General features: G+C 43.7%; 51 protein-coding genes, 1 tRNA gene and 1 pseudogene (1 of these 53 running past the window's edge). 14 read left to right on the forward strand and 39 right to left on the reverse strand.

From position 1 onward, the window contains the following. The 7 genes and pseudogenes from ACE5CV_RS02870 to ACE5CV_RS02900 form a co-directional block, all read right to left on the reverse strand. Positions 1–180: pseudogene (locus ACE5CV_RS02870) on the reverse strand (energy transducer TonB); the annotation flags it as partial. Between the two features lie 78 nt (positions 181–258). Then, positions 259–660, reverse strand: coding sequence for an ExbD/TolR family protein (locus tag ACE5CV_RS02875; protein ID WP_374948648.1), 402 nt, complete (start codon positions 658–660; stop codon positions 259–261). Beyond that, a complete protein-coding gene (locus tag ACE5CV_RS02880; protein WP_374948702.1) occupies positions 657–1367 on the reverse strand; it encodes a MotA/TolQ/ExbB proton channel family protein in 711 nt (236 codons plus the stop codon). Before ACE5CV_RS02880 ends, ACE5CV_RS02875 begins: the two co-directional genes overlap by 4 nt. 52 nt (positions 1368–1419) lie before the next feature. Beyond that, positions 1420–2550, reverse strand: a complete 1131-nt coding sequence (locus ACE5CV_RS02885; protein ID WP_374948649.1) for a hypothetical protein — start codon at positions 2548–2550, stop codon at positions 1420–1422. Between the two features lie 90 nt (positions 2551–2640). Further along, entirely contained in the window at positions 2641–2967 is a 327-nt protein-coding gene (locus ACE5CV_RS02890) for a putative quinol monooxygenase (protein ID WP_374948650.1), read from the reverse strand. Positions 2968–3072: 105 nt separating this feature from the next. Next, the gene (locus ACE5CV_RS02895) at positions 3073–4926 is read right to left on the reverse strand and encodes a hypothetical protein (RefSeq protein WP_374948651.1); all 1854 of its coding nucleotides are present in this window, start codon (positions 4924–4926) and stop codon (positions 3073–3075) included. A gap of 15 nt (positions 4927–4941) precedes the next feature. Continuing rightward, positions 4942–8031, reverse strand: a complete 3090-nt coding sequence (locus ACE5CV_RS02900; protein ID WP_374948652.1) for a tetratricopeptide repeat protein — start codon at positions 8029–8031, stop codon at positions 4942–4944. Between the two features lie 373 nt (positions 8032–8404). On the opposite strand from ACE5CV_RS02900, the gene ACE5CV_RS02905 reads away from it, so the two are divergent. Next, a complete protein-coding gene (locus ACE5CV_RS02905; RefSeq protein WP_374948653.1) occupies positions 8405–9394 on the forward strand; it encodes a hypothetical protein in 990 nt (329 codons plus the stop codon). On the opposite strand, the gene ACE5CV_RS02910 is transcribed toward ACE5CV_RS02905, so the two are convergent. The 5 genes from ACE5CV_RS02910 to ACE5CV_RS02930 form a co-directional block, all read right to left on the reverse strand. After that, positions 9391–9759, reverse strand: coding sequence for a PleD family two-component system response regulator (locus ACE5CV_RS02910; RefSeq protein WP_374948654.1), 369 nt, complete (start codon positions 9757–9759; stop codon positions 9391–9393). The genes ACE5CV_RS02905 and ACE5CV_RS02910 overlap by 4 nt on opposite strands. Before the next feature lie 465 nt (positions 9760–10224). Next, positions 10225–11127 (reverse strand): NDP-sugar synthase, encoded by a 903-nt coding sequence (locus ACE5CV_RS02915; RefSeq protein ID WP_374948655.1) that lies wholly within the window; start codon positions 11125–11127, stop codon positions 10225–10227. Between the two features lie 58 nt (positions 11128–11185). Further along, positions 11186–12301, reverse strand: coding sequence for a M42 family metallopeptidase (locus ACE5CV_RS02920; protein WP_374948656.1), 1116 nt, complete (start codon positions 12299–12301; stop codon positions 11186–11188). 239 nt (positions 12302–12540) lie between these two features. After that, positions 12541–12960 carry a GNAT family N-acetyltransferase gene (locus tag ACE5CV_RS02925; RefSeq protein WP_374948657.1) on the reverse strand — a complete coding sequence of 140 codons (420 nt, stop codon included), beginning with the start codon at positions 12958–12960 and terminating at the stop codon, positions 12541–12543. 85 nt (positions 12961–13045) lie between these two features. Next, the gene (locus ACE5CV_RS02930; protein ID WP_374948658.1) at positions 13046–14587 is read right to left on the reverse strand and encodes an acyl-CoA carboxylase subunit beta; all 1542 of its coding nucleotides are present in this window, start codon (positions 14585–14587) and stop codon (positions 13046–13048) included. Between the two features lie 108 nt (positions 14588–14695). Between ACE5CV_RS02930 and ACE5CV_RS02935 the strand changes: the two genes are divergently transcribed. The 4 genes from ACE5CV_RS02935 to ACE5CV_RS02950 all read left to right on the forward strand — a co-directional run bounded on the left by ACE5CV_RS02935 (position 14696) and on the right by ACE5CV_RS02950 (position 18437). Beyond that, positions 14696–15028, forward strand: a complete 333-nt coding sequence (locus ACE5CV_RS02935; RefSeq protein ID WP_374948659.1) for a hypothetical protein — start codon at positions 14696–14698, stop codon at positions 15026–15028. 154 nt (positions 15029–15182) lie between these two features. Continuing rightward, on the forward strand, positions 15183–16784 hold the full coding sequence (locus ACE5CV_RS02940) for a SulP family inorganic anion transporter (protein ID WP_374948660.1): 1602 nt from the start codon (positions 15183–15185) through the stop codon (positions 16782–16784). A 210-nt stretch (positions 16785–16994) separates the two neighbouring features. Next, positions 16995–17750 (forward strand): YoaK family protein, encoded by a 756-nt coding sequence (locus ACE5CV_RS02945; protein ID WP_374948661.1) that lies wholly within the window; start codon positions 16995–16997, stop codon positions 17748–17750. Between the two features lie 12 nt (positions 17751–17762). Further along, entirely contained in the window at positions 17763–18437 is a 675-nt protein-coding gene (locus ACE5CV_RS02950; protein WP_374948662.1) for a carbonic anhydrase, read from the forward strand. 78 nt (positions 18438–18515) lie between these two features. Here ACE5CV_RS02950 and pruA read toward each other — a convergent pair whose 3' ends face one another. The 9 genes from pruA to ACE5CV_RS02995 all read right to left on the reverse strand — a co-directional run bounded on the left by pruA (position 18516) and on the right by ACE5CV_RS02995 (position 30586). Continuing rightward, complete coding sequence (gene pruA, locus ACE5CV_RS02955; RefSeq protein WP_374948663.1) at positions 18516–20153, reverse strand: L-glutamate gamma-semialdehyde dehydrogenase; 1638 nt, start codon at positions 20151–20153, stop codon at positions 18516–18518. Between the two features lie 91 nt (positions 20154–20244). Continuing rightward, the gene (locus tag ACE5CV_RS02960) at positions 20245–20799 is read right to left on the reverse strand and encodes an arylesterase (protein ID WP_374948664.1); all 555 of its coding nucleotides are present in this window, start codon (positions 20797–20799) and stop codon (positions 20245–20247) included. A 57-nt stretch (positions 20800–20856) separates the two neighbouring features. Continuing rightward, positions 20857–21201, reverse strand: a complete 345-nt coding sequence (locus ACE5CV_RS02965; protein WP_374948665.1) for a hypothetical protein — start codon at positions 21199–21201, stop codon at positions 20857–20859. A 110-nt stretch (positions 21202–21311) separates the two neighbouring features. Continuing rightward, complete coding sequence (locus ACE5CV_RS02970) at positions 21312–21917, reverse strand: helix-turn-helix domain-containing protein (protein WP_374948666.1); 606 nt, start codon at positions 21915–21917, stop codon at positions 21312–21314. A 103-nt stretch (positions 21918–22020) separates the two neighbouring features. Continuing rightward, positions 22021–23487, reverse strand: coding sequence for a hypothetical protein (locus tag ACE5CV_RS02975; protein WP_374948667.1), 1467 nt, complete (start codon positions 23485–23487; stop codon positions 22021–22023). A 111-nt stretch (positions 23488–23598) separates the two neighbouring features. Beyond that, positions 23599–26388: a TonB-dependent receptor domain-containing protein gene (locus ACE5CV_RS02980; protein ID WP_374948668.1), complete on the reverse strand. Its 2790-nt coding sequence runs from the start codon at positions 26386–26388 to the stop codon at positions 23599–23601. Positions 26389–26506: 118 nt separating this feature from the next. Further along, positions 26507–26872: a helix-turn-helix domain-containing protein gene (locus tag ACE5CV_RS02985; protein ID WP_374948669.1), complete on the reverse strand. Its 366-nt coding sequence runs from the start codon at positions 26870–26872 to the stop codon at positions 26507–26509. A gap of 81 nt (positions 26873–26953) precedes the next feature. Next, positions 26954–28288 (reverse strand): rhodanese-like domain-containing protein, encoded by a 1335-nt coding sequence (locus ACE5CV_RS02990; RefSeq protein WP_374948670.1) that lies wholly within the window; start codon positions 28286–28288, stop codon positions 26954–26956. Positions 28289–28519: 231 nt separating this feature from the next. Next, entirely contained in the window at positions 28520–30586 is a 2067-nt protein-coding gene (locus ACE5CV_RS02995) for a M13 family metallopeptidase (protein ID WP_374948671.1), read from the reverse strand. A gap of 298 nt (positions 30587–30884) precedes the next feature. Here ACE5CV_RS02995 and ACE5CV_RS03000 point away from each other — a divergent pair, with 298 nt between their 5' ends. Beyond that, a complete protein-coding gene (locus ACE5CV_RS03000; protein WP_374948672.1) occupies positions 30885–31406 on the forward strand; it encodes an O-acetyl-ADP-ribose deacetylase in 522 nt (173 codons plus the stop codon). On the opposite strand, the gene ACE5CV_RS03005 is transcribed toward ACE5CV_RS03000, so the two are convergent. Both ACE5CV_RS03005 and holA read right to left on the reverse strand, forming a co-directional pair. Then, entirely contained in the window at positions 31403–31807 is a 405-nt protein-coding gene (locus tag ACE5CV_RS03005; RefSeq protein WP_374948673.1) for an EVE domain-containing protein, read from the reverse strand. The genes ACE5CV_RS03000 and ACE5CV_RS03005 overlap by 4 nt on opposite strands. Before the next feature lie 18 nt (positions 31808–31825). Continuing rightward, positions 31826–32848 carry a DNA polymerase III subunit delta gene (gene holA, locus ACE5CV_RS03010; protein WP_374948674.1) on the reverse strand — a complete coding sequence of 341 codons (1023 nt, stop codon included), beginning with the start codon at positions 32846–32848 and terminating at the stop codon, positions 31826–31828. A 96-nt stretch (positions 32849–32944) separates the two neighbouring features. On the opposite strand from holA, the gene ACE5CV_RS03015 reads away from it, so the two are divergent. Further along, the gene (locus ACE5CV_RS03015) at positions 32945–33403 is read left to right on the forward strand and encodes a type I restriction enzyme HsdR N-terminal domain-containing protein (protein ID WP_374948675.1); all 459 of its coding nucleotides are present in this window, start codon (positions 32945–32947) and stop codon (positions 33401–33403) included. Here ACE5CV_RS03015 and ACE5CV_RS03020 read toward each other — a convergent pair. The 6 genes from ACE5CV_RS03020 to ACE5CV_RS03045 form a co-directional block, all read right to left on the reverse strand. Further along, positions 33400–35280, reverse strand: coding sequence for an ATP-binding protein (locus ACE5CV_RS03020; protein WP_374948676.1), 1881 nt, complete (start codon positions 35278–35280; stop codon positions 33400–33402). The two genes, ACE5CV_RS03015 and ACE5CV_RS03020, sit on opposite strands and share 4 nt — an antisense overlap. An 85-nt stretch (positions 35281–35365) precedes the next feature. Beyond that, positions 35366–38056 (reverse strand): valine--tRNA ligase, encoded by a 2691-nt coding sequence (locus ACE5CV_RS03025; RefSeq protein ID WP_374948677.1) that lies wholly within the window; start codon positions 38054–38056, stop codon positions 35366–35368. 126 nt (positions 38057–38182) lie between these two features. Next, positions 38183–38707, reverse strand: coding sequence for an acyl-CoA thioesterase (locus ACE5CV_RS03030; RefSeq protein ID WP_374948678.1), 525 nt, complete (start codon positions 38705–38707; stop codon positions 38183–38185). A gap of 77 nt (positions 38708–38784) precedes the next feature. Next, a complete protein-coding gene (locus ACE5CV_RS03035; protein ID WP_374948679.1) occupies positions 38785–40044 on the reverse strand; it encodes a DUF5103 domain-containing protein in 1260 nt (419 codons plus the stop codon). A 162-nt stretch (positions 40045–40206) separates the two neighbouring features. Next, positions 40207–42129: an ATP-binding cassette domain-containing protein gene (locus ACE5CV_RS03040; protein ID WP_374948680.1), complete on the reverse strand. Its 1923-nt coding sequence runs from the start codon at positions 42127–42129 to the stop codon at positions 40207–40209. Between the two features lie 112 nt (positions 42130–42241). Continuing rightward, entirely contained in the window at positions 42242–43012 is a 771-nt protein-coding gene (locus ACE5CV_RS03045) for an SGNH/GDSL hydrolase family protein (RefSeq protein WP_374948681.1), read from the reverse strand. A gap of 93 nt (positions 43013–43105) precedes the next feature. Here ACE5CV_RS03045 and ACE5CV_RS03050 point away from each other — a divergent pair, with 93 nt between their 5' ends. After that, complete coding sequence (locus ACE5CV_RS03050) at positions 43106–44149, forward strand: quinone-dependent dihydroorotate dehydrogenase (protein ID WP_374948682.1); 1044 nt, start codon at positions 43106–43108, stop codon at positions 44147–44149. Positions 44150–44261: 112 nt separating this feature from the next. Here ACE5CV_RS03050 and ACE5CV_RS03055 read toward each other — a convergent pair whose 3' ends face one another. From ACE5CV_RS03055 to ACE5CV_RS03065, 3 genes are all read right to left on the reverse strand, one after another. Further along, entirely contained in the window at positions 44262–44435 is a 174-nt protein-coding gene (locus ACE5CV_RS03055; RefSeq protein WP_078347886.1) for a spore protein, read from the reverse strand. A 31-nt stretch (positions 44436–44466) separates the two neighbouring features. After that, positions 44467–44537 (reverse strand) — tRNA-Cys (locus tag ACE5CV_RS03060). A 46-nt stretch (positions 44538–44583) separates the two neighbouring features. Beyond that, positions 44584–45333 carry a TrmH family RNA methyltransferase gene (locus tag ACE5CV_RS03065; RefSeq protein ID WP_374948683.1) on the reverse strand — a complete coding sequence of 250 codons (750 nt, stop codon included), beginning with the start codon at positions 45331–45333 and terminating at the stop codon, positions 44584–44586. Between ACE5CV_RS03065 and ACE5CV_RS03070 the strand changes: the two genes are divergently transcribed. After that, complete coding sequence (locus ACE5CV_RS03070; protein WP_374948684.1) at positions 45324–47678, forward strand: BamA/TamA family outer membrane protein; 2355 nt, start codon at positions 45324–45326, stop codon at positions 47676–47678. The genes ACE5CV_RS03065 and ACE5CV_RS03070 overlap by 10 nt on opposite strands. A 65-nt stretch (positions 47679–47743) precedes the next feature. On the opposite strand, the gene ACE5CV_RS03075 is transcribed toward ACE5CV_RS03070, so the two are convergent. The 4 genes from ACE5CV_RS03075 to ACE5CV_RS03090 all read right to left on the reverse strand — a co-directional run bounded on the left by ACE5CV_RS03075 (position 47744) and on the right by ACE5CV_RS03090 (position 51284). After that, on the reverse strand, positions 47744–48283 hold the full coding sequence (locus ACE5CV_RS03075) for a hypothetical protein (protein ID WP_374948685.1): 540 nt from the start codon (positions 48281–48283) through the stop codon (positions 47744–47746). A 47-nt stretch (positions 48284–48330) separates the two neighbouring features. Further along, positions 48331–48828, reverse strand: coding sequence for a TspO/MBR family protein (locus ACE5CV_RS03080; protein ID WP_374948686.1), 498 nt, complete (start codon positions 48826–48828; stop codon positions 48331–48333). Positions 48829–48938: 110 nt separating this feature from the next. Continuing rightward, positions 48939–50063: a 4-hydroxyphenylpyruvate dioxygenase gene (gene hppD / locus ACE5CV_RS03085; protein ID WP_374948687.1), complete on the reverse strand. Its 1125-nt coding sequence runs from the start codon at positions 50061–50063 to the stop codon at positions 48939–48941. A 63-nt stretch (positions 50064–50126) separates the two neighbouring features. Then, the gene (locus tag ACE5CV_RS03090; RefSeq protein ID WP_374948688.1) at positions 50127–51284 is read right to left on the reverse strand and encodes a homogentisate 1,2-dioxygenase; all 1158 of its coding nucleotides are present in this window, start codon (positions 51282–51284) and stop codon (positions 50127–50129) included. Positions 51285–51853: 569 nt separating this feature from the next. Between ACE5CV_RS03090 and ACE5CV_RS03095 the strand changes: the two genes are divergently transcribed. From ACE5CV_RS03095 to ACE5CV_RS03115, 5 genes are all read left to right on the forward strand, one after another. Beyond that, on the forward strand, positions 51854–52144 hold the full coding sequence (locus tag ACE5CV_RS03095) for a hypothetical protein (protein ID WP_374948689.1): 291 nt from the start codon (positions 51854–51856) through the stop codon (positions 52142–52144). A gap of 3 nt (positions 52145–52147) precedes the next feature. Next, positions 52148–53143, forward strand: coding sequence for a fumarylacetoacetate hydrolase family protein (locus tag ACE5CV_RS03100; protein WP_374948690.1), 996 nt, complete (start codon positions 52148–52150; stop codon positions 53141–53143). Positions 53144–53247: 104 nt separating this feature from the next. Then, a complete protein-coding gene (locus tag ACE5CV_RS03105) occupies positions 53248–54138 on the forward strand; it encodes a flavin reductase family protein (RefSeq protein WP_374948691.1) in 891 nt (296 codons plus the stop codon). Positions 54139–54186: 48 nt separating this feature from the next. Continuing rightward, on the forward strand, positions 54187–54585 hold the full coding sequence (locus tag ACE5CV_RS03110) for a hypothetical protein (RefSeq protein ID WP_374948692.1): 399 nt from the start codon (positions 54187–54189) through the stop codon (positions 54583–54585). A gap of 125 nt (positions 54586–54710) precedes the next feature. After that, a complete protein-coding gene (locus ACE5CV_RS03115) occupies positions 54711–55436 on the forward strand; it encodes a DUF3891 family protein (RefSeq protein WP_374948693.1) in 726 nt (241 codons plus the stop codon). Between the two features lie 71 nt (positions 55437–55507). Here the strand turns inward: ACE5CV_RS03115 and ACE5CV_RS03120 are convergent, their stop codons facing one another. The 3 genes in view from ACE5CV_RS03120 to ACE5CV_RS03130 are tightly spaced (at most 9 nt apart) and all read right to left on the reverse strand, a layout consistent with a single transcriptional unit that may run on beyond the window. Continuing rightward, complete coding sequence (locus tag ACE5CV_RS03120; RefSeq protein WP_374948694.1) at positions 55508–56065, reverse strand: methyltransferase family protein; 558 nt, start codon at positions 56063–56065, stop codon at positions 55508–55510. 9 nt (positions 56066–56074) lie between these two features. Continuing rightward, positions 56075–56821, reverse strand: a complete 747-nt coding sequence (locus ACE5CV_RS03125; protein ID WP_374948695.1) for a LytR/AlgR family response regulator transcription factor — start codon at positions 56819–56821, stop codon at positions 56075–56077. After that, a protein-coding gene (locus tag ACE5CV_RS03130) for a sensor histidine kinase (protein ID WP_374948696.1) crosses the window boundary here: on the reverse strand, positions 56818–57671 show its 3' portion. Its footprint extends 181 nt past the window's final position; 854 of the gene's 1035 nt are visible here — the last part of the coding sequence; the start codon falls outside the window, past its right edge — the gene reads right to left on this strand; the stop codon is at positions 56818–56820. The genes ACE5CV_RS03125 and ACE5CV_RS03130 overlap by 4 nt, the downstream gene beginning before the upstream one ends.

Consider the following 57671-nt stretch of genomic DNA (forward strand, 5'->3'; position numbering starts at 1 on the left):
GTAATCGCTTCCCATGCCTTCATCTACAGTGCCGTAGTTCACCAGTATTCCACCGGTACCATCTTCATGCCTGGTAGGCGAGCGGAACACGATAAAATAACATAACGCTATCACCACGGCCAGTATAACAGCCGTTGCAGCAAACGCTTTGGGATAATTGTTATCGTCGATGTAGTTCATTTAAATTCTGTTACCAGTTTTCGGGTTTGCGGTGTGTGTGTTTACAGGGCACAATTAACACAAACCAGGCCACCTAACTTATCCTTTAGGTTCTGTTGCCAGTACCAGTTTAATATTCAGTTTTTGGGCAATGTCCATTATTTGCACCACATCCTGTATGGCTACCGTACGGTCTACATACAACACAATGGTTAATTCTGTCGCCAGTGTTTTGTATTGGGCAAGGGTAGGCTGCAAATCGGAAACGGCCACTTCTTTTTTATCTACAAAGTACTTCAGTTCTTTGGTTACCGATACCGTGATGGTTTTTTTTGATACCGATTGCCCGCTGGATGATTTAGGCAGCATCAGCTTGATAACATTTGGGTTAGTAACGGTAGATGCAATCAAAAAGAACAATAGCAGGAAGAACATGATATCATTCATGGCCGAGGTATGCACCTCTGCCGATGCGCCCCTGTTTTTCTTTCTTAAGTTCATTTGCTCGGCTCCTCTAACAGATCAATAAATTCAATGGCATCGGTTTCCAGTTTAAGAATCACTTTATCGACCATCATATTTAAAATATGGTAGCACACATAAGCGATGATACCCACAAACAGGCCTGCGGCCGATGTAACCATCTTTACGTACAAACCACCCGAGATAACGCCCATGCTGATGTTATCGGTTTTAGAGATATCATAAAAGATCTTGATAACACCGGCAATGGTACCCAGGAAACCAAACATGGGTGCGATACCTGCCACAATGCCAATAATGCCTATGTTTTTTTCAAGTTTGGATACTTCTAGTTTGCCAACATTCTCAATGGCGCCTTCGATATCCTTAATAGGGCGGCCAATGCGCAGCAATCCTTTTTGCAGCATACGGCCCAAAGGCGAATTGATGCTGCGGCAGATAGCCATTGCAGCCTCAACATTGCCGCTTAAAATACTGCTGCGTACCTGTGTCATTAAATGCGACTCGTTTTTAGATGCTTTTTGAATAGTAAAAAACCTTTCGAAAAAGATAACCAAACCCAGCACCGCCAAAATACCAATTGGAACCATTACCCAGCCACCTTTTAGCAGCAGATCGCCAAAGCGCAGTTCTTCCGTTGGTTGGGTAGCTAATTGTTGGGTGGTACGCGCAGCGGTATCTATCAATTTTGCGGTGGTATCGGCAACCTGCAATAATAACATCATCATCTATCTCTTTCTTTTTGGTTTTGTTTAAAACTGAATTATAGTACAAATATTATTTAACGTTGTAAGGTTGTATGTAGATCTCGGCAGGTTTTATTTTGCCGGTGGCTATAATTTTTTGCTGTGCAGCAATGGCATCGGCACGTGTAGTAAAGGTACCAAGAGTAATTTTGCGTTTGCGGCCCGGCACATTATCCAGTACATGTGCACTAAAACCCATTCTCCTGTATTTAGCAATCACCACATTAGCATCAGCAGTAGTGGCGACAGCGCCCCCCAGTATCTCGTACCGCGGCGCTACTGAAGTTGCTTCTTCCTCGGCGGGGAGTTCTACAGGTGCGTTGGCTATTTTTTTGGCAAGTGTATCCGGCTCAGGTACATAAACTTTTTTTCCCTGGTCAAATTTCACAATGTGGATGGTATCATCAGCGCTACCTGCTTTTGTTGAATCACCGTTCATCAGCACCCGTTTGGATTTGACGCCGGGTTGTTTTTTTGGCTGAGCCTTGGCTTTAGGCGTCTCCAGGTCAAAGGCCGATCTATCGTATTTGGTGTATAAAAAATAAACCAGTCCGGCTAACGCTATGGCCAGGCCGATAAAAACAAACAATGTTTTACGACGACGCTGTGCGGTAAGCTCAACCAGGTACTGCTCGTGCTCTAAATCTGTTTCAAACTGCAAGGCTTCGGCTTGTGTCTCTGTAACTGCTTCCGGGGCGCTGATATTTACATCGGCAGGCGTAAATAGGTCATCCAGGGCGTTTGCCGGTTTCTGGCCTAGTTTGTAGACTTGTAAGGCCGGGTAACCAAAAAATTCCGGGTCAGCATCCTGCGCGGTATTTGACCGAAACGCCAGGCGGGTATCGTCCATGTAAAACCAGCCCAGGTTAGCTACAGATACATCGCCCATGGCTACCTGCTGCCATATACCGGCCACATATTTTTCTGTAAAGTATTTGGATGATGCCAGCGAGATATTCTTATTATCGGCAATGTGCTGGGCAAGGGCGTCATCATCAATAAATTGCGGATCGAATTGTACACTATAACTTGGTGGGTAAAACTTTGCCTCCTTATCGTTATAGTAACCGTTTACACGCGTGTGTGCAAAATAACCCAATCCGGGTACGCTTACCTCACCTTGCTGCCCAAGCAGCTCGCTTATAAAATAGCCTACATCCATTCGCTAAAAGTACGGATAATTATAATACATCAAAAAACAGGGTACGCCCTTTGCAACTTTTAGTATTGCACCAGGTGCATATAACGTTGCTTAACCAGCAGGTTTAACAGCAGCCCCTATCAAATCCATATCAACCAATTCTAACGACTTGACCATGTGCTGCACAGTTTCTTTATATTTTTTAAAATGCGGTGTTTCTATATGTAATTTATAGGCAGCCGTATCTGCGTAGATCTCTAATATGGTAATCTGCGATGGGTTGGCTTTGTCAGCCACGGCGTAATAGGTCAACACGCCCGGCTCCAGCTTTACAGCGGTTGTCATCTGCAGTTTTAAAGCAGCATTATAGCTATCGAGTTGCGCAGGGTCTACCTGGATCTTTGCCAATCGTACCATTTGTTTAATTTGCTGCGCCATTGTTTGATTACTAAAACAAATAACAACTATAAGTGCCGGCATTATAAAGCGCAATAATCTTAAGCCTGATGTTTGCATATCTATATCAATATTTATGAGTTGTGGTTAGAAAGCAAAGCCCACGCCGCCGAAAATGTTAAATCCATAGTTTGGATAATATAACCAGGTTTGGCTATTAGCATTAAGGACGTTGTTAGCCTTAACAAATACCGATACCTGTTTGTTCACCTTATAGTTAACGCCACCGCTCAAGTCGGCAAATGAAGCAATTGGGTTTAATTGGGGGCCTGCGCCTGTAGTTACCGGCCGCTCATTGGTACTACCACGGAACAACAAAGAACCTGTTACGTCAACCTTGCTGTTGATATGGATAGCGGTACCAGCCGTCAGTAAAAATTTAGGCAGGTTCCATGGCTGTGCTTCACTGGCTAGTTTGTAGTCCTTGAACTCTATACGGCCAAACAGGTCGAAGGTATCAGTAGCTTTAAAATCAAGCTCACCGTTAAAACCGCTGATAATTGCCTTGCCGTTGTCATATACTACCTGGAATTTGTTAAAAGTATTGGCAAAGTTATTTACGATAAGGGGCAGGTTTTTAACGTCATTGCGAAACACAGACGCCTTAAATGCTAATCCCGGCGCTATGGTGCCTTTTAAACCCACCATCAAATCTAATTGATCTACCGAATTTTTGATCTCAATATTCTCGCCCAGGAACGGGTTGATTTGTGTGAACTCCTGTATTGATGATCGGTTGACATCACCTTTTGCTTCGGCAAATAAACGTAGGTATTTAGGTATCACTTGCAGTTCTAATTTGGCAGCCGGGAAAACAAAAACCCGGTCAGAAAATCCAAACTCTTTGGCAATGTTTATCCCTGCATCTATTTTATAATTATCTCCCTGAAATTTGATGTAAGGATTGGCCCGTACAATGCTATTGCTGTAATCGTACGCTACATCCTTTTGCGTGCTCAGGTCTAGCGAGGCACTCAGGCCGGCATAAAATTGTTTAACAGTTTGATTTAAAAAGCCGCTTAACACGATATTGTTTTCCTTAGCGCTAAACGCATTGTTAAAAATGTATCCCTTTAACTTAACTGCGTAAGTAAAATCGTTCTCTACATCTTTATAGTTCTTGGCTAACTCCGCTTCGGCACCAATAGTGTTGAAGGTTTGCCTGGCCGGGGAAAAACTTGCCGGTGGCGGTACGGTATTATCAAAACCATAAAAATAGGTGCCACGGCGTTTGTAATTGATGCTGCCGCTAATGGTGTTTTCGGCATTTATACTTTTAGCAAAAACGCCTAATTCCTGACGGCTGTCATTCTGTTTATTGTAATCGCTGCCAGATTGTGCCAGGTGTTTTGCATAACCACCAACTTGGAGGGCCGGATCGCGGCCGTTGCCAAAGTAAGCTTCGCCAAAGGTGGTCTTTAAACTACCGGCACCAACTTTAACATAATTATTAAGCTGTAAAGAATCCTGCTCCGCAGGGCGCAGCATCGGGTCTAACGCCTTAATGTTGTTATCCTGCTCCAGCCGTTTATCAATTGGCGCGTAAACCAGCGGTGCTTTAAATGGCGTCTTATCTTCCAGATCGGGGTTGCGGCGGATTTTTACTGCCTCGGCAAGTACCGGTTTGTACGCTGTAGTCACAACAATTTCTTCAGATAAACTGCCTGAATTATTTTGAGTATTGGCACCGCCTTTCCTAGTTGTATCGGCAGTGTTAACTTTTGCGGCAGCATCGCCAAGGGTTTTGGCGTTACTTTTTTGCTGTACCATAGCCGCCTTAGTGATTTTTTTAACAGGCGCAGCAGTGGTTTTTTTAACCGCAGTTTTTTGCGTGGCTTTAGCCGCAGGCTTTTTATCCTTACCCTTTGTTTGCGCCATAACAGGGACAAAGCAAACTACCATTAACAAGGTAAGCAGTGTGAAGGTGTATCTTTGATTCATGTGCTTGTCTTCTTTCTATTGTTCTTTGTTATCCTGTTTAGTTTCTTTAGTTACCGGTTTGGTATCCGGTGTTTTTGCCGGTGCTATAGCGCTCAGCTTTTGCCTGGCTATTCCCAGTATATCATCGTTGCCTGTGTAATTATCTACAATACTTTGCAGCGTTGCCTTGGCCTGGAAATCGTCTTTAAGGGCAACATAGTTATCTGCCAATAAAATGTATGTTTTAGCTACCCAGTAATCGTAATTTGGCAGGTCTTTTACCAGGTCGAAACAGGTTTTTTGAGATGCCTTGTACCTTCTCTTCAGGTACTCAACATAGGCAACGTTATATTTAGCTTCGGCAGCTGCAATTGTTTTGGTGTTTGATACGGTATAATCAAACTCGTTCACGGCTGCTGTGGTATCACCTTTCATGAGGTAGGCCTTACCGGCATAAAGGCCGGTTTTGTATTTATCTTCCTGTGCGGTTTTTTCGTTCTCGCGCACCAGCTTCACATACTTAACCACGTCTTCCGGTTGGTTAATCATCGAATAGCTTGCCAGCAGGTTGTTGATAGCGAAGGTATAATCGGCTTTGTACTCGGAGTTGGTCTCCAACCGTTTTAGAAATACAATAGCATCGTTATATTTCTTTTGTGACATGTACAGTTTAGCCATTGCAATCAGCGATTTCTCCGTATAAGCGCTGGTCCAGTCATTCAGGATCACATTATAATCCACCACTGCCTCGTCATATTTATTAAGGTTCACTAAACTTTGGGCCCGGATGAAGCGTGCTTGTTTTTCATAGATCTGTTTGGCCGGGAACTTATCGAAATAAGCATTAATAGCGTTAACCGTACCCTGCCAATCGTTGCGGAGGTAAAGGTTATTAGCTGCCGCGAACATGATATTTTCCTGATCGGCAGTGGAGTAATTACCTATCGAAGTGGTGTTGGCATAGTTAATAAACGTTTGCGCGTCGCCTTTATCTGTATAGATCTTTTCAATTTGTTTCAGCGCGGTTTTAGCTTCGTCGCTCGAGGAGTAATCCTGTACAACGCGCTTAAAGGCTGCTACGGCTTCATCATCATTGCCGCCGGCGTTGTAATCGATCAAGCCGATGGTGGTAAGGGCTCGTGGGATATAGCTGCTCCGCGGATATTTTTCTATCATGGCCTGAAGGTCTGTTTTTGCCCGTGCACCATCATTTTTCAGGAAGTATGTGTAGGCAATCTCGAACGATGCATCATCTGCATAGTCTGAATTCGGGAACTTTGAAAGCACGCTGTTTAAGGTAGCTATCTTGGTATCAAACGATCCCTGCAAGCCCTGGATAATACCTCGCTGAAACAGAGCGTAATCCTGTCCCTGGCTTTGCTGCGCTATGATCCTGTCGTAATTTTCTAACGCCTTTCCATAGCTTTTCATCACAAAGTAGCTATCGCCCAGGCGGCTTATGGCATCATTAACGGTGTATCTATCTTTATTTTCGCCTTGCAGAAACTTTTCGAAATAACTGGCAGCAGTACGGTAGTCCTCCCCGCCAAAAGCCGCATAAGCCAATGCGTAGTTGGCGTAGTTATAAACATCCGTTTCTTTAGCATCCGGCATGTCCAAAAATTCTTTAAAGTTATCTACCGATTCGGTGTATTTCCGCACTTCGTACATTGACTCGGCCATCCAGTAATAGGTGAGGGCCTGCGTTTTGGTATCGATAGGATACTTTAACGACCGCAGGAAAATTCCTATGGCGTTCTCAAATGCACGCTCGTTGTAAAACTCTAATCCCCGGTAGTACGTAACTTTTTGATAAGCTGCCTGTGCACTCGCCGACTTATTAGGGATAGGCTCCAGTATCTCGACAGCTTCTTTGTAATTACGTGAGTTAAGCAGTTCTTCACCTAAAAGCGTTTTCACTTCGTCCAGGCGACGGGATCGCGGATAGTTTTTTAGATATAAACGGGTGGCATCAAGCGCCTGTGTGTTAAAATCAAGTTCGTAAGAAAGTTTGGCGTATTGATAAAGAGCGTCTTCCTGCAATTGTTTATCAAAATCCAGGCGTGATGCTACCAGGAATGCGTTGCGGGCGCTTTGCTTGTTATTCATTTTCAGAAAAACATCGCCGAGGGTGTAGCTGCCGCTTTGGCTATAGTTATCGTTTTGTGCAATCAATTTTTCGAGCACGGTGGCAGCTTTCCCATAATTACCTACTTTGTAGTAGGCATAACCCATCTGGTAACTGTCCTGTGTGTTTTGGGTAGCGCCGCGGTCGGCATCTTCAAAACGGCTGTAGTATTTTACGGCGTTATCAAAATCATTTTTGGCAAAGTACGATGCACCAATTATTCGCAGCATTTCGGTCTCGTGCTCTTGCCTGGTACTGTTGATGATAGGGATAGCATAGTTAATTACATCGTTATAGCGTTTATCTAAAAAGTAAACCGCCGTGATGTAATATGGATAGCTGTTTTCGTATTTTTTTGAATTTTTAAGTCGTTCAAAATTTACGAGCGCCAACTGGTAATCCTTGTTAAGGTAAGATATGTAAGCGAAGTAGTAAACGGCATCATCGGTAAATGGCGACTTTTTATTTTTTACCTCGGCAAACAAAAGCTGTGCATTTTTATAATCGTTTGTTACAAAATAAGCGTACCCTTTACGGAATTTATATTCCGTGTTTTGCGCGCCGCTCAAATCAACAGCATCTACCTTGTTAAACCAAACCAGGGCTTCCTGAAATTTACCCTGTTTAAAGTATGACCGGCCCACCTGGAAATAGGCCAGCTTTGTAAGCGGATTTTCGGGATGCTCCTTTATAAACCTCAAAAACATACTTTCGGCATCATCGTTACCCAGTTCGAGCGCGCACAATGCCTCATAATATTGTGCGTTTTCTTTCAATAAGCTCAAGTCCGATTCAAATTTCGATTGCTTAGAGGTGTTTAGCCGGGTGCTTTCTACTAATCGGTATTGCTGTGCTGCCGCGGCGAATTTGCCCTTATCTAAAAGCTCGCTGGCAGTTTGGTAAATGTGATTAATGTGGAATGATGGGTTTTGCTGCGCCAGTACCGGGAGGGCCAAAAAGACAGGGGCAAATATTGTGAGGTACTTCAATTTTATCATAAAGCGTGCGGATGATGTGGCTAAAATAGCTAAACGCAAAAATGCAATCCACATTAGTAATTAACAAATGTGGAGAACGCTTTTTTAACGTTGATTATAAACAAGGTGGTATACCTGTGGATAACTTTAACTGCAAATATTTGGGTTTTCGTGTCGATCTATACATTCGGACAGCCTATCATCATTCTGTAAATGAAGCTTTAATAATAAAATATGCAATCCATTTTAACGTTTGGCTTTTAAATAATTCGCCCTCTTGAAACTTAGATTTGCTCTCACTTTAATTATTTCGTTAAATGCTTCTAGTATTTTATGTTCCGGGCACACGTACCCGCCTTCCGAATCCTTAATCGACCTGAAAGGCGATAAATTATTGTATACGCCCAAAGAGTTTTACATTGCCGATATCACAGACGGACGGGCAGATAAGCACAGCATTGGGCATTTGGCGTTAATTGGTGCACAGCCCGGCGAAACCAGTATAAATTTTAAAGGCGGTATAACCGCGGTGAAAAATTTGGTAGACAATAGTTTAACTAAAAACAAAACGCTGCGGCCGGTGACAATTAATATAACAAACTTAAAGGTTACTGAAACGGCTTTGACCGGCGGAAAAGTAAGTGGACGGGTAGTACTTACCGTATCGTATAACCTTCGGCAGGGTGAAGACCTTGTGCATTTGACCGACTATACCGGCAATGCAACTTATCAACGTACGGCCGGGCCGGCCCAGCAAATTGAGCCGTTGGTACGCAGCACTATAAATAACAGCCTTATTTATTTAAATAACTGGATGAATGCAGAGGCCGGTCATAATATAAAACTGGCAAAAGCGGTTAAAATATTTTTTAGTAATTATTCTGAACCCCTTGAAGGCGACACCATCTACTATCACACAAACCGACCTTTAAAGTGGACTGATTTCCAGCGAAAACCGAAACTGACCGGTAATCACGGCGCCGAGATCTTTGCCAGCCTGGGATATGCCGAAAGTGTTGAAGTTATTAATGGAATAGTTCAGGTAAAAATTGCCCTGAAGGTATACGCACCCAAGAGTGCTTGCTGGGTAAGGGACGACGTAAAGGATGCTTACGGCTTAAATCATGAGCAGCGCCATTTTGATATTGTTAAACTGGTAGCGGAGCATTTTAAAAAGGCCATACTTGCAGAAAACCTAACTGTGGCCAATTACGATGGCCCTATAAATATGGCTTATTTTGATGCGTTGCGCGAGATAGACAAACTGCAAAAGCAATATGATGGTGAGACTAACCACAGTATAAACAGTTATCAGCAGCAACTATGGGCAGATAAGATAGATAAAGAATTACAGCAACTTGGTATAAAGCCAACTGGTGTTTAAGCTGCCTCGTTAAGTTGGCTCTTAATTTTATTCAGCAGGTTGTTAATATCAAACGGTTTGGCAATAAAATCGTTAGGTGCACCATCCTGATTGGCAGTATTTGCAATATTATGGCTGGCTGATATCATGATAACCGGGATATTTTGAGTGCTGTTTTCCTTTTTAACAGCCTTGCAAAGCTCACGCCCGTCAAGGTTGCCCAGCATAATATCAAGCAATATAAGGTCAGGATGTCTCTCCCGTATTTTTTCCATTAAATTGTGGCCGTCAGAAAGGGTATCTACCTCATAACCTGAATCTTCAAGTATAAATTGTAATACCTCCAATATATCATTGTCATCATCCACCGCTAAAATCCGTCGCATTTGTCTCTGTTTTAAATATAAAATTGTATCAGCTATTTAGTACAATCACATGTACTATAGTATCTTACCAACACTTGTCAATATTTATACCAAAAAAGTGCAATTAGCCTGATCGTTATCTTTTAAACACCATTACATCTTTATCGCAATGTTCGCAGTTGTATTTTCTGAGAGGTAAAAAGAAGAGAAATGTTTTTACAACGAAGCTTCGGTGCAGTTTTTTGTGAAATAAATTGCCGCAGTTTGGGCAATGGGTTGTTATCGGCTTAAGCTTCTTTTCCAAGTTAATAAGGTTTAAATAATGGCTGGTTGTTGAAAGTATGCTAAAATACTTCACCAAGCATAACTACGTAAGATAGTTGCTTCGAGATTTGCAGAAAATTCCAGTATATGTGCGAAAATTATGAACAAAAAAATCCCGCCCTTAAAGGGCAGGATTTGATATTTTGTAAATAATCTTACTAACTACGACCAAAGGTTGCTTGGGTAAGTACCGTTCTCTACCAGTTCGGATATTGATTTTTGAACGATAGGTTTATCTTCTTTATAAGTAACGCCAAACCATTTTTGTGCCGTTGGGATCACCTTGAACGATGCTGTACCGGTTTTTATCAGTTCATCAGCTACTAACGGGATAAAGAATTCAGCTTTAGGGTTTTCTTTATTAGCAGCAACAAATTGCTTAAACAATTCCAGGCTTTGATCGAACACTGCAGGAGTAAATCCCCAGAAATTCATCGATACACGGGTATCATTAGGAAGCGGGTGCTCGCCTGTCAGATCTTTGTAAGCAACTGAACCATCTTCTTTAAAATAAACTTCAGTGCGCTCGTTAACCTCTGTCATGTTACCGGCCTCATCAACTGCACACACGCCACGCGATACGCTGCCGTAATCTGAAAGGGTTTTATCTATCTGGTAACCTATAATAGCATACTTATCATCAGCAACTTCGGTAGTTAAAAAGTCAGCCATTTTTTTGAACGCATCGTAACCGTAAAAGTCATCGGCATTAATAACGCAGAAAGGCTCATGAACCTGGTTGCGTGCCGCCAAAACAGCATGTGCAGTACCCCACGGCTTGGCCCGTTCAACTTTTTCAGCAATACCAAACGGCTCCAGATCAAAACTCTGAAAAACGTAGTCGGTTTCTATACGGCCTTTTAATTTTGGCTCAAATATGGTTTTGAAATTTTCGGCAAATTCCTCGCGGATAATAAAGGCTACCTTACCGAAACCGGCTTTTATAGCATCATTTATGGAGTAATCGATAATAGTTTCACCATTAGGACCGAAGCCGTCAACCTGTTTCATGCTTCCGTAACGGCTGGCCATACCTGCGGCCAAAATTAGTAGGGTGGGTTTCATTATATTGAGTTTGTCTGCGTTTATTACACAAATTAAGAATAGCCTTAAATGTTTGTTTTTATTTGATATATCTGAAATCCTGACCAGCTTCAATATTCAGCAACGACTCATAGATCAGGCGGATTACATTATCCACATCTTCTTTATGGATCATCTCTACCGTAGTATGCATGTAACGCAACGGTAATGAGATCAATGCCGATGGTACCCCGTCGTTTGAGTAGGCAAACGCATCGGTATCTGTACCCGTGCTGCGGCTTGAAGCCTGGCGCTGAAAGGGTATGCCGGATTTTTGGGCAGACTCTATCAATAATTTATTCAGGTTATTTTGTACTGCCGGCGCATAAGAAATTACCGGTCCTTTACCGCAGGCAAGATCGCCCTGGGTTATCTTGTTGATCATTGGCGTACCGGTATCATGGGTAACATCGGTAACAATCGCCACATTCGGTTTAATGCGATGGGCTATCATCTCGGCACCACGTAAACCAATCTCCTCCTGCACGGCGTTCACAATATAAAGGCCAAAAGGTAGTTTAACGTTGTTCTCTTTTAATAAACGGGCAACCTCGGCTATCATAAAACCACCGGCACGATTATCCAGCGCGCGGCCCACATAATAGCGGTTATTAAGCACCATAAATTCATCCTCATAGGTAATAACGCAACCTACATGGATGCCTAAAGCTTCTACTTCTTCCTTACTGGTACAGCCGCAATCTAAAAAGATGTTCTTGAGGGTAGGGGCTTCTTCCTTTTCGCCGCCTAAGCGGGTGTGGATAGCCGGCCAGCCAAATACCGCTTTAACCATGCCGGTTTCGGTATAAATATTCACCCGTTTAGATGGGGCGATCTGATGATCTGAACCGCCGTTGCGAATCACATAGATCAAACCATCGTTGGTGATGTAGTTGACAAACCACGAGATCTCATCGGCATGCGCTTCTATTACTACCTTATACTCGGCCTGCGGGTTAATTATGCCTACTGCGGTGCCGTAATTATCTGTGTAAAAATCATCGATGTAAGGTTTTAAGTAATCAAGCCACAGCTGCTGGCCTTTCCATTCAAAACCGGTTGGAGAAGGGTTGTTTATATATCTTTCAAAAAATGCGAGCGAGGTTTCATTTACTATAGCAGGTTTTGGGGCTGCTTCGGGTTTCTTTTTAGCCATTTGTTTTATAATAAGGCCGATAGGCCATTAGTGCAAATATAATAAAGCGTACCAAATGATATAAACAGATTTATAACATTAATACCCATGCTTAACATAACCGTGAATATTATTGTTTACTTAATATATACTTAATACGGTTGCCGCAACTTTGCACTGTCTTATAATAATAAGATCAGTTAGTTAAAAGTTAAAAAGTTAGTTATGAAGGATCAGTCGGCGCAAGGCGGACTGATCTTTTATTTTAAGGGCAGATCTTTCTGCATAACAATATATTCAAATCCGTTTCTACTGAATATATCTCCTATTTGTGTAAAGCCCGATTTGGTGTAAAAGCCGGTAGCTGATAAACGTGCATTGCACCAGATGCCGGTGCCGTTTTCACGCTCAACAAACTCCAGTATGTGATTTAACAACTGCTTGCCGATACCCTGGTTTTGTACAGTTTCATTTACGGCGAACTTTCGGAATTGCCAATCGCTTCCGTGCTTAAACAATGACACCACCGCAACAATATAATTATCTTTAAAAGCGGCAAAGTGGTAACCGTAATTATCCTCGTCCATACCCATCTCATTCTTTTGCAGATTAGAGTATAATACATCCCGACGAAGTTGCCAGGTAAGTTCTGGGCGGATTTGTTCGATCTGTAAACTCATACTTACTAATCAACGTTTGATAACGATTTATTGGCTTTTCCGCAGGAAAGCTTACCAGATTTAGTCATCAAAATCAAGATTATGGTTACAATGGTATATTCCCATGTTTTTTCTTGGGGTTATTCACCACTTTATTCTCCAGCATTTTAAAGGCATGGATAAGCTTAATGCGTGTCTCTGCCGGTGGGATAACTTCATCGATAAAGCCGCGTTCGGCAGCGCGGTACGGGTTAGCGAAAATGTCGGCATATTGCTGTTCCTTTTCCCGCCATTTGGCTTCCGGGTCTTCGGCCGATGTTATTTCTCGTTTAAAGATGATCTCGGCAGCACCCTTGGCACCCATTACAGCAATTTCGGCACTTGGCCAGGCATAGTTCATATCGGCACCAATATGTTTAGAATTCATTACATCATAAGCACCTCCGTAGGCTTTGCGGGTTATAACGGTAATCCGTGGGACTGTCGCTTCACAAAAGGCAAACAGAAGTTTTGCACCGTTAGTGATAATAGCATTCCATTCCTGGTCTGTGCCTGGTAAAAAGCCAGGGACATCCTCAAATACGAGCAGAGGGATGTTAAAGCTATCGCAAAAGCGCACAAAGCGTGCGCCCTTGGTTGACGAATGGATATCCAGCACACCGGCTAAAAACGCCGGTTGATTAGCCACAATACCAATACTGCGGCCGGCAAGACGTGCAAATCCAACAACTATATTCTCGGCAAAATCTTTATGTACCTCAAGGAACGATCCGCTGTCGATCACATGCTCTATCACCTCGCGTATATCGTAAGGCTGAGAAACATTTTCAGGCAGGATGTTGGTTAGAGCCGGGCGTTCTTCGTTTGTTACTTCATAAGGCAGCGAAGGGGCTCGGTCTTCACAATTTTGAGGCATGTAGCTCAAAAGCTTTTTAACATGCTGTATGGCATCAATTTCGTTAGCGTATGCAAAATGGGTAACCCCGCTTTTAGTAGCATGCGTATTGGCACCACCCAGCTCTTCTGACGTTACTACCTCATGCGTTACCGTTTTTACAACATTAGGGCCTGTCACAAACATATAGCTGGTATGCTCTACCATCAAAATAAAATCAGTAATAGCCGGCGAATAAACAGCCCCGCCTGCGCAAGGCCCCATAATAGCCGAAATTTGCGGCACCAGCCCGCTGGCCATGGTGTTGCGGTAAAATATATCGGCATAGCCACCCAACGATACCACGCCCTCTTGTATGCGTGCACCGCCAGAATCATTCAGTCCAACCAACGGCGCGCCGTTTTTCATGGCAAGGTCCATTATCTTGCAGATCTTTTCGGCATGTGTTTCTGATAAAGATCCTCCAAAAACGGTAAAATCTTGCGAAAAAACGTAAATGAGGCGACCGTTTACAGTGCCGTAGCCGGTCACCACACCATCGCCGGGGTACTTCTCTTTCTCCATCCCAAAATCGGTTGACCGGTGTGATACCAGCATCCCGATCTCCTGGAATGATCCATTATCCAATAAAAAATGCAGCCGCTCGCGGGCGGTTAATTTCCCTTTTTTGTGCTGACTTTCTATACGCGCCTGGCCGCCGCCCGCTAACGCTTCATCGTTTTTTTGCTGTAATATCTCTAATTTTTTATTCACAAGAACTAAATTTTTGCACTGGGTTAAAAATAGTAATTAAATTGTAAGATTATGTTTAACCATTGTTTGCTTGTGCGGTAGAAACAAATTTTTATATATTTGCAACGCATGAAAACAAGGAAATTTAAAATTTCTGTGACCGTATTATTTATGAGCATCTTTATGTTAAAGATGGCCATATCTCTTGCGCCTGCGTTTTTATGTATGGATAATAAAACCGTTAAAGCTGTGATCTTGCAGCTGGAGAACGAATCTAAAACAGAGAAAGATGATCCTGAAAAGAGTACTTTTAAGGATAAAAAGTCTTTCGACGAAAACTTCAACCACATTATTGCCTATACGGCTTTTGTGACTGAAGAGCGCGTGTTGCACAATTTAGAAAGCGCTATGTTCGCCCCGGTTTATCACCCTGTTGTCCCAACACCACCTCCCAACGCGTAATTTTCTGGCGCCTGGTTTTTAACCGGGCAGTGTAGCTGCATCTGTACATTTTTTATGTATAGTTAGCAATACCGTATGCCTTGCATCTCAAACCAACGGAGAAGATGTTACGCCCCTGTTATCTAAAACTCATTTTTTCTAATTTTTCTTAAATATGCAAATCAAGCAAGGAGGGTTATCTGCGGAGAGCCTTAACCTGAAAAAGTATTTTCTCGCTAAAAATTTAAAGAAGGACCTGCCCGCCGGCCTGGTAGTATTTTTAGTAGCACTACCCCTATGTTTAGGTATTGCGCTGGCCTCTGGCGCACCGCTTTTTTCGGGTATACTGTCCGGCATTATCGGCGGCATTGTAATAGGTACGCTAAGCGGTTCGCAATTAAGTGTAGCCGGTCCGGCTGCCGGGCTTACCGTAATTGTATTAAATGCAATTACCAGCCTGGGCGCCTATGATGTGTTTTTGCTTGCGCTTATTATAGCTGGTGTGTTCCAGGTGATATTAGGGCTGGTTAAGGCCGGTACAATTGCCAACTACTTCCCGTCATCGGTTATCGAGGGGATGCTGGCCGCGATAGGTATCATCCTTATCATGAAGCAATTCCCACATGCTGTAGGTTTCGACCGCGATTTTGAAGGCGACGAAGGGTTTGCACAAACCGATACGAACAACACTTTTTCGGGCATCCTGAGTGCATTAAATAAGATCAATTACGGCGCAGTAATAATAAGCCTGATATCTCTTGCACTGATGATCTATTGGCCAAAATTTAAAAAACTGGCTGCAATACCTGCACCATTAATGGTTGTGGTTATTGGGGTAGTGCTGGCATATGCTTTTGCCGGTACCCCGCTTGCCTTATTGGATAAACAGTTTGTACAAATACCACTGGTACATAGTACAAATGAATTTTTCGGGCTATTTAAATCCCCCAATTTTAGTGCTATAGGCAATAAGCAGGTGTGGATAACAGCGTTCACTATTGCAGTTGTTGCCAGTTTAGAAACCCTGCTTAGCCTGGAAGCTGTAGATAAAATAGATCCGATTAAAAGAATATCGCCTACGAACCGCGAACTTGTTGCTCAGGGGGCTGGCAATTTAGTGAGCGGTTTGCTGGGCGGTTTACCAATGACGGCGGTTATCGTACGGTCATCAGCTAACGTAAACGCGGGGGCGCGTACCAAAATGAGTGCGATTTTCCATGGTTTACTATTGCTGATTTGCCTGCTGGCCATACCGTCATTATTAAACAAGATCCCACTATCCTGCCTGGCGGCGATTCTATTGTCGATAGGGTACAAACTTGCCAAGATATCGCTGTTCAAACACATGTGGCACAAAGGGCTCGATCAGTTTATTCCCTTTGTTATCACTATAGTGGCAGTTGTGTTTACCGACCTTCTTATTGGCGTGGGAATAGGTATGCTTGTAGGTGTCTTTTACATACTGCGCACCAACTTACGCAACCCGTTTTTTTACACTATATCGCCCAACGGAGATAAAAATACGATCAGGATAAAACTGGCAGAGGAGGTATCGTTTCTGAACAAGGCAGCTATACAAATTACCTTAACCGGCCTGCCTAAAGGCAGCGATGTGGTTATTGACGGCTCTGCATCCCGGCACATAGACCCGGATGTGCTGGAGATAATTCATAATTATAAGCACAATGCTTATACCAAAGGCATCATTGTACGGTTAGAGGGTATAAAAGAGCGGTATGATATCCCGCCATTAAAGGATTTGGTTTACAAACCTTAAAAAAATGCTACCCGGTAAGCCGCTTTAAGATGCGAGCTTAGGCAGCAGTTACAGGCACTGGATGGTGCGATACTATCCTTTTACTTCAGTTTTAGTTAATTGATGTTTTAATTCCCCCGGCCGTTTGGTTTATGGCCGGGGTTTTTTAAGAATGCTTTAAACCGTATATATTTAGGTATGTTTAAGAAGCCGTACTAAATCCCCTTACAAATGTTAAGACAACCAAAAGAAAAACGTACGCTAAACCAAAACCTGATGCTGGCGTCGTCTACAGCATTTGTGGCCGGTATTATTGATGTTGTGGGTGTGCTTGCCTTTTTGGCTTTTACATCAAACATTACCGGGCACGTGGCTAATTTGGCAAAGAACATCGTTCAGCAGGATTTTGATTCCATACTGGTATTTGGGCTATGGCTGTTTATGTTCTTGTTTGGGGCGTTTGTATCTAACTTTATTGTAAAGTCGTTACAGCATATTAGTTATTACCGGGCGCACTCGGCACCAATCGTTCTTGAAATTTTGGTGCTAATTTTTATCGCCTTTTACGGTAACAACTTTTATAAAGAATCGACCCAGGAGCGGCAGATCGTAATTGGCGCGCTGCTATTTGCTATGGGCTTGCAAAATAGTTTAGTATCAAACGTATCCGGCGGACTGATCAAATCAACGCACCTTACCGGTTTATTTACCGATTTGGGCAGCGAACTGGCCGACTGGATACACCCACGTACGCGCAAAACTGAGGAAGTGAAAAACAAGATATATGTGCGTTTAACAATTTTGGTGTTTTTTATATTCGGCGGATTTGCGGGCGGCTACTTTTTTAATATTTACGAATTTAAGGTGTTTTACTTTGTACCGGTAATTTTGCTGTCGATCCTTTACTACGATTTACTGCCGCTTGCCTGGTACCGTATAACAAGACTGTTTATAACCGAAAAAAGAACCTTTTCTAAAAACTTATAAAATAAATTTATTATGTGTGCACAAACAACAACCCAGATACACGATACCAGCCATATAAGCTATGAAAGCCTGCTGGAAGGTAACCGAATTTTTGTAGAGGAAAGCCTGCAGGAAGACCCCGAATATTTCAATAAACTGGCTAACGGACAAAAGCCGCCGGTATTGTGGATAGGCTGTGCAGATAGCCGCGTACCTGCAAATCAAATAACACATACTAACCCGGGCGAAATATTTGTACACCGCAACATTGCCAATGTAATTGTACATACAGACATGAACATGCTGAGCGTGTTAGATTACGCTGTAAACGTATTGAAAGTAAAACACGTGATCATAACCGGGCATTATGGCTGCGGCGGCGTTATCGCATCTATGACAAGTAAACAATTTGGTATTATCGATAACTGGTTGCGTAATATTAAAGATGTTTACCGCATACACTCAAAGGAGTTGGACGCCATTGTTGATGACACCCAACGTGCCGACCGGCTGGTAGAGCTTAATGTGATTGAAGGTGTTAGCAACCTATGTAAAACATCTATTGTGCAAAACGCCTGGCAAAACGGCCAGGAACTAAGCGTTCACGGGTGGGTTTACTCCCTTGCTACCGGTATTATAAAAGATATGAAGGTAAGCACTCAAAACAACTCACAGTTGGATGAAGTGTTCAGATTTGATGGGAAATAAGCTCAAAGCTTAATACCAAGCTTAAATAAAAAAGGCGAAAGGTTATCAACCCTTCGCCTTTTTTATTTGATAGTGAATTTAATGTTCCGGTGTCAGGAACGGATACCTGTAATCTTTAGGCGGATCAAAGGTTTCTTTGATCGTTCTTGGTGATACCCAGCGTAACAGGTTGACCATTGAGCCGGCTTTATCGTTAGTGCCCGACCCGCGCGCACCGCCAAATGGTTGCTGGCCCACCACTGCACCCGTAGGTTTGTCATTTACATAGAAGTTACCGGCAGCATTACGCAAACGCTGTGTAGCCTCGGCAATAGCATAACGGTCTTGCGAGATAATAGCGCCTGTTAAAGCGTATATTGAAGTTTTGTCTACAATGTTAAGGATCTCATCCCATTGATCATCCTCGTACACATAAACGGTTAATACCGGGCCAAAAAGCTCTGTACACATGGTTACGTAGTAAGGGTCGTCCACACGAATAACTGTTGGCTCGATAAACCAGCCTTTGGTTTTATCATGGCCGCCACCGGCAATCAGCTCAACACTGTCATCCGCCTTAGCATCATCAATATATTTAGCCAATTTATCAAATGAGACTTCACTGATAACGGCGTTGATAAAGTTCTCAAAATCTTCGGTAGGGCCCATCTTGAAAGTGGCCATCTCGCGCACAACGTGCTCCTTCACCGCAGGCCAAAGGCTTGCAGGGATATACGCGCGCGAAGCTGCCGAACATTTTTGCCCCTGGTATTCAAACGCACCACGTAACAGGGCAACGGCAGTAACATCAGGATTAGCGCTTGGGTGGGCAAGCACAAAATCTTTACCACCGGTTTCGCCTACTATGCGTGGGTATGTTTTGTATTTATGAATGTTAGTACCAATGGTTTTCCATATATTTTGGAAAACCCCTGTAGACCCGGTAAAGTGGATGCCCGCAAAATCGGGGTGGTTAAACACCACATCGCCAACCTCAGGGCCGTCTGCGTAGATCAGGTTGATCACGCCATCCGGTACACCGGCTTCTTTAAAGATCTGCATAACCACGTTAGCCGCATAGATCTGCGTATCGGCAGGTTTCCATACTACTACGTTACCCATCATGGCTGCGCTTGATGGCAGGTTACCTGCAATGGCCGTGAAATTGAATGGTGTAAGCGCAAACACAAAACCTTCCAGCGGGCGCTGCTCTACCCGGTTCCAGATGCCTTTGCCCGATACGGGAGGCTGCTGCTGGTAAATTTCGGTCATATAGCGCACGTTAAAACGCAAAAAGTCAATGAATTCGCAAGCAGCATCAATCTCGGCCTGGTAAGCATTCTTACTTTGGCCCAGCATAGTTGCTGCGTTTATTTTTGCCCGATAAGGGCCGGCAATCAGTTCGGCGGCTTTTAAGAATATGGCGGCGCGCTGCTCCCATGGCAGGTTTTCCCAATCAGCTTTTGCGGCAAGGGCAGCGTCGATAGCGGCGTTAACATGGCTTTTATCACCCCAGTGATAAGTTGCGAGCAGGTGCTGATGATCATGCGGCGGACGGATCTCTCGCAGGGTGCCTGTACGCACTTCCTCGCCGCCAATGTACATCGGTATATCTATCTGTTGGGCACGGCCTTCGGCAAGTGCTGCCTGTAAAGCAGCACGCTCTAAACTACGTGGACCATAGTTTAAAACCGGCTCATTAACAGGTTCAGGGACATTAAAAAATCCTTTTAGCATAGGTTTATAATTTAAAGCTGCAAAGATAGGGGGAAATGTGGAGATGAGCGAATATGCGGATGTGCAAATTGAATTTGTGACGACGGAGTGATCACAATAACTCTTTTAGCACAGGCCAAACCAGTTCAGCTACAACTTTATAACCCGCGGCAGATGGGTGCACCCTGTCCCAAAGGTTAAGGTGCTTTTGACCAGCAACACCTTGCAGCAGGAAGGGCACTAAGGCCATTTGATTTGCTTCGGCAAGCTTACGATATATGCTGTTGAATTGCCCGGCAATCCCGGCCCCTAAAAACAATGGGATCTCCATACCAAGTAGGGCTAGTTTTACGGCGGGGTATTTGGCTTTTACCTGGTTGATAATTAATTGTAAATTTTTTTCGATGGTGGCAGGGGCAATCCCCCGGCGGACATCATTTATCCCCAACTCCAGTACAAATACATCAACAGGCTGATTTAGCCAATAGCTAAGGCGATTTAATCCTCCGGGAGTAGTGTCGCCACTCAGACCGGCATTAGTGACGGTATAGGGCAGATCAAGGGCCTTGATTTTATCGCTGATAAGTGCCGGGAAAGATTCGGTATTAGCGCTGGCCAAACCATAGCCGGCCGTTAAGCTGTCGCCAAAAAATAAGATATTATGCATTACGATTTAACGACGACAAACCGGTGCTTATTTTAAGCATAAGGTAAATCAATGATCCTATAGATCGTCTGTAGACCACATGCCGGGATGATCGCGATAATGTGATATGTTTTCTATCACTTCTTCCACTTCAATTGACGATAGCTCACTTTGGCCGTCGGCGGTGTAAGTAAACACTTTACCCGGGTCTTCAAAAGTGATAAAACCCAGGTAATTTGGGTCCAGCTTTGCTTCCAAGAGCAGTTCGGTTTCCTGACGCAAATTGTTCTCGTCGCCAAAATCGCCATCGGTGTAAATGTTATAAGTATAGGTTAACACCGGGTGCCCGTCAACCTGCGCTTGTGTGTTCGGTATAACTTTAACTGCCCTGTCATTACCGACAGTAAAATAAATAGGTGTCATACTCTAAAATGATATAAGACTACGACAAAATATCCTTTAAATAGTTTGCTGAGTTAATAAATACAGAGCTTTAAAAAAACGCAAATAGTCGCCGTCAAAATTACCGAACGTTATACGGCTATTTGCTGATCTGTTATCGCAGCAGATGTATAGGCCTCGTAAACTAATTGTAGCGCCTTGTCATCCAGATTAATAGCTTGTGCTAACAAAGGCAGTTTAGCAGCGTCGAACGGTTTTTTGCCGGTTTCGATCCGGCTTAGCAAGGCGCGGTCAATATCTAGCTTTCTGGCAAGTATGGCCTGTGAAAGGTTCAGGTCGGTACGGTTCTCTTTAATATATCTCCCAAAATCTGATGGAAGGGATGCGTTTGGTTTAGGCAAACCATTTTGCGCAGGTATATTGCCTTGCAGTGGCACCGCCCGAAAAAATACTTTGAAGTTGGCAAACATCTGATCGAATACATGCTGGTCAATATAGTAAGTGGCCTGAGCCTTTACCGTTTTTACTTTAACAATCCCCAGGGCGCGCAATTCTAAAATATGCTTGTTGATGGTGCTGGCATTAAAGGCCGAGTTGTAAAAGGCTTGCCTTGTTATAGAGTTGCCATTCTCGGCTATCATCCGTAAAATAAAAACCCGTATCGGCAAAGCGATAGCCCGGGCGAAGTGGGCAATTTGGGTATCAATATCACTGATATTTATATGGTAGATACTCATGAAAAGCGAAAGGATAGGAGGTAACAGGTAGAATTGCAGTAAAATAAAAGCGGCTGCCCCAATAAACTAGAGGCAGCCGCTTTTGTATAACCGGGGGTGTAAATTATTTTACAGCACCAGGAGTTGTGTACGGTAAGTTTTGTGGATCAAAGCTAGCCCAACCTGAAGTCCAGTCGGTAGTACCGAAAGCACCTTTGTAAGCAACTTTGTCAAAGAAAGCATCAGTAACTTTAGCGTTAGTAAATGCCGCGCCGGTTAAAGCTACTGAGGTAGATACCTGAGTAAAGTTAGGGATACCGGCTCTGTTTACACCGCTTGTTGTACCTGCTAAATCCGCGCTGAATTTGTAAGGATCAGTGTAGATAGCAGCAGCAAATACATCAGGTAAGAAACTGTTATTGGCAGTTAACAAAGGAGTGATAAGAGCTAAAGTTGCAGTGCTTGATGCTTTGATCTGGTTACTTTTGCTGTTGCTTGCAGCAATGATGTTGTTAGCAAACACAGAAGCGCCAGTAGTGAAATTTGTCGAAGAGTTAGCTGTACTACCTGCTGGTAAAGCGTCATCATAAAATACACCTTCAGTATAACCTGCAATTACAGAGTTAAAGATGCTGATAGATGAGTTACGACGAATTTGAGCACCATGCTGGAAGTTAGCGTTAATGCTTGGGCCTCCTGTAAGGAATTCACGTGGGCCTAATATCGTCATGTTAGAGAACACAGAGCTTGTAATAGGGGTAGCGTTTGTACCGGTAGAGTTGTTATCAGATTCGAAACCATTTGAACCAGATACGTCGGCAGTTGCAGCTAAACGCTGAGCTAAACCAAACTGGATCTTACCAGAGAAACCGTTATCTGTATCAAAATCATCATCCCAGGTATCGATAGCTAATAAGTGTTTAGCGTTTACTGTACCACCAAACCATTCAAATGCATCATCACCAGAACGGTAAACTTCAATGAAATCGATAGTTGTACCAGAACCAACGCTACCAAAAGTTAAACCGTTGATCTCGTTATCAGGGCTCAATGGGATACCAGCGTACTCGATACGTACATATTTCATTGTACCTGAGTTATCTGCAGCATCAGTACCACCGTGTTTGCCTTTATCTGTAGCATCGGAGATACCTTCGATAGCAATAGCAGTACCTGCGTTGTTAGGCGCTTTACCTAAAAGGATAACACCACCCCAGTCGCCTTGTGCACGTGCACCAACAGACTGGTTAGATGTAAACACAATTGGTTTATCAACTGTACCTGTAGCATCTATCTTTGCACCGCGTGTAACGATCAAAGCACCCTTAGTAGCTTTATCACCTTTAATGATAGTACCAGGTTGAATTGTTAATGTTGCATTATTAGTTACAAATATATTACCTTTCAAAAGGTAAATCTTATCTGCTGTCCAGGTAGTGGCTGTGGTAATGTCAGCAGAAACTGTTACCGATGTTGAACCACCTGTACCTGGATCAACGATGGGACCCGTACCTGGATCAACTGTGTTTTTTGAGCAGCTGGTAGCCAAGATGCTTAGACCAAGTGCAGCGAATAATAAAATTTTTTTCATTTTTAAGTTTGATTTTACTTTGCAAAGTAACGGTTGCACCTTGTACTTAAGGTTAGCAACAGTTTATGTGTATGTTAAATAAAGTTGCTTAATGTTAATTTTATATTAATACTATAGCGTGTAAGTAAACGATACGGTGTAAGTTGAACCCTGTTTGAAGCTGCTTTGTGTGTAATCGCCCGCATCGTACTTTTTATTATTATTTTGGTCATAATAGAAAGCAATACGCTGGTTAAGGATATCACCGGCATTCAGCTTAAACTCGCCTTTGCCTTTAAATGCTTTAACACCCAATTGCGCATCAATAACGCTGCGCGGAACTTCGTATACGTTTGCATACTGGCCACCTGCGGCAATACTTAACCTTTGGCCTACACGGTTAAATAAGGCGTTAAATGTTAAGTTATTATTAAAGAAGGCGTGCTGCAAACCTGCGTTGATTACATATGGGGACTGGCCAATTAAAGGGCGCTCGCCAAACTTAAGGTTCAAACCAGAGTTTAGCGGGTTACGCGCTACCGATTTGGCAACTGCAACGTTTGCATAAGCAGTGGTGTTTTTTAAGAAGTCGGTTGGTTTAATAAAATCAAGCGATTTACGGATCTCCAACTCAGCACCATATACATTAGCGTAGTCGCTGTTAAAGTAGCGGATAGTACGTGTAGAGGTTGCATCATCGTTAAACGCCTCGATAGCATTATTGAATTTTTTGTAGAAACCTGATACCGAGAAGATTTGGCCTGCAGATGGAAATAACTCGAAACGAACGTCGAAGTTATCGATGTTGGTACGTTTCAGGTTAGGCGTACCCTGCTGGAAAGCAAGCAGCTCGTAATCATAATATGATGACGTTGCCAGTTCCCTGAATTCAGGCCTTGCCAAAGTGCGTGAGTAGGATGCACGCAGGTTGATCTTATCTGTAAGGTTATAGGTAAGGTTGGCCGATGGTAACACATCGGTATAGTTTTGATGAACTTTATCTGACGGGTTGCTAAAAGTAACCGGTGTTACGTTTACGTTGAATTGCTCTACACGTGCACCCCAAACCAAACGCAGTTTTTCGGTAAGCTTGTTATCAAGCATTAAGTAAGCCGAATTAGTAAACGAATTGGCGTTGTAAGAATCGGAAGGAATGTTGCTAATCTCTTCCAGATCATAAGCACCCGCGTCGATCAGATCTCTTGCAAACAGCGTGTTAAGCGGGCGCCTTGCAATTGCGTTGGCCCTGTCCGGGTCATTAAGTATCTGCTGGCTAAACAACGGGCCTATGAAACGCACGTTGTAGGTCCTGTCGCGGTATAAGCTTAAAAGCCCTGCTTTTAAAGTTGACTGCGTAAACATTTTAATTGGTGTGCTAAAGTTTACACCACCCGAGTAGGAGTTTTCGTTCAGCTTACCAAACAGTGTAGAGTTTTCTTTAGTAAGCGATGAAAGTACTGCCTGGTAAGGGTTGGTAGTACCCGATGCACGGGTTAAAAGTGCTTTACGCTGATCTGGCTGATCGTTAAGTACGTTACCATAGCTTAGCTCCCAGTTTATCTTAGCACCTTTTTCGCCAATTGGGTGGTTACCCTCCAAGGTCGATTTCAAAAGCGCTTTTTGCTGTAAATCGAATGCGTAATAGTTTACATCAAAACCTGAGTTATTGTTACCGGTACGGCCCAGGTATTGGTCGTCAAATATCCTGTTATAAACGTTTTTGAAAGTGATCTTATTTTTACCAAAGGTGTAACCCAAGTTTAATAAGGCACCTACACTTGTGCTGAATTTATAAGCGTCGTCGGTATAATTATAACCATAAAAATCACGCTTGATATCGCTGTAAATGTTTTGCTGATTACGGTAAGTAAGCGCAAGGATAGCCCCAAAACGGTTACCTGTTTTTTCGCTGTCTTTAACACGACCAATCGATAACTGGTAGTTTTGTATTGGCAACGCAGTATTTACGTACCTGTTCCAGTCGTTTGGCAAAGCACGCAGCATGCTTAAGTTTTGCTGTGGCGATAAGCCGTTTGCAACCTGTGCAGATGATGCAAATCCGTTTGGTAACTGGCGGCTGCCATTGTCAAAACCCAGGTAATCTGTAGCATTGCGGGGGCCGCTTATGAAATCTTTAAATGTTGATGCAGTGTTGTAACCTTCGCTGATACCAAAAGAGATAAAGTTTTGATCAGGAAGGTCTTTTGTTGAGATGTGGATTATACCACCGGCAAAATCGCCCGGTTGATCAGGAGTTGCAGTTTTGGTGATTGTTAAACCCTCAACCAGGTTAGACGGTACGATATCGAATGAAAATGCTTTACGGTTGTTTTCGGTACTTGGCAGTGATGCCCCATCAAGCATGGCAGTGTTGTAACGGTCACTTAAACCACGGATAACCACAAATTTGTTATCCTGAATGGTAGCACCGCTTACACGTTTTAATACGTCGGCAGTGTTTCTGTCTGGCGAGCGTTTGATCACCTCAGACGAGATACCATCAGATATCGATACAGCGTTCTTTTGAACAGCGTATAACGATGCTACAGATGCCTGCCGGTAAGTAGAGCGTACTACAACCTCTTTTAAAGCGTTTGTAGTAGCCGCTGCCATTGCAATATCCAGGTTTGTTACATCGCCGGCTTTAACAATTACATCCGATACCAGTTTGGCCTGGTAGCCAATGTAGCGCACTTCGATAGTGTATTTACCCGGTGCAATGCCACCTAAGAGGTATTTACCTTCTACATCCGTGGCCACGCCTTTGGTAGTACCCGAAATGCTGACGGTTGCACCAATAAGTGTTTCGCTGCTTTTTGAATCGATCACTTTACCACCAATTTTACCAGTGGTTTGCGCAAAAGCCTGCAGCGTAAATAATGAGATGATACTTAAAAGTAATGCTGATAATAGTTTTTTCACGTGATTTCGTTTAATCAGTGCAAAGCTATTATCCAAATGTTAGCTGATCGTTACATTTAAATTAATATAACATACACTTAATGTTAATTTAGCGTTAAGAGGGCTGGTTTACTTATAGTTAAACGGCTTGCTTCTTGCCTAATTGCAACTGCTTAATTTCTTGCAGTTCTATCTCATAGGCACGCATACGGGCGTGTAAAATATCTACCTCTGTACGCAACATCTGTATCTCGGTAATGAGTTTGGCCGATTCGGGCTTGTGGATTTGTTTTTCGCCGGTTCCCAGTATCAGCCATTCGGGCGAGTACTTTAACTGGAAACATAATTTACGAATCAGGTAATAGCTGATGTCTTGCTTTTTGTTGATCACTTTGCTGATAAAGCCCTGGTCGACCCCAATAGCATTTGCTAAAGCCAGCTGCCCGCCGTGCTCTTTAACAATCACCTTAATCCGTTTTACAACTGCGTCGTCAGAATTATTCACACGGCAATTATATAAAAACTTTAATAGATGGTGGTTTTTTGTTGCTAGTTATTTTCTAACTACCGCAAAGTATATGAAATGCTAATTGAAATCTTTGATTGCCTCACTCAGATCATAAACCGGCACATTTTGAATTTGCGCAGCAATAATCCCCGCAGCTGCTGCCGAGCGGTAGCCAGCAGCGCAATGCACTACAACAGGCTTATGTGTAGGGATTTCGTTCACCCGTTCGCGCAATTCAGGTAAAGGTATAGTAAGGGCGTTAGTAAATAACTTTCCGCTATTTATCTCGGCCCAGTTACGGGCATCTATAATAGTATAATGAGATTTATTAGATTTAAAATGTTCCAGATCTATAACAGGCGATCTTTCCGTTGCAGATTGCGGAATAAGCAGAGCGGCTTTAATATTGACTTCGTAACCTATCTTGGCTGTTTTTTTAATTACAGCATCCAGTGCCTCATCCGTTTCGGCCAGTAAATAGAATGGCTCGTATGGTGCCACAACTGATCCTAACCAGGTTTCAAATTTTTCGGCATCCTGCAAGTTGATACTGCCTTTAACATGCCCTTTCCTATAAGCAGCAGCCGGCCGTGTATCAACTAGTAACACGTCTTGCTCAAACGCAATATCCGCATCAGCTTTTACCACGGCATTAACACTTTGTATAAAAGCAGGCGCGCCCATTTTATTTAACTCAACGTCGTAACTAAAATATCTGGGCATAAACGGCTGGTCGGTGGTGAGCGCTTTTACAAAGTCCACTTCGTCCATCAGCTGCAGCGCATAGTTTTCGCGCAGCTCTTTCCCAATAGTGGTTTGCAAATCGGGGCTCATACTTTTACCGCATAAAGAACCGGGGCCGTGGGCCGGGTAAACAGTTACATCCTTTGGCAGGGTCATCAGTTTGCTGCGCGTGCTATGATACATATCGCGTGCCAGCTCTTCCTTTTTAGCAGTGATATTTCCGGCGTTTTCTCTCAGGTCGGGGCGACCAACATCCCCGGCGAAAAGGGTGTCGCCGGTAAATATGGCGCAATCTTTACCCGATTCATCTTCCAGTAAAATACAGATAGAATCCGGTGAGTGCCCGGGTGTGTTGAGTGCCTTTAGCTTTATATCGTTTATATGGATAACATCGCCTTCGTCAAAGGTTTCGTGCGGATACCCGGCACCGGCCAGTTTACTTACATAAATAACAGCACCTGTGGTTTGATGGATCTCCAGGTGCGAGCTTACAAAATCAGCATGTGGGTGGGTTTCAATAACACCTGCAATATCGGCACCATGCAATTCTGCAAAAGCGTAATAAGGCTGCGGGTCGCGGGAAGGGTCAATAACAATCATTCTACCGGTACGTATCACCGCGTAAGAAGCATGCGCCAAACCCTTGTCATAAAATTGATGAACTACCATAACTGTATCAAAGCGGCAAAGATAATGTTTAGGTTGTAATGACAGTGTTGAAGGAAGGTAAAGAAAGAGCTTGCATTACAAGACTAAAACCTCAATGCTTCGGCCATTATAAAACCCGGGTAATAACTTTTTAACGGCTGGGCATTAGGCAAAACAATGTTGTTGAATTCATTAGGGTATATAACAAAGCCCGGTCTTTCAACCAGGCTTTGCAATTATCATTAGTTGGATCTACCAAACTCTTATCCTGTCTTCTGGTTTTTTATACATTTTATCCCCGGCTTTTACGTCAAAAGCGGTGTACCAGGCGTCTATATTGGTTATAGGCGCGTTGGTACGGAATTCTTCCGGCGAGTGCGGGTCTGTCAGGATGCGCTGTGCAGCAGCCTCAGGGCGTTGCGAACTACGCCAAACCTGTGCCCATGACAGGAAGAACCTCTGGTCTGGGGTAAAGCCGTCAATCTTGGTTGTCGACTGCCCTTGTTTAGTTTTCTTGAAGGCAGCATAGGCAACATTTAAACCGCCTAAATCAGCAAGGTTTTCTCCTAATGTAAGGCGGCCATTCACATGTACGGTATCTAAAACTGTGAATCCGTTATACTGGTTAACTACCTGGTCGGCACGACTTTTAAATTTGTCGGCATCGTCCTTGGTCCACCAGTCGCGCAAGGTGCCATCGGCATCATACTGGCGCCCCTGATCGTCAAATCCATGGGTCATTTCATGGCCAATAACCGCACCTATTCCACCGTAGTTAACAGCATCATCAGCGCCAAAATCAAAGAACGGGAATTGCAGGATACCGGCAGGGAACAAAATTTCGTTATTTGTTGGGCTGTACGATGCGTTTACAGTCGGCGGTGTCATACCAAAACGGCTGCGATCAACTGGTTTACCCAAACGCGTCACGTTAAAATTATACCTCCATTTAGAAATACGTTTCAAGTTGCCATAATAATCGCTGCGGTCAATAACTAAACCCGGATAGGTTTCCCATTTATCCGGATAGCCGATCTTTACACGGAAGGCAGCCAGTTTTTTTAATGCACGGTCTTTAGTAGCATCGCTCATCCAGTCCAGATTTTTGATACGGTCGCCCAGGGTAACTTTAAGGTTGTTAACCAGGTTTACCATGTACTGCTTTGCAGCAGGCGTAAAATATTTTTCTACATAAAGCTGGCCCAGCAACTCGCCCAATGCACCGTCTATCTGGCCGCTCATACGTTCGTTACGGGGCGTTTGTGTCTTTTGCCCGCTTAACGCGCTGTTATAAGCGAAGCTTGCTTTTACGAACGGCGAACTTAGCAGCGATGCCGATCCCTGCAGGATATTCCATTTTAAGTAAGTTTTCCAATCTTCAACAGGTGTTGCAGCCAATAACGCATCAGCATCTTTAAAAAACGCCGGCTGGCCAACTAACAAGGTATCCTGACCGGTTACCTGCAGCATAGGTAATAGCTTAACCCAATTTAAATGCGGTGTAGTTTTGCTAAAATCAGCGACAGAAAATTTATTGTATGTAGCATTAGGATCGCGCTGTGCAACACGGCTTAATTGCGATTTAGCTAAAGATTTTTCGAGTTCATAAACGGTAACGGCATTTTTTGCTGCAGCATCAGGACTGGTGCCGGTAAGCGTAAACAATGTAGTGATGTATGTTTTAAGCGCATCCTGGATCTTTTTTGAGCGGGCATCGTCCTTCAGATAGTTATCCCTATCCGGCAGGCTGGTGCCGCCTTGTCTCAAGCTCACAATGTATTTGTCAACATGCTTTGAATCCTGGCCTACACCAAAACCAAACAGCGGGCTGCCAATGCCGTTTACACGCTCATATAACATCTCACTGATCACACCGTCCAGGCTGGTAATCTTATCAATGCGCGAAAGCTCGGGCAGGATAGGGGTATAACCTTTCTTTTCAATAGTTACGCTATCCATACCGCTGGCATACATATCGCCAACGCGTTGCTTAAGGCTGCCTTTTGCCTGGCCAGCAGTTTTGCTGACATCGGCAAGCAGGGTAAGCAGTTTATCGGTATTACTTTGCCTTAAGATATTGAAGCTGCCCCAGCGGGTTTCTTTAGCAGGTATGGCGTTGGTTTTAACCCAATTACCGTTAGCATAATCAAAAAAATTATCGCCTGGCTTAACGGATGGGTTCATGTTAGCCGGATCGATATATTTTTTCGGAGGATCGTTTGGCGATGCGCCTTTTACAGGCTTTCCACCTTCGGCAAAGGTGTTTGCCGAGAGTGCTAAAGCACCCATCAGCATCAGGTTAGTGAACTTCAGTTTCATTTGTTTAATCAGTTAAACGTTAAAGTTAACTAATTAAGCAGCATCACTGCAAGGCTACCTTTGAGTTAAATTAACGGTTAAACCATTTAATTAATGAAGCTAACCGCGACATTTTAAGAATTGTGCTAATAAACCGGGTTACTGGCAATGTTTTCATAGCCGACATAGATGTTTGATTATATAAACGGGCTATTGTAAAAATATTGTTGCGTAATGGCTTAACTATTTAATTTATAATGGTCTGCGTAATGAACCAGCAGTCACTCAAACTTATCTTTTTAAATACGGTTAATTGTATATGGACAACCGGATAGTGCTAAGACAAGGAGATATTACAAAATTACCAGTAGATGCAATTATAAATGCAGCCAACAGCAGCCTTATGGGCGGCGGAGGTGTAGATGGTGCCATTCACCGTGCAGGCGGCAGGCAAATTTTAGAAGAGTGCATGGAGATTATCAACAGGCAGGGGCGCTGCCCGGCAGGCGAAGCCGTAATAACCAGCGGCGGCAGGTTACCTGCCCGGTATGTAATTCATACCGTTGGCCCGGTTTGGAATGGCGGCAAAAGCAATGAGGCAGGCTTACTGGCTAATTGCTATTTAAATAGTTTGCAAATAGCAATAGAAAAGGGTATTAGAACAATTGCGTTCCCAAATATTAGCACAGGGGTTTATCATTTTCCAAAGCAACAGGCTGCCGAAATTGCCCTTGAAACGGTCAAAGACTTTTTAAACGGCCATGCAGAAATAGAACAGGTGGTATTTACCTGTTTTGATGACGAAAACTTTGTTATCTATCAGAAACTATTAGCAGATTAACTGCCCATTTCTACAATTCGGTCAAACTCCTCAGTTTTGAGGGCCATAACAGATAGGCGCCCCTGGCGTACCAGGCCGATATCCTTTAAGCGTTCGTCTGCTTTGATTTGCTCCAGCGTGACAGGCTTTTTCAAACTTTCAACCGGCGATAAGTCTACAACTACCCAATTAGGGTCTTCGGTAGTAGGGTCCTGGTAAAATTCCTTTACAATTTTAGCAATACCCACAACCTCTTTGCCATCGTTACTGTGGTACCACATTACCAGGTCGCCCTCTTTCATCAGTTTTAGATTATTGCGGGCCTGGTAATTACGTACGCCATCCCAAAAGGTACGGCCCTCCTGATTGAATTTTTCCCAGCTGTATTTTACAGGTTCACTTTTAACAAGCCAATAGTTCATAATCTTAAATAATATTTGTTAATGCAATATCTTAAACATCAGTTCCTTCATCAGCCCACCCGGGCCGGTGTTTGATTCAACCCCTTTGCTCTTCACATCATACTCACGCAGGTAACTGATCACCTGGAACGTTTTACCTAAGTTATAGCCACGTGCGGCCTGCTCATAATCTTTTAAAAAATAGGGGCTTACACCAAGTTCACGGGCTAAATTTTGCGGGGTTTTATCTTTTACATAATGGTAGGCCAGTACCTTGCTAAAAAAGTTATTCAGGTTACCTAAAACAAGTACTATAGGGTTGGCTTTGGGGTTGGCTTCAAAGTAGTTAACAATCTGGTTCACCTTGTAAGCATCCTTCCGCACAAGGGCCGATTGCAGCTCAAAAACATTATATTCTTTACTAATGCCAATATTGTCATGGATATGCTTAATAGTTATCTCTTCGCCGGTGCTTACGTTCAGCATCAGCTTCTCCAGTTCATTGGCAATTTTTGAAAGGTCGTTTCCAAGATATTCAGCAAGCATGGCCGATGCCTGCGCGTTGATCTTATAATTTTTGCCGGTAATATATGTTTCTATCCAGGCCGGGATCTTGCTGTCATACAAAGCCGCCGATTCAAAGATAAGCCCATTCTTATCTATCGCTTTGTAAGTCTTTTTTCGCTTATCAAATTTGCCGTATTTGAAACAAAATACCAATATGGTGCTTGGCAGCGGGTTTTCCAGATAAGCTAACAGCGGGTTGATGCTTTTTTTATCGTCATCGTCCCGGCCCCATTTCATATCCTGAGCTTCTTTAACCAGCACAACTTGATAGTCGCTCATCATAGGGTATCGCTTTGCTGCGTTAATGGCCGTCATCACATCAGTATCCTTACCGTACAAAACGGTCTGGTTAAAGCCTTTCTCAGCATCAGACAGTTCATGGTGTTCAATGTAATTGCTTACCAGATAAATAAAATAAGGCTCTTCACCGTGCAGCAGGTACACGGGTTTAAACTTACGGGCCTTAAGATCTTTGAGTATTTCTGGAGCAGTCATCTGGTAAGTCAAAATTAAAAATTCAAAAGTAAAAAGCGTTGATTGTGGAATAATAAACTGCCTATTTGAGTTTTTACTTTATACTTTTGAATTGAAATGGAGCTGTTACTTCCCCTTAACCTTCCGCCGTACCCGTTTAAGCTAACCGAACAAAACGGCCAGTTTAGCCTATTTGACGAGATAAGAAAGCGTAACATCATCATCACGCCCGAAGAGTGGGTGAGGCAGCATTTTGTGCAGTACCTGATAAGGGATAAAAGCTACCCTAAAACTTTGATCAAGCTGGAAGGCGGACTTAGGCTTCATGGACAGGCCCGCCGGTCAGATATTGTGGTGTTTAATTCGCGTGGAGAAAAGATTTTGCTGGTGGAATGCAAAGCACCATCTGTCCCCATTAGCCAGGCCACGTTTGATCAGGCTGCGCGCTACAATATGGTTCACAAGGTGCCTTTATTAGTTGTGACCAATGGTTTACAACACTATTACTGCCAAATCGATTTTGTTACCGAGACTTATAAATTTGTTGAGGAGCTACCTGCTTACCAGAGTATTTAAGCGGTAGCCACTAAAGCCTGGATCTTCTCCATCAGCTCATCCGGCTTGAAAGGTTTGGCAACGTACCCGTTCATGCCGGCACTGGTTACCTGATCTTTAATATCAAATAGGGCAGATGCCGTAAGGGCGATGATAGGGATATTGGCTTTGGCAGGGTCGGGCATTTTGCGGATCTCGATAGTAGCATCAAACCCGTTCATAACGGGCATTTGCAAATCCATCAAAATAATATCAAAATTACCGTACTGCAGAATTTCTACCGCCCGCTCACCATTTTCGGCAATGGTTGGTACAATCTTCCATTTAGAGAATAGCTTTTTCATCAGCATAACGTTAACCGGGTTATCCTCGGCTATCAAAACCCTTAAGCTGCTTGATAGGGTATCGGCATGCTCTGTGGCGACAGGTATTGCAGGAGGTGTTTGTACGGTGCCGTTTGCAACAGCTTTGGTGCCATTTACTAATGACCTTGGTTGGGCAACCGGAGGCTGTACCTTCCTTTCAGCAGGGGCAACCTCCGTAGCTACCGGGAATTCCATATTGAACGAAAAATCGGAGCCTTCGTTCACCTTACTGCTTACATGCATTTGCAAGCCTTGCAGTTCTAACAAACGTTTAACAATAGCCAGGCCTAACCCCGTGCCACCGTATTGGCGGGTGGTGCTGATAGATTCTTGTGTAAACGGTTCGAAGATAGTTTCCAGGTTTTCTTTTTTAATACCGATGCCCGTATCACGTACGGAAAAACCGATGGTAATGTTGTTGTGCCTATCTTCCAGGCAAGTTACCCGCACCCAAATATTGCCCTGGGCAGTAAACTTGATGGCATTGCTTACCAAATTGAAAATGATCTGCGTTAAACGGGTAGGGTCGCCGAATAATAACTTTTTACGCAGGGCGCTATCTACATCAAGCTTAAACAGGAGGCCTTTTTCTTCGGCTTTGATGATCTGTCCGCCGCAGATGTTATGCATCAGATCAACCATGTTGAACTTGATTTTTTCAAACACTACCTTGCCCGATTCGATCTTATTAAAATCGAGCACATCGTTAACTATGGCCAGCAAGTTGTTGGCAGAGAACTTCAGGATCTCGAGGTTTTCGTTTTGATCGGGGCGCGGGCTATTCATCATCAACAGGTTGCTCATACCTATCACCGCATTTAATGGGGTGCGGATTTCATGCGACATAGTGGATAAGAATTCCGACTGAACTGCTGATGACTTTTCAGCCTTTTCTATAGCCTTCTCAAATTTAATGTTAAGGGCAGCCTGCTCCTCGCCGTTCTCTTTCAGCATCTTGATATTTTTAACAAAGGCCGTATAAAAGTGGCTGTTGATAAAAATGATCAGGATAAAGTTGGCAAACACGCCGATAATAGATGTGGATTCGTCTGACTTTTCAGGCTTAAAATCTATAAAATAGTTGTGATCGTACTGCATTACCAGGAACAGCAATACAGGCAGCAAGTTAAGGAGTGAATAAAACATGCCCCAGTTTTGCCCAAGCATGTAAAAACTAAAAACAATAACCAGGATGATGATCTGTATGGTGATCAGATTAACCTGCTGTACCAGGAAAAATACAGAGATCAAATTCACTACTGTGCCTACAATAAGCAGAACATGCGCTATACGTAACCAGTCCGGGCGGTAAGTTAAGTATTTGAAAAGAGCGGCAACGCAAAACAGCACGGTGGCGCAGGTTACACTCATATAAAACAAGCCCTGCAAATAAACACTGATGAATAGTGCCCCCAGGGCAACAAAACAAAGGATGCAGCCGTAGTATAAAAGCCTGATGCGGGCCTGGTCGAGCATCGACTGGTCCTTGCTAAGAATTTTATAAATAGAAAAGTTGAAAAGATCCTCTTTCATTTAACGCAGGCTGTACGCTTACTTAATTGGCGCAATAAGATACGCAAATAGCAACAATAAGTTGTTAAGCCATCATGTAATGCAATTAATTTGCCAAAGCAACAAGGTTGTCTTCTATTATTTTCAGTTTAGCTTCTGCGTCTGCTTTTTTACGGTTCTCAATCTCAATCACTTCGGGTTTTGCGTTGGCCATAAAGCGTTCGTTACCCAGTTTGGCATTAACCGATTTTAAAAAGCCTAACAAGTATTCCTTCTCTTTTTCTAAACGTACGCTTTCGGCAACAACGTCAACAGCCATGTTTAAAACGATATAAAACTCGTCTTTACCTGCAATAAAGTTTGCTGCGCCGTTAATTGCCTCATCTACAAATTTTATGTCACTGATGTTGGCTACGTGCCTGATTATATACTCGTAGGTGCTGTAATCTATGTTTGAATTTGTTTTAATTACTATTGGAAGCGCTTCGTTGGGCGAGAGCCCTTTACCGCTGCGCAAATTCCTTATCTGGGTGATGGCTTGCTGAATTACTTCCAGCTCGGCATTGAGTTGGGTATTTACTTGCCCGTTAGTTGGCAACTGCGCCACAATGCAGCAATCTAAAGTATCACGTTCCCCAAAAATCTCGTCATGCCATAACTCTTCAGTAATAAATGGGGTAAAAGGGTGCAATACCTTCAGAATATTTTCAAAAAATGCTATTGTAGCCTGATAGGTTTCAGCATCGATGCTTTGTTTGGCAACACCATGCTTATACACCGGTTTAATCATCTCCAGGTACCAGGCGCAGTAATCATCCCAAACCAGTTTATAAGTGGTCATGAGCGCTTCTGATAAGCGGTATTGCAAAAAGTTTTCTTCTATCTCTACCAACGCTTCATTAAAGCGGCTGCCGAACCACTCAATGGCAATTTGATTAGGGTTGGGCAGGCTGGTATCAACCTCCCAGCCCTTAACCAATTTAAACGCGTTCCATATTTTGTTGATGAAACCACTACCTTGTTTGCAGTACTTCTCATCAAACATAAGGTCGTTGCCCGCAGGCGAGCAAAGCAGCATACCTACACGTACACCATCGGCGCCATGCTCAGCAATCAGCTCGAGCGGATCTGGCGAGTTCCCTAATGATTTAGACATTTTGCGGCCCAACTTATCACGCACGATACCCGTAAGGTAAACATTGCTAAACGGCTTTTGCCCGCGTAGCTCGTGCCCGGCCATGATCATCCTTGCCACCCAGAAGAACAGGATCTCGGGAGCCGTAACCAGATCGTTTGTTGGATAGTAATAGTTGATCTCAGCATTATCAGGATTACGTACGCCATCAAATACAGAGATAGGCCAAAGGCCCGATGAAAACCAGGTATCCAAAACGTCCTCATCCTGGATCAAATCCTGAGCAGTAAGTTTTGGGTCAATTGCCTGTGCCTGTACTAATGCTTCTTCCTTGGTTTTGGCTACTACAAATTCGCCATTCGGCAGGTAGTAAGCCGGGATCTGTTGCCCCCACCAAAGCTGGCGACTAATGTTCCAATCCCTAACATTTTCCATCCAGTGACGGTAGGTGTTCACAAACTTCTCCGGGATAAGCTTGACATTTCCGTTTAGAACGTAATCTAAAGCAGGGCCTGCAAGTTCCTTCATTTTGCAAAACCATTGCATGCTCAATTTTGGTTCTATTGCGGCATTAGTACGCTCACTAAAACCAATCTGAGAGGTATAATCCTCTGTTTTTGCCAACGCGCCGGCTTCTTCCAGCATCGTCGCAATTTTTTTACGGGCAATGAAACGATCTTCACCAACAAGAATTTGCGCCTTTTCGTTTAGGGTAGCATCGTCGTTTAATATATCAATGATTTGCAGCTTATGTTTCTGACCCAGTTCATAGTCATTCAAATAATGCGCCGGGGTAACCTTTAAGCAACCGGTACCAAAATCCATCGTTACATATTCATCCAGAATAATGGGAATCTCGCGGTTTATAAGCGGGATAAATACTTTGCGCCCATGCAAATGTGTGTACCGCTCATCATTGGGGTTAACACAAATCGCGGCGTCGGCCATGATTGTTTCGGGCCGGGTAGTCGCTACAGTTACAAAGTTCGGCGTGTGGATGAAGTGATTTTGAGCACGGCTTTCGCTTAATACCGAAAGTTCGTCCTGCACGATAGGATATTTAATATAGTAAAGCTTCTGATTTACCTCCTTACGGATAACTTCCTCGTCAGATACGGCGGTTTTGCCCTGAGGGTCCCAGTTAACCATGCGGATGCCACGGTAGATCCACCCTTTTTTGTGCAGATGGATAAAGTAATCAATAACTGATTCAGACATATCTTCATCCATGGTAAATTTGGTCCGGTCCCAGTCGCATGAGGCGCCTAGCTTTTTAAGCTGCTCCAGGATGATGCCGCCATACTTATCTTTCCATTCAAGGGCATAGTTCAGGAATTCTTCACGGCTCAGATCTTTCTTGCTAATGCCGCGTTCTTTCAGCATTGCTACAACCTTAGCTTCGGTAGCAATGCTGGCATGATCAGTACCGGGCACCCAGCAGGCATTTTTGCCTTTCATGCGGGCACGGCGAATCAGCACATCCTGTATGGTATTGTTAAGCATATGGCCCATATGCAGCACTCCGGTAACATTTGGCGGCGGAATGACGATAGTATAGGGTTCGCGCTCATCGGGCACCGACCTGAAAAATTTGTGCTGCAACCAGTAACTATACCATTTTTCTTCTGCTTGTTGGGGCAAATATGTTTTAGCAATATCCATAGCCGGCAAAAATAACTATTTGAAGCTAATGATGGAATTAACTTTTATTTGAACCCTGCAACTAAGCGCTGTTATTAGCAAATTTGGCAATGAATGTTAAAGTTGTTGGGCGGTTTCCAATAACAATTATTTCTTTTGGGCAGCAAAAAATAAAGCTTTCAACTCGGTAGCGTCATCAGGTTTCATCTTACCGCCTAAGATCAGTCGTAGTTGCCGGCGGCGAAGTGCGCCTTCAAACAATTCAACCTCGGTGTCGGTTTCCGGCGTAATAGGAGGCACCGGGTGTGTTTGCCCGTTCTGATCTAAAGCTACAAAGGTGTAGTATGCTTCGTTGCTTTTGTTGCGGGTACCTGAGGGAATGTTCTCTGCAAATACATCCATCCGCACTTCTACCGAGGTATTGAATGCGCGCGTAACTTTAGCTTCAATGGTGATGACATCGCCAAGCTTGATAGGATGGTGAAACGAAACATTATCTACCGATGCGGTGACAACCACACGGTTGCAATGTTTTTGAGCAGAAATAGCCGCAGCTATATCCATCCAGTGCAGCAGGCGCCCACCCATCAGGTTGTTAAAGGTATTGGTATCGTTAGGTAATACCAACTCGTTCATGATGGTGTATGATTCTTTAGGCGCTTTTCCGTTCATAGGGCAAAGATAAGGTTTAGGGCGCACAGTTTAAATCAAACTATTTTAAGCCCGTGACACCGCACCCTTATCTTAAATTACTGCTTCGCCGTATTCAACGAACTATAACCCACCAGTTCTTCATACCGGGAACCGGGCTGGCGATAGTAAACCAGCAGCTGGTATTCATTTTCAGTCTCAAAGTAATTGCCTTCCAACAGTGTATCGTCTCCTTTATGGGTAGCGTTGCTTACCCAAACATATTGATAATCATAAACACCCTGTTTTAAAAGCAAGTGGGTATAAAACCGGCCGCGGCTGTCAAATTCCATGCGGCTGTTTTGATCCAATTTATAATCATTGAATTGGCCTACGATGTAAGGCGTTCCTTCCGTTTCAGACTTGTTGGCGGCGAGGCTAAAATATATATAAGCGTAATCCGCATCCGTGCGCGAGTCGCGGCCATCCTGATTGTAGATAAAGAATTTACCGTCGTTATCATACAGCAACGTATAATTGGGCAAATTGCGGTTTGGATCGCCCAGCAGCATTACCGTATTAGCGGTATCTTTATAGATCTTGCCCACCCGCTCGGAATTAAGCTTGAGCGTACGGATATCGAAATGCCTGAACTCATTACCTCCGGCAAAATCGTTGATGTTGACATCATTATAAACTAACTGATTACCGCGAATGTAAGTTGGCGTCTGGTTCATTTTTGCCGTTTCCGGGCGGTTATTTTGCATTACCAGCACGCGAATATCAGTGTTAGGATTTTGTACGTTTAACCCTGTGTACTGCACGTTAAAATTTACCTTTTGGTTAGTTCGGCGGGTTGCGACATTGTTAGATGAAACAATGTTGGCCGCTACAGAAACTTTTTGGTTTACCACGTACAACCGCCGGGTAAATAGCAGTTTCGATGGGTCGTTATCTTCATAAACCTTTAACAGGTAGTTACCGGCTATTTTTGGTGCGATATTATTATTGGGGAGTTTGATTTCATAATGCGTGTACTTTTGAAACGTACCCGACGAGTAAGTGTAATCAAAGATCCTGTCCTCGGTAAACGATCGCAGATATTCGGCAGGTGACAGGCGCGACGGATTCCAGTTGGCATCGCAATGCTCTAAAGTATAGTTAATGGTACGGCTACTTCCACTCAGATCGTCGAAACCCAGCACTAACTGGTCGGTGGAATTAAGAGCGATGATCGGAAAGGAGGATTGCTTTGCAGTATTATAGAGTTCTATGCTTTTAATCTCGTGCCGGTAAACGGTATTGGTGTAAGGCGTTTGGGCGTTTAAGTTGCTTTCGATAAAAAGCGCGAGGATGAAAAGTAAAAGGGCGTTTCTCATTATAGCAATAATACGTAATCGCGCTTAACTTATTATTTTTTGCAACCATGTCATTGCGATCCGCTGAATAGCGTAGAAGCAATCCCGTCCTTTGCAAAGCAGTAATGCGTGGCTACAAGATTGCCACGTCGCTTCGCTTCTCGCAATGACATAGTTTAAGTTTTACCCTTCCAGTTCCATGATTTGGTCGGCCAAAGCTTCCCATTTTTGCTGAACTTCGCCCAACTCCATTTTCTTGAGCTGGTAGTTATTGTTGATTTGCTTTATCTTTTCGGTTTGATTAAAGATCTTATCATCGGCCAGTTGGGCTTCGAGGCTTTTGATCTCTTTTTCAAGCGCAGCCGCGTTCTCTTCCATCCGGGTCAGATCCTGGTTTAGTTTTTTAAGCTGTTGATGCTTGTTTTCGCTTAGCGGCTGTTTTACAGGCTCGGACATTTTCTCTTCTTTTTTTGGTTGAGGGGCGGGCGCCGCAGCTTTAGGATCTAATTTGCGTTTAGCGTTCCAGTCGTCGTACTCGGCATAGGTGCCCGGATATTGTTTAATTTTTTGATCCTCAATAAACCAGATCTTATTAGCCACATTATCCAGAAAGTACCTGTCGTGCGATACCACAATCACCGTACCCTCGTACTGCTGCAGGGCCTGGATCAAGATATTAACCGACGCCATATCCAGGTGGTTGGTAGGCTCATCCAGTACCAGGAAATTGGCATCTGCGGTAAGTGCCTTTGCCAGTGCCACGCGAGATTTCTCGCCACCTGACAGTACCTTAATTTTTTTGAATACATCATCGCCTGTGAACAGGAACGATCCTAAGATCGAACGCAGTTCCGTATCAGTATGCTTTGGCGCAAAGGCCTGTAGTTCCTGCAGAATCTGGTGCTCCAGGTGCAGGGATTCCAGCTGGTGCTGCGCAAAAAAGGTTTGTGTAACGTTATGGCCGGTTTGTGCCGTACCATCAAATTCATGATCGGCACCGGCTACAATACGCAACAGGGTTGATTTACCCTTACCGTTGGCACCTATCAGCGCAATTTTATCACCTTTTTCAATTATCGCTTCTGCATCATCCAGGATATCAATGGCCGGGTATTTTTTGGTGATGTGCTCCATCGTAACCACGTGGCGGCCGGATTGCCTGCTAAATTTAAAGCTGAAGTTAACCTCAGGGTTATCATCGTCCACATCGTCTATCCGCTCCATCTTATCCAGCATTTTGATACGCGACTGCGCCATTTTTGCCTTTGATGCTTTTGCACGGAAGCGCTCTATCAGGCGCTCTTCCTGTTTAATTTTTGATTGCTGATTCTTAAATTCCCCACGCTGTATTTCGGAGCGCAGTTCTTTCTCTTCTAGGTAGAATGAATAGTTACCGGCATAAACGGTAAGCTTGCCCTTGCGCGATTCGACGGTACGGTTGATAACCTTATCCAAAAACCACCTATCGTGGGATACGATGATGATAGCACCGCTAAAGGCTTTCAGGTAATCTTCCAGCCACTGGATGGATGGTAAGTCCAGGTGGTTAGTAGGCTCATCCAGCAGCAGGATATCCGGTGCCTGCAACAGTATTTTTGCCAACATTACCCGCATCCGCCATCCACCGCTAAAGGTGCTTAGCTTACGCTGGCAATCCGCCTCACTGAAACCTAAACCCGCTAGAATCTCGTGTGCTTTATATTCGATATTGTAACCGTCAAGCAGTTCAAATTCATGCTGCTTGTCGCTTAATTTATGTAGAAGGTCCTCGGTGTAATCTGTTTCGAGCTTTTTTAGCAAAACCTCAATCTCGTCATGCAACTGGTTCTGGCGTTCAAAAGCCTCCATGGCCACATGCACAATGTTCTTGTCAGATGAGTATGATAACAAATCCTGGTTAAGATAACCCATTGTTAGGTCCTTAGCCATTGATATAGTGCCCGATGTAGGCGTATAATCACCAACAATGATCTTTAAAAGGGTAGTTTTACCGGTACCGTTTGCCCCGATGAGGCCAATCTTTTCTCCCGGTTTTATATGCCAGTTAGCTTCATCATATAAGGCGCGCGCACCAATCTCGAACGTAAGGTTATTTATAGCGATCATTTGGCCGCAAAGATAGCGTTTTTAAGCGGAGCTTGAAACAGTGATTAGAGATTGGTAAACAGAGTTTGGTTAGTTCCAAACGCCCGGTCTTTGATCTCTGGTTAATCGATTACTAACCTTTTATGACCTCTAACCAGGCCTGCGACATTAGTTTTTCGCCTGCAACACTTGGGTGTACGCCATCAATTGTCCAGTAGTTGGCATCACCGCCGGTTTGCAGGGCCTTATCAAACACAGATTGCAACGGAACGAAGGGCAGGTTGTACTGCGCAGCTATATCTTTTGCGGCCTTCCGAAAAAAGTCGAACGTTGGATACCATGAATCGTTTACTGACTTAGTGCCACGTAAGGCAAAAGGTTCGCATATGATGATCTTTATGCCTGGCAAGGCTTTTTGAGTACGCTCGATAAGCGACCTGTAGTCGGCAATGTAAGTATCTATAGTGCCTTTATAACCACTGGTAATGGTGTGCCAAAAATCATTTACACCAATATGAATGCTTAAAACGGTTGGCTTCAAGGCAATGGTATCTGCATCCCAACGCTCGGCCAGTTGATAAACTTTGTTACCGCCAATGCCCCGGTTATATATTTTCAGATTTTTGTTAGGGTGCTGCATCAGCAGTTCGGCTGCGGTAAGTATCGCGTAGCCGGTGCCCAGCATGTTGGTTGTATTGGGGGCGGTAGCTTTGCGGTCGCGGCCCCAATCGGTAATAGAATCACCTTGGAAAAGTATCACATCATTGGCCTCGAGCTTTATCTTTTTAGCTGCAGATATGGTGCCCGCAGCCGATACGATCTGCGGCAAACTTAGGGTTGCGACAGTGCCTATGGTAGCTGTTTTTAAAAAGTTGCGGCGGGAATTTTGAACAATGTTTTTCATAATAAGCGTGTGGATATAATAGCTTAACGCAACTAAATTACAATATTGTTGAGGATGTTAAACCTTAAATGTTAAAAACGGTAAATTCGCGCCATGTATCAATTACTTAAGCCCCTGCTGTTTTTATTCGATCCCGAAAATGTGCACCATTTTGTAACGCGCAATTTAAAGCGGTTCAATCGTGTACCCGGCGGGGCGTTGCTCAGCAAAAAGTTCTGGACTAGGGATGATGAGCAATCAGTACGCGAAGTTTTTGGATTGAAATTTAAAAACCCGGTAGGCCTTGCCGCCGGCTTTGATAAAAATGCTGAACTGATTGCCGAAATGGGCAATCTTGGGTTTGGCTTTGTAGAAATTGGGACGGTTACACCGTTGCCTCAGCCTGGTAATCCCAAGCCGAGGATGTTTCGCCTGCCCGCGGATGCTGCATTAATCAACCGAATGGGATTTAATAACCTGGGGGTAGACGTAGCTGCAAGCCGGATAGCAGCTTACCGCAAAGGTTTGAAAGTGAACGAACAGGCACTGATCATAGGCGGTAATATTGGCAAGAATAAAATAACGCCTAATGCGGATGCGGTAAACGATTACATTATTTGTTTCGACCGTTTGTTTGATGTAGTAGATTATTTTGTAGTTAACGTAAGTTCGCCCAATACGCCCGGCCTGCGTGAATTGCAGGAAAAAGAGCCGCTGATGCAATTACTAGCCACTCTTCAGCAGCGAAATAACAAGAACGGGGTCAGCCGGCCTATTCTGCTCAAAATAGCCCCCGACTTAACTACTGATCAGCTAAATGATATTGTAGATATTGTTAAGCAAACCGGCATAGCGGGCATCATTGCAACTAATACCACTATCAATCGTGATGGATTAACTTCAGCACATAGAAACGAAACAGGCGGCCTAAGCGGCAAGCCATTAACCAAACGCTCAACAGAAGTGATCGCCTATCTGCATAAGGTATCTGGCGGTTCATTCCCTATCATTGGGGTTGGGGGTATCCATTCGGCGGAAGATGCGATGGAGAAGATAGCTGCAGGTGCATCGTTGGTGCAATTATATACCGGTTTTATTTATGAAGGCCCGGGGCTGATTGGGCGGATACTTAACCGGATTAAGGGATTAAAAGGTTGATAAAATCGGTTTTCATCAACCTTTCTGGTCTTTCTAGCAGGGTCATCTCCATACCAAAAAAGGCATGCCGATTTATCGGTATGCCTTTTTAATTTCTTAAGAAAAAGAAAGATTATTTACCTGCAGCAATAGCTAAAACAGCATTGTTTTTTGCTATCTGGCTATCTTTTTTTTCTGCAGAACGGCTACCTAACTCAATATTGGTAGCTAATTTTAAAAACTGAACTTCTAAACGAGAGAAAGTTTTGTTTCTTCTATCTTTTCTTTTTAAACGAGTAACGCCCATGATCTTTTTTATTTAAATGTTTTTAACCTCGAGGTCGGAAGCGGATTCGAACCGCTGTAGGAGGTTTTGCAGACCTCTGCCTAGCCACTCGGCCATCCGACCTTTTTTCAGGATTGCAAAAATAGTAATTATTTATTGTCAATCAATTTTATTTGTATGATTTTCCTGCAGCTTCTGAACAGATTATCGCGGTAGCTATCGCCACATTTAAACTTTCGGCCTGGCCAATACGAGGAATGGTGACCGCCTTGGTTATCAGTTGCTGGATCTCCGGCCGAATACCATTGCCTTCGTTGCCCATAACTAACAATGCTTCCATTCCGAAATTGGTATTATAAATATTGTCGCCGTTTAGTAGAGCACCGTAAACAGGCAGGTTAGCATTGCTTATAAAATCGCTTAAGCCTGCATATAAAACGTTTATCCGCGCCAGAGAACCCATCGTCGCCTGCACTACTTTGGGGTTGTAAACCTCTACACAATCGTCTGAGCAAATGATATTAGTGATGCCGAACCAGTCTGCAGTGCGAATAATGGTGCCCATGTTGCCCGGGTCTTGTATGCCATCTAACACCAGCGAAAATTTATTTTCCAGATCGGTATGGGTTAGCGCCTTAAATTGGGGTATCTTAACCGTTGCTATAGCATCCGCCGGCGTTTTTAATCCGCTTACTTTTTGCAAATCGGCCAATGAAATTTCCTGAAGGTTTATTTTTTGGGATAATTTAAGCAATTTTGGGGCTACATCGGGCGTATGGTACAGGGTATGGATATGATAGTGAGAATCAATAAATTCACTGATAGATTTGTATCCCTCAACCAGAAATAAACCGTGTTCCCTGCGAAACTTTTTATGTTGTAAGGACGTTAGTAAACTGATCTGAGATTTTGAAAGCATATAATATACCCGGTTATTTCCTTCTTGCAATATTAAGTATTTTGGTGGTTATAATTGCGCCGGGCTGCAGCACAACACGCGGATTAAGGCCAAATGAAACCATTGTCCGTAAACTTACCTTAAAGGGTATCGACAAAGATTTTGCTGATGCTGCCGTAATGTATGTTGATAAAGAACAGCAGCCTAATAACTGGTTAAATCTGCAATTTTACTATCTGTTTAGCAAAAAAGGAAAGCGTAACATTGGCGAGGCGCCGCGCCTGTTGGATAGTAACCTCGTTGAATTTTCGCGCCTGCAGATACAGAAGTTTTTACAGAACAAAGGCTATCTAAAAGCAAAAGTAGCTGATTCAATACTGGTAAAAAAACAAAAGGCCGAACTGGTTTTTACTGCTGATCAGGGTCCGTTGTTCCGGATCCGGAACTTTAAGGATAGCATATTTGACCCAAAGGTAAAGGCACTTTACACTGAGAATCGCAAAGGCTTTTCGCACGTCAACCCGGGGGGGCGGTTCGATACGGACAGCCTTGCGTATGACCGCGACCAGTTTTACCTGGTGATGAAGCGTAATGGCTACTACGACTTTTTTAGACAGTACATCAATTACCTGCCCGATAGCAGCTATAATAAAAGTGTGGTAGATGTGGTTATGACGATTGATAACCCAGCGGATAAACCAGCGCACCCCATCTACAAGATAAACAACACCTTAGTCACCATTACCAAAAGCAACGGCCGCACCGACGGCAAGGCGGATACTATACAAGTTGATACTCAATTTAGGTTTGTAGATTACTCGGGCAGGTTTAAACCTCACACGGTTACAGATTATATATTTCAAAAGAAGGGCGAGATTTACGACATTGACAAGCAAACGTTGACTACAAGCCGCCTGTCGGAGTTGAACGTTTTTCGAAACGTACCAAGCCCTACATATGAAAAGTTGCCCGATAGTACCAACCGGTTGAATACCAAGATAGATATTACACCGCTAAAGCAAATGTCGGACAGGGTAGAGGCCGAATTTTTGTTTAATCAGGGCCGTTATGGTTATAACCTAGGCAATACTTTTACTGATCGCAACCTGTTTAAAGAATCTGCAATATTACAGCTTAAGCTAAACTGGAGTGTGTTATTTGATAGTGGCCGGGCCAAAACTGATAATAAAGGCATCCAGAATCAGGAGTTGAAAGCGGGACTCAGTTTGATCTATCCAAGGATTTTGTCTCCATTCAATTTTCCCAACCTGGCAAAGTTTGGCGTACCGCATACTACATTTGCCACCAGTTTCAGTTTATTTTATCAAAAAGGGTTGGTTGAACGCAAAAGCTTTGTAAATTCAATAACATACGACTTTTTTGAAACCTACCGCAAACAGCATTCAATAACACCTATCAGTATCGAATTTTCGAGCGGTACAATTGACCCGATTGCCCGGCAGGCCTTGCTGGATAGCAATCGCTATTCATACGTATACCTTATCGGTCGTACCACCTTTACGTCTGGTAGTCAGTACACCTTTCAGTATAATGCTAATGAGCTGAATTCGTACAGAAACTTTGTATATTTTAGGGGTACGCTTGATTTAGGCGGAAATATCCTTAACCTGATAAGTAAGCTTGCTAATACTAAAAAGGATTCGTTAGGGCAGCGTACTTTTTTTGGATACACCTTTGCTCAATATATTAAAACCGAAATCGACTATCGCCTATACCGCAGCCTGGGTGGCGAACGCCAGTTTATATTTAGGTTTAACCCGGGTATTGGAATCCCTTACGGCAACAGCAGCCAGTTAATATTCGAAAAAAACTTTTACACAGGTGGTGCTAATGATATCAGGGCCTGGTTGCCGCGTACCCTCGGCCCCGGTCAGTTCAACCGATCTATTTATGGCAACGATGTTACGCAGCGAAGCCGCTTAAAATATCTGGATCAGTTTGGCGAGATTAAGATAGTAGCCAATGCCGAGTACCGTTACAAAGCTGCCGATAACTTTTTCGGTACTAAGTTGAAAGGAGCTTTTTTTATAGATGCGGGCAACGTTTGGCGCTTACATAAACAAGTAGAGAACCCCAACGGTGAGTTTAGGTTTAACAACATACTACAATCTACAGCGATAGGCGTGGGTACCGGGCTACGGTTTGATTTAAGTTTCTTTATCTTCAGACTGGATGCAGCCTTTAAATTTAAGGATCCGCAGTTTAGCGGATCAGACCAGTTTGTGCTGGTAAAACACTTCGGCGAGCTTTTCAAGGCCGGCGATTTCAAAAAGACATACCAGGTTACTAACGGAGAAAACTACAATTTTATGCAGCTAAACTTCGGCATAGGCCTGCCTTTTTAGTCTGATTTATCAAATGACTGTTATTTCTGTCATAAATAAACAGTTGTTAGAAGCCCCACAACTTATTACTTCACAAATATCCCCTTTAATCCATCGATGACGCTTTGGAAAAAAGTAGGAATGCTTAGTCCGTTGTGGTAATTAAAATATAAGAAAATACAGAAGATGATAAGCGCAATAATAATAAAGCGTTTAAACAGGTAGCCTAACAGGATCAAACCCAACGGTATCGAGAGTAGCAGGATCCAGCTGATCTTAACAGGAGTAAGTTTACTATCGTGTTTATAAATATAGTACAGCATAGGGTGTGTGCCGTTGTCATTCTCGTGCCGTGCGTAAACAAAGCTTGATTTTTGGATTTTATGCCGGTAAAAGGCAGTCCCCTTATCAAAATTCATTTCCTGGCTAAAGCCATTTATTGTAAACGTAAAAATTCCGTTAACTGCTTCCTGGATGGTGCCGGCAGTATCGGTAGCCACAACCGCGATCTCATCTTTAGCAAAGGGATTTTCTTTAATTACAAAGTGGTTTATATTTATCGTATCGGCCACGGCAAAGCCAATTGCCAGGAAGAATATGCAGCAGGTGAGTAATAACTTTTTCATCAAATGGTCAACACTATGATAGCGTGCAATAAAAATAGTGTTTTTTATTACTTGTTAAGTATATAAATGCTCAGGTTAAGCAGCATGGCAAAGCCAACCCATAACAGGTAGGGCACTAAAAGCCAGGCAGCCGTTTTAGTGCATCGGCCAAACCAGTTGATATTTAAAATGATGAACACCAATAGCAAAATGATCACTATCAGTGCAGCGAAAACCTGGTGTAAACCAAAAAAAACGATCGACCATGAAAAATTCAATGCTAGCTGAACTACGTAAATAGCTACTGCAGTTTTATAAGTTGTAGAATTATCCCGGCGTTTCCAGATCAGGTAAGCAGAAATGCCTATCAGGATATAAAGTGTTGTCCAGGCTACAGGGAAAAGCCAGTTAGGCGGAGTAAAGTTGGGTTTGGTTAAGGTGGTATACCAGCCGGTAATTTCTGGGCGCGTAACCATGGAGGCAACACCACCTATGGACAGCGTTATAGCGAGGCTAGTGACAAAAGGTATTAGCTGGAATTTAGTATCCGCGGTTTGGGTGTTCATAGTTTGAATGAAACCTGTGTATTCCTAAAATGTTTAATGCGCGAATGTACCAATCATTTAGTTAAACGCCAAAAGCCGGGCAATTTACCCGGCCAGCTCGTTAAGTTCATTTATAAGTTACCCCGAAGCTCTTGTTCGCGCTCAATAGCTTCAAAAAGCGCTTTGAAATTACCCGCACCAAATGACTTTGCCCCTTTACGTTGAATGATCTCAAAGAAAAGTGTTGGCCTGTCCTCCACCGGCTTGGTGAATATTTGCAGCAGATACCCTTCGTCGTCGCGGTCAACCAAAATACCTAATTTTTCTAACGGACCCAAATCCTCGTCTATATGGCCTACACGGGCGGTTAATTCTTGATAATATGATGTCGGCACGGTTAAAAACTCTACGCCCCGGCTTTGCAAATCGGTAACGGTCTTTACAATATCATCGGTAGCCAAAGCCATGTGTTGAACGCCTTCACCCTCGTAAAATTCAAGGTATTCTTCTATCTGGCTCTTCTTCTTACCCTCGGCAGGCTCGTTTATTGGAAATTTAACATATCCGTTACCGTTACTCATCACTTTACTCATCAGTGCCGAATATTCGGTCGAGATCATCTTGTCGTCAAAAGTAAGAATGTTGCGAAAACCCATGATGTCCTCGTAAAAATTCACCCATTGGTTCATCTTGTTCCAGCCTACATTGCCAACACAATGATCAACATACAGCAAACCGGCTACGGCCGGCTGGTAATTAGTTTGCATGGCCTTATACCCGGGCAGAAAAGGGCCGTTATAATTTTTGCGTTCGATGAACAGGTGTACAGTTTCTCCGTAAAGTTTAATACCGCTGGTGCGTACTTCGCCGTGCTCATCGGTGATGGTTTGAGGCTGTTGAAAAGGCTCGGCACCGCGGCTGGTGGTTTGCTCAAATGCATCGTATGCATCATCTACCCATAACGCGAGGATCTTTACGCCGTCGCCATGCTTTTTAATATGCTCGGAAATGGGGTGATCTGAATGCAGAGGTGTGGTTAATACAATGCGTATTTTACCTTGCTGCAACACGTACGATGCACGGTCACGTACACCGGTTTCCGGCCCCGAATAAGCAAGGTCCTGAAAGCCGAAAGCCGTTTTATAATAATGAGCAGCCTGCTTGGCATTACCCACATAAAATTCCACATAGTCGGTACCGTTAAGCGGCAAAAAGTCGGTTGTGGTCGATTTAGTATCTAATGTTAATGTTTCCATTTTAATTATAAAGTTGTAATTGTTAAAGGGGTCAAATCAGTTAGTAGGGTTGCTTTCGCAACATTATATCACCCAGCTTTTGTAATAATTTCCGTCTTCAATGTTAACGGCGTCTTCGGTTAACATCAGCGGGCGGAAGGGGTCTATCATTACGGCCAGTTCATCGGTAAATTCTTTGCCGATAGATTTTTCTACCGAGCCCGGCGCGGGGCCGTGTGGTATGCCACCTGGATGCAGTGTGATTTGCCCTTTTACCACGCTTTTGCGGCTCATAAAATCACCATCCACATAGTATAGTACTTCGTCGCTGTCCACATTGCTGTGGTTGTACGGTGCGGGTATTGATAGCGGGTGATAATCAAACTTGCGCGGTACAAAAGAGCAGATCACAAAATTGTGTCCTTCAAAAGTTTGGTGCACCGGAGGTGGTTGATGCACCCGGCCGGTTATTGGCTCAAAATCATGAATAGAAAACGCCCAGGGATAATGAAAACCATCCCAACCAATAAAATCAAATGGGTGGGTGCCATAAGTATATGGGTAGATCAATCCTTGCTTTTTGATCAGGATTTTGAAATCGCCTTTTTGGTCAATAGTCTCCAGGTCGGTAGGGCGTTTAATGTCGCGTTCGCAGTAAGGCGAGTGCTCCATCAATTGCCCGTAAGCATTGCGGTAACGTTTTGGCGAACGGATAGGGCTGAAACTTTCTACAATAAAAAGCCGGTTATCCTCGCTATCAAATTCCAACTGATAGATGGTGCCCCGGGGGATAACCAGGTAATCGCCATATTCAAATTTGATCTTACCAAAACCGGTTTTGAGGGTGCCCGTACCTACATGTATAAATATAACTTCGTCGGCCTGGCTGTTCTTGTAGAAATAGTCGGTCATGCTTTTACGCGGTGCTGCTAATGAAATATGGAGATCGCTGTTAACCAAAACAGGTTTACGGCTTTTTAGGTAATCATCTTCGGGTTGGATATTAAAACCAATCAGGCTGGTATGTTTCAGGTGCTTTTCACACGCTATTTTTGGTTCTACCGAGTACGGCTCACCCAATTCTTTTACGATAGTTGGCGGATAGGCATGGTACACCAGCGAGTAAAGGCTCGAAAAACCTTCGGTAGAAACCAGTTCTTCGGCGTAAAGGCTGCCGTCCGGTTTGCGGAACTGCGTATGCCGCTTATGCGGGATAGTCCCTAACGTGTGGTATATAGGCATTGGTAATTGGTTTAAATGTTGGAATGTTTTAAGGTTGTAAAGTTTTGAGAACAACTTAAATCATTAATAATTAAACGATTAAAAGAGAAGGATAGTTTTAAATGAAAAACCGGAAAACATTCCAAGGTTCAACTTTAAAACCCTGCGACAGTATTAGTATTGCGCCAGGACGTTCTTAGCGAGCACAGCATCCCTGAAAGATGAGGCATTACTCATAGAAGTAAGGCCGAGGGAAAAATAAAATTGCTTTTTGATGCTCATCATTGGTAACCAAAATTACGTTATCCAAATTTAATATGCAAGCATAGTTTTGGGTGCAAAAAGTCGCAAAATTTACCAAAGTGTTCACGTTCACAGCCGTGATAGCCTGCAAATTTATATAAACAACTGATAGTCAATGATTACATAAAACGACTACTGACAGAGCGGTGCCACCATTGTTATCAATTAAATAACTATCGGTATAGATAAGGGACCGGGCGAAATAATTGGTTATTCAAAATGGATAGCCTGAACAACTATTCATCAATCAAGTATTTTACTACTTTTGATCACCAATAAAACCATTTGTGAACAAAACTAAAGGTACGTTAATAGGCGGATTGATTTGGATTATTATCACGATAATATATTCAAAACTCTATTCTTTTAATAGTAATTACGAATCGATTGGTTTCCCCTTATATTTTTACAGGACCTTTGTAGGTAAGCCGGGTAATTCAGATCTTATTGCATCAGGGACTGCTTTTAGAATTGATTTTATCCCATTATTAATCGACTTGTTTTCTGCGGCATTATTTATTATTACGCTTAACTTTATCTTAGACAGGCTATTCAAACCGACTAAAACCAATACCTAAATTATGAAATTAGTATCCTATAAAACCGAAGACCGGGAGCATCTGGGCGTTTATATCAATGGCCACATCTATAACCTTAACTCCTGCGATAAGCTGATCCCCGATAACATGAACGATTTTTTGTGGGGCGGCGACGAATTGATGGACCATGCAAAAAAGGTGAACGAAGCTATCCGCTCTGGTAAGATGGAAGCTAAGGAAGAACTGTTTTTTGAGATGATGGCACCTGTGCCGCACCCAACATCCTGCCGCGATGGCTATGCGTTTAGACAGCATGTTGCCGCTGCCCGCCGTAACCGAAAGGTGGATATGATTGCCGAGTTTGACCAGTATCCTATTTTTTATTTTACTAACCATAACGCCATACAAGGCCCCGGCGAGATAACATGCATGGCCGATCATTTTCAAAAGCTGGATTTTGAACTGGAAGTAGCCGTGGTGCTGAACAAGAAGGGCCGCAACATCCGCGCTGCGGAGGCCGACAGCTATATTGCCGGTTACATGATCATGAACGACATGAGCGCCCGAACCCTGCAGATGGAAGAAATGCTGCTGAACCTTGGCCCGGCAAAGGGAAAAGATTTTAGCACCGTTATTGGCCCATGGCTGGTAACGCCCGATGAACTGGAGCAATACAAATCTGAACCTAAGCAAGGCCACACAGGTGCTGCCTACAACCTGGCCATGAAATGCCATGTAAACGGCGTAGAAGTGAGCAGCGGCAATATGGCCGATATGGACTGGACCTTTGCCGAGATCATTGAGCGCTGCGCCTATGGATGTGATGTATTGCCGGGCGACGTGATAGGCTCGGGCACGGTTGGTACCGGCTGCTTTTTAGAATTGAACGGTACCGGTTTGTTAAACGATGCAAATTACCAGCCCCGGTGGCTGCAACCTAACGACCTGGTAGAAATGGACATAACAGGTTTGGGAGTATTGGGTAACATCATTAAAAAGAGCAGCGATGATTTTTCGATTTTAGCACTGAAGAAATAGGCCCCACCCAAACCCTCCCCGGAAGGGAGGGCTTTGAAATTTTCTAATTATCCTTTTTAAGTCTCCCCTTCAGGGGGAGATTTAGAGGGGGCTTATATACAACTATGCTAACTCTCGATATTAAGAACCTCAGCCCTCTTCAGATCCAGTCGTACCTTAACCATGCGGTGGCACCGAGGCCTATTTGCCTGGCATCAACTGTTGACGCCGATGGGAATGTAAACCTAAGCCCCTTCAGCTTCTTTAACCTATTCAGCGTTAATCCGCCTGTGTGCGTGTTTTCGCCATCGCGCAGGGTGAGGGATAATACCACCAAGCACACGCTCGAGAATATTAAACAGGTGCCGGAGTGTGTTATCAACATCGTTAATTATGATATGGTGCAGCAGGTGTCGCTTTCCAGTGTAGAGTATCCGTTAGGCGTAAATGAGTTTGTAAAATCGGGATTGACCGAATTGCCATCGCAATTGGTTAAACCGCCGCGCGTGGCCGAAGCGCCGGTACAACTGGAATGTGTTGTGAGGGAAGTGATTAGTTTAGGGGATACCCCTGGTGCCGGTAACCTGGTGATTGCAGAAGTAAAACTGATCCACCTTAACGAAAATATCCTGAATTCCGACGGCCTTATCGACCAGGAGAAGATCGACCTGGTTGCGCGCCTTGGCGGCGATTGGTATGCCCGCATGACCGGTGCGAATATGTTCAAAGTAGCTAAACCGGTAAGCAGCATCGGGATAGGGGTGGATGCAATCCCGTATGCCATCCGCAATTCGCATGTGCTTACCGGCAACAACCTGGGCCAGTTAGGTAATGTGGAACATTTGCCTGCGGAGGAAGAAATCAATACCTACAGCCAAACCGATGAAATGAAGGAACTATTTGACGCTACCATCGGCGATAGCCAAACGAGAGAACTGCAGCTGCATTTAAAGGCAAAGCAGTTATTAGATAAGGGTTTGGTGATGGATGCCTGGAAGGTGCTGTTAGCGGATTGATAGAATTAATATTATTGTTAAGTTTGATTAAAACCTATCCAACAATCAATGAAAGCCAGTCCGTTAGATAACTTTTTAAAGCCTACAAATATATTTTCAATCGTTGGTATATTCATTCCCGGTTTCACGGCTATCATAATACTATTAATTCAGACGTTAATTAAAGGTGCTGGAATAGAATGCGCATTTTCTTGGACAATATTGTGGACATTTACAGGCTTTGGAAGTATTATTTTGCCAATATATTTCTTTTGGTATATAAGCAATTCACTCTCAGCCATTAAAAAGATTAAAACCTCATTAACTTTCTTTAATATAGCCGAATATACCTTACTACAAGCAACTATAGGAATGTTTTTCTCTGACGGGAAGACGTTGTGTTATGTCACAGATGGCCAAAACGGGATACAGTTTGTTTTTACAGCCTGCTTGCTATCCCTATATTGATAGGCCTGAGTTTGGGTTTTAAAGCCGTCTTGGTAAGAAGAAATTCAATTCTACCATTGCAGGCTTAATTCCAAGAATTGTAAATTGCGCATAAACAATTAACCCTTCCATCTCTTATCTCATTAATGATCGTCAATTATACCGAACAGGGCTGGGAAATTATTACGCAGCGGGCACATGGCGTGCTGGCGGCGCAGGTGGCTATAAACTGGCGTGTAAAAGACCGGCCGGAGCGGTGGACGGAAACCCTCATCGCCATAGCCGATCATGACGATGCCCAAACCGAATTGCAGGACAACGACCTGCTTACCCCGCAGGGTGGCCCGGTTAACTTCGCCATGAAAAAATTTGAGCCGGAACACTGCAGCCGCCTGCATGATTTTTCCGTTTCGAAAAGCCGGTACATCGCTTTGCTTACTTCTATCCACATGTGTTTTTTATATGAGGCAGAGGCCGAAAGCAACCCGCTGGTAAAGCCGTTTTTGTTGGAGCAACAAAAATTGCAGGCAAAGTGGACGGAAGAATTGAAAATTACACAAACAGAAATCAAAAAAGCTTACGGACTGATGGAATGGTGCGATGCATTTTCGCTTTTACTTGCCCAGCATGAAGTACAGCCCGAAAGCCGTGTGATTGAAGTAAGCCAGGGCCCTGACGATCAGCAATACAAGCTTATGCGCAAGCCCAACGGGGCGTTAACAGTGAAGCCCTGGCCGTTCCAGGAAAAAGCTTTTCAATTGACTTTAGAAACCCGCATGCTATCCATCATACAGTTTAAAGGCATCAACCAATTTAAAAAGGAACTGACAGAAGCGGATATAATTGAGAAAGTTTGGAAGTTGGAAAAGTAGCCGCGGCTTAAAACACAATGGTGAGCGCGTTTTTAAAGGCGAGAGGAAGAATAACTTTGCGTTCAGGCGAATCAATGCATAAATGGAAATAACCCCCAGGCTTGCTTTTTGTATTGCAGGTATTCATCGCCAAACTGGCTGGTAAGTGCTTTTTCCTCTATCCGGATGCGCATCAAAAACACCACAATCACTGCGAAAACCACGATCAGCAAACTGTACCAATTATTTAGCGATAAGCCGAAACCGATAAACGTAAGCAATGATGCAGTGTAGGATGGATGCCTGAAATACTTATACAAGCCCTTTTTTATAAGCTGATGACCTTCGCGGATAGTTACATCCACAGTAAAAAACTGGCCCAGGGTACGTACGGCGATAAATCGCATCAGTATGCCAAGGATAATTAATGCAAGACCGGCATAACGCAACCAATCCGGCCCGATAGGCATGGTAAAGCTGGCGGATGTAAACAACGCCGCGGCAATGGCAGCCACCACAATTATCCAGATAATGATCAGCGTATGCCCGTCTATATTTTGCTTGTCGGTTTTATTTGAGCGCAGCATGCGGTTAAGCACCAACTCGGACAGGAACCAAACAACGTAGGCGGCCAGAAAAAGGTTGCTCATACCGCGTTTTTAAATGCCTAAAACCTGTTTCAATTTTACATAGCCGGTTTTGCTTACAGGGATCTTGGCGCCCGATTTTAGGATGGCCAGGTGGCTGTCCTTTTCGTAAGGGTCTAACCGCGTTATCTGGTTAATGGCAATGATATATGACCGGTGTACCCGCACAAACTGGCGCGCATCTAACGACTTTTCAAAAAAAGCCATGGTCTTATTTTTCAGAAAGGCACCCTCGGCCGTTACTACGCTCACGTAGTCGTCATCAGCCTGCAGGTACTCTACATCCTGTACAGATATGATCTTTACCTTAGTGCCTGTTTTAACTACTATGCGCTCATTTTGCCCCGGCGACTGTGCAGCTTCTTCCAGTAAAGGGTTGGTACGGGTTACCGGGGTGGGGCCGGCGGGGGCCTGGGCTAAAAGTTTTTCTATCGCCTTATTAAAGCGCTCTTTACTGAAGGGTTTTAACAGGTAGTCAACGGCGTGGGCTTCAAACGCTTTAATAGCGTACTCATCAAACGCGGTAGCAAATATTACGGCAGGAGGGTTGTCTACCAGTTCCAGCATCTCGAAACCGTTTATCTTGGGCATCTGCACGTCCAGAAAGATCAGGTCGGGCTGGTGCTGCTGAATGGCTTTAAGCCCTTCAAACCCGTCGCCGCATTCCTGCAAAACCTCAATCTGTTTAAAATTCTGCAAATATTCCAATACAACCATCCGGGCCAGGGGCTCGTCGTCAATAATCAAAGCGGTTATCATAACTGCGGTACTTTTATTATGGTTGTAAATATATTATCATTTGCGTGAGTTTCCATCAGGTCGTTGCGTGCAAATATCAAATAAAGCCTGCGCTGTACGCCGCTAAGGCCAAAACCGGTGCCTTTTCTTGGCCTGGAGGTTTTTGGGTCGTAAGGGTTTTGGATCATAATGATCAGATAACCATCTTCAACTTCAGCACGGATGCTCACTGTAACCTCGCCCACCGTATCATATAAACCGAATTTGATGGCATTTTCTACCAGGGGTTGTAACAGTAATGACGGAAGAAGTTTTTCGCCGCAGGCACTGTCGCAACTTATCTCAGTTTGCAGCCGGTGGCCAAAACGTACTTTCTCAATTTCTAAGTAAAGGTTCAGGTGGGTAAGTTCGTCTGTAAGCGGCACCAGCAGCTGGTCGTCTTTTTTTAGCGTGCCGCGCAAAAAGTCCGACAATTGATGGATCATTTTACGGGCTTCGTCAGGCTTAAAACCGATAAGCGCATTGATAGAGTTTAAACTATTGAACAAAAAGTGGGGCTGCAGCTGCTGGCGCAGATTATACAACTCCGCATCACGGGCCAACTTTTCGGCCTCGGTTTTGCGCAGTTCGGTTTTTTTATGGTCAAGCTGCGAATATACCAGCGCGCTGATCATGGCCATCCACCCAATGGCTAAAAATACCGTGAAGTACCTGATGGTTAATGATTGCACCAAAAAGCTTTGGTAAACCTGCCCCATGTTTAACAACGGCAGCAGGTACCGGCAGCCGGCAACGCAGGCCGCAGCGAGGGCAGCACACCATATCAGCAGGTAAATGTAGCTCTCTTTATCGGGCTGGTAGTAGCGCAGGT

Source organism: Mucilaginibacter sp., assembly GCF_964263795.1.
In the GTDB taxonomy this organism is placed as follows: domain Bacteria; phylum Bacteroidota; class Bacteroidia; order Sphingobacteriales; family Sphingobacteriaceae; genus Mucilaginibacter.

Bases quoted from the DNA above. Each gene is read 5' to 3' on its own strand.
- ACE5CV_RS03040 (WP_374948680.1), bottom strand. From the start codon at position 42,129: ATGATCGCTATAAATAACCTTACGTTCGAGATTGGTGCGCGCGCCTTA.
- ACE5CV_RS02950 (WP_374948662.1), top strand. From the start codon at position 17,763: ATGTGTGCACAAACAACAACCCAGATACACGATACCAGCCATATAAGC.
- ACE5CV_RS02965 (WP_374948665.1), bottom strand. From the start codon at position 21,201: ATGACACCTATTTATTTTACTGTCGGTAATGACAGGGCAGTTAAAGTT.
- ACE5CV_RS03090 (WP_374948688.1), bottom strand. From the start codon at position 51,284: ATGCCTATATACCACACGTTAGGGACTATCCCGCATAAGCGGCATACG.
- ACE5CV_RS02945 (WP_374948661.1), top strand. From the start codon at position 16,995: ATGTTAAGACAACCAAAAGAAAAACGTACGCTAAACCAAAACCTGATG.
- ACE5CV_RS02895 (WP_374948651.1), bottom strand. From the start codon at position 4,926: ATGAATCAAAGATACACCTTCACACTGCTTACCTTGTTAATGGTAGTT.
- ACE5CV_RS02890 (WP_374948650.1), bottom strand. From the start codon at position 2,967: ATGGCGCAGCAAATTAAACAAATGGTACGATTGGCAAAGATCCAGGTA.
- ACE5CV_RS02875 (WP_374948648.1), bottom strand. From the start codon at position 660: ATGAACTTAAGAAAGAAAAACAGGGGCGCATCGGCAGAGGTGCATACC.
- ACE5CV_RS03105 (WP_374948691.1), top strand. From the start codon at position 53,248: ATGCTAACTCTCGATATTAAGAACCTCAGCCCTCTTCAGATCCAGTCG.
- ACE5CV_RS02970 (WP_374948666.1), bottom strand. From the start codon at position 21,917: ATGAGTATCTACCATATAAATATCAGTGATATTGATACCCAAATTGCC.
- ACE5CV_RS03015 (WP_374948675.1), top strand. From the start codon at position 32,945: ATGGAGCTGTTACTTCCCCTTAACCTTCCGCCGTACCCGTTTAAGCTA.
- ACE5CV_RS02990 (WP_374948670.1), bottom strand. From the start codon at position 28,288: ATGGTAGTTCATCAATTTTATGACAAGGGTTTGGCGCATGCTTCTTAC.
- ACE5CV_RS03000 (WP_374948672.1), top strand. From the start codon at position 30,885: ATGGACAACCGGATAGTGCTAAGACAAGGAGATATTACAAAATTACCA.
- ACE5CV_RS02960 (WP_374948664.1), bottom strand. From the start codon at position 20,799: ATGCATAATATCTTATTTTTTGGCGACAGCTTAACGGCCGGCTATGGT.
- ACE5CV_RS02910 (WP_374948654.1), bottom strand. From the start codon at position 9,759: ATGCGACGGATTTTAGCGGTGGATGATGACAATGATATATTGGAGGTA.
- ACE5CV_RS03020 (WP_374948676.1), bottom strand. From the start codon at position 35,280: ATGAAAGAGGATCTTTTCAACTTTTCTATTTATAAAATTCTTAGCAAG.
- ACE5CV_RS03110 (WP_374948692.1), top strand. From the start codon at position 54,187: ATGAAAGCCAGTCCGTTAGATAACTTTTTAAAGCCTACAAATATATTT.
- ACE5CV_RS03045 (WP_374948681.1), bottom strand. From the start codon at position 43,012: ATGAAAAACATTGTTCAAAATTCCCGCCGCAACTTTTTAAAAACAGCT.
- ACE5CV_RS02935 (WP_374948659.1), top strand. From the start codon at position 14,696: ATGAAAACAAGGAAATTTAAAATTTCTGTGACCGTATTATTTATGAGC.
- ACE5CV_RS02915 (WP_374948655.1), bottom strand. From the start codon at position 11,127: ATGAAACCCACCCTACTAATTTTGGCCGCAGGTATGGCCAGCCGTTAC.
- ACE5CV_RS02925 (WP_374948657.1), bottom strand. From the start codon at position 12,960: ATGAGTTTACAGATCGAACAAATCCGCCCAGAACTTACCTGGCAACTT.
- ACE5CV_RS03080 (WP_374948686.1), bottom strand. From the start codon at position 48,828: ATGAACACCCAAACCGCGGATACTAAATTCCAGCTAATACCTTTTGTC.
- holA (WP_374948674.1), bottom strand. From the start codon at position 32,848: ATGACTGCTCCAGAAATACTCAAAGATCTTAAGGCCCGTAAGTTTAAA.
- ACE5CV_RS02940 (WP_374948660.1), top strand. From the start codon at position 15,183: ATGCAAATCAAGCAAGGAGGGTTATCTGCGGAGAGCCTTAACCTGAAA.
- ACE5CV_RS02920 (WP_374948656.1), bottom strand. From the start codon at position 12,301: ATGGCTAAAAAGAAACCCGAAGCAGCCCCAAAACCTGCTATAGTAAAT.
- ACE5CV_RS02975 (WP_374948667.1), bottom strand. From the start codon at position 23,487: ATGAAAAAAATTTTATTATTCGCTGCACTTGGTCTAAGCATCTTGGCT.
- ACE5CV_RS03035 (WP_374948679.1), bottom strand. From the start codon at position 40,044: ATGAGAAACGCCCTTTTACTTTTCATCCTCGCGCTTTTTATCGAAAGC.
- ACE5CV_RS03120 (WP_374948694.1), bottom strand. From the start codon at position 56,065: ATGAGCAACCTTTTTCTGGCCGCCTACGTTGTTTGGTTCCTGTCCGAG.
- pruA (WP_374948663.1), bottom strand. From the start codon at position 20,153: ATGCTAAAAGGATTTTTTAATGTCCCTGAACCTGTTAATGAGCCGGTT.
- ACE5CV_RS03075 (WP_374948685.1), bottom strand. From the start codon at position 48,283: ATGAAAAAGTTATTACTCACCTGCTGCATATTCTTCCTGGCAATTGGC.
- ACE5CV_RS03055 (WP_078347886.1), bottom strand. From the start codon at position 44,435: ATGGGCGTTACTCGTTTAAAAAGAAAAGATAGAAGAAACAAAACTTTC.
- ACE5CV_RS02885 (WP_374948649.1), bottom strand. From the start codon at position 2,550: ATGGATGTAGGCTATTTTATAAGCGAGCTGCTTGGGCAGCAAGGTGAG.
- ACE5CV_RS03125 (WP_374948695.1), bottom strand. From the start codon at position 56,821: ATGATAACCGCTTTGATTATTGACGACGAGCCCCTGGCCCGGATGGTT.
- ACE5CV_RS02900 (WP_374948652.1), bottom strand. From the start codon at position 8,031: ATGATAAAATTGAAGTACCTCACAATATTTGCCCCTGTCTTTTTGGCC.
- hppD (WP_374948687.1), bottom strand. From the start codon at position 50,063: ATGGAAACATTAACATTAGATACTAAATCGACCACAACCGACTTTTTG.
- ACE5CV_RS03030 (WP_374948678.1), bottom strand. From the start codon at position 38,707: ATGAACGGAAAAGCGCCTAAAGAATCATACACCATCATGAACGAGTTG.
- ACE5CV_RS03100 (WP_374948690.1), top strand. From the start codon at position 52,148: ATGAAATTAGTATCCTATAAAACCGAAGACCGGGAGCATCTGGGCGTT.
- ACE5CV_RS03005 (WP_374948673.1), bottom strand. From the start codon at position 31,807: ATGAACTATTGGCTTGTTAAAAGTGAACCTGTAAAATACAGCTGGGAA.
- ACE5CV_RS02880 (WP_374948702.1), bottom strand. From the start codon at position 1,367: ATGATGTTATTATTGCAGGTTGCCGATACCACCGCAAAATTGATAGAT.
- ACE5CV_RS03115 (WP_374948693.1), top strand. From the start codon at position 54,711: ATGATCGTCAATTATACCGAACAGGGCTGGGAAATTATTACGCAGCGG.
- ACE5CV_RS03050 (WP_374948682.1), top strand. From the start codon at position 43,106: ATGTATCAATTACTTAAGCCCCTGCTGTTTTTATTCGATCCCGAAAAT.
- ACE5CV_RS02995 (WP_374948671.1), bottom strand. From the start codon at position 30,586: ATGAAACTGAAGTTCACTAACCTGATGCTGATGGGTGCTTTAGCACTC.
- ACE5CV_RS03065 (WP_374948683.1), bottom strand. From the start codon at position 45,333: ATGCTTTCAAAATCTCAGATCAGTTTACTAACGTCCTTACAACATAAA.
- ACE5CV_RS03025 (WP_374948677.1), bottom strand. From the start codon at position 38,056: ATGGATATTGCTAAAACATATTTGCCCCAACAAGCAGAAGAAAAATGG.